This window comes from Bradyrhizobium sp. AUGA SZCCT0222, assembly GCF_018130205.1.
Classification (GTDB): Bacteria; Pseudomonadota; Alphaproteobacteria; order Rhizobiales; family Xanthobacteraceae; genus Bradyrhizobium.
Genome location: NZ_JAFCLX010000007.1, coordinates 55,144 through 112,035 on the forward strand (window position 1 = coordinate 55,144; position 56,892 = coordinate 112,035).

A 56,892-nucleotide genomic window follows, 5' to 3' on the forward strand; every position below is an offset into this window, starting at 1 on the left:
CGCCCGCTATGGCACGCTAATCGCATGGGCGGAAGAACTTGGCCACGACGATATCGTCCGGTTCCTGACGACGAACCTGAACGAGGAAAAGGCCGCCAACACCAAGCTGAACACGGTCGCGCTCCGCAAGGGCGTCAACCGCAAAGCCGCGAGCTGAAACTCGCCTATCGTGCCGCCCGGCGCGTTGCGCTGGGCGGTCAGGCATTGAAGGCAGATTTCGTCGATGGCCGGCCAAAACGCCAATCCGCAGGAAAACAGATCCGTAGAGCACCACGGCGGTTTCAGTCGCTTCTTCGGTGATCTCGCGAACAAGACGTCGCTGGCGGCTGGCCGCGCCTCCGCGTTCGTGGTCGCGGCGGGAGTCGTTCTGGTCTGGGCGATTACAGGCCCGTTGTTTCAATATTCAGACACCTGGCAGCTCGTCATCAATACAGGCACGACGATCGTCACCTTCCTGATGGTGTTCTTGATCCAGAACTCCCAGAACCGCGACAGCGCGGCCATCCAGGTCAAGCTGGACGAACTCATTCGCGTCAGCACCGCGCAGAATTCCTTTGTCGGAATCGAGCATCTCACCGACGACGAGCTTGAGGAAATCCGAGACAGGTGCGAGCGGCGCGCCGAAGCTGAAAAGGCCGGCGAAGAGTCCGTGAAGAAGACAGGCAAGAAAGCCAAGGAGGCCGCGGATCGCGCGGTAGGCTAGGCCGCGATCCATCGTCACACAGACAATAGCGATCACGCGCCCTCGGAAAAAACCGAGGGTGTGCTCGTTTTTGTGTTCAGTCGGTGCTTCCGATGCCTTTCGGCAAGAAGAAGGCAATGCTCCGGAACCAAAGTTCTCACAGCACATTGGTGCGGCATCTGAACAACAATGCGGCACTTGAAATATCTGCCGTCAGCTGGGAGCGCGCTATTATGGATGCAGTCGTTATTCAACCGGGAGTCGATACGGCCGAGCCGTCCGTCTCCGGCGTTTCGTGGGCCGCGGTTACCGCTGGCGCCGTCGTTAGTTGTGCGCTCACGCTGGTATTGCTGGCGTTCGGCGTCGGTCTGGGTCTCTCCGTCGTGTCGCCCTGGAGCGGGTCTGGTGTGTCAGCAACGACCTTCAAGATCGGAACGGGCCTTTATCTCATCGTCATTGCGATGCTCGCTTCCTCGATCGGCGGCTATATCGCCGGTCGCCTGCGGACGCGATGGACCGGCGTTCACACCGATGAGGTCTATTTTCGTGACACCGCCCATGGCTTTATCGCCTGGGCGTTCGCTTCCGTGCTCGGCGCGATCCTTCTGGCATCGCCGGCAAGCAGCCTGATTGGCGGCGCGGCGTCCGGCGTAAGTCAGGCGGCGACATCAGCGGCCAGTCAGTCCGGCCCGATGGACGGTTACGTCGACACGCTGCTGCGTGCGGACACGCCGGCGCCGGCCAGCACCGGCAACACGCAGGACCCGCGCGGTGAAATGACCCGCATGTTCACGTCAGGTTTTCGCAACGGTGGCGAGTAGAGCTGAAAATCCCCCGCGGTCGCGGGGGATTTTGCCTTCCTCGACATTTCGATGGACCGACGCTTGGTGCCATTGTTTCTAGCTAGGAAAATTCATGGTCAAATCTTCAAAGTCCGCCGTCAACGATAAAGCAATATCCGCCCGGTCGGTAACGATTCACGATCAGAAACTCAGTCGCGGCGAGGGCGGCGAGCTGCATCAGGTTGCGACGGCTGATGTGCCGGTGCTGACCACCGCCCAGGGCGGCCCGGTGTCGGACGATCAGAACTCGCTCAAGATTGGCCCCCGCGGACCAACGCTGCTCGAAGATTTTCATTTCCGCGAGAAGATTTTCCACTTCGACCATGAGCGCATTCCGGAGCGGGTGGTTCATGCCCGCGGCTACGGCGCACACGGCTTCTTCGAGAACTACAAGCCGCTTTCGAAATACACCCGTGCCGACCTGTTTCAGCGCGCCGGCGAGCGAACGCCGGCCTTTGTGCGGTTCTCGACGGTGGCGGGCGCAAAGGGCTCGTTCGATCTGGCGCGCGATGTGCGCGGGTTTGCCGTCAAGCTTTATACGCAGGAAGGCAACTGGGACATCGTCGGCAACAACATTCCGGTGTTCTTCATCCAGGACGCGATCAAGTTCCCGGACCTCGTTCATGCGGTGAAGGAAGAGCCGGACTGCGCGTTTCCGCAGGCCCAATCCGCCCACGACAATTTCTGGGACTTCATCAGCCTGACCCCCGAAAGCATGCACATGATCATGTGGGTGATGTCGGACCGCGCCATCCCGCGCTCGTTCCGCTTCATGGAAGGGTTTGGCGTTCATACATTCCGCCTCGTCAATGCGAAGAACGAGTCGACGTTCGTCAAATTCCACTGGAAGCCCAAGCTCGGCCTGCAGTCTGTGTTGTGGAACGAGGCCGTGAAGATCAATGGCGCCGATCCGGATTTCCATCGCCGCGACCTCTGGACGGCGATACAGACCGGCAATTTTCCGGAATGGGAACTGCAGTTTCAGATGTTCGATCAGGCTTTCGCGGATCGTTTCGAGTTCGATGTGCTCGATCCCACCAAGATCATTCCGGAAGAAATGCTGCCGCCGATCCCGGTCGGTCGTCTGGTGCTGGACCGGATGCCGGATAATTTCTTCGCCGAGACCGAACAGGTCGCGTTCATGACCCAGAACGTGCCGCCCGGCATCGACTTCTCCAACGATCCGCTGCTGCAGGGGCGCAATTTTTCCTATCTCGACACCCAGTTGAAGCGGCTGGGCGGCCCGAACTTTACCCATATTCCGATCAACGCGCCGAAATGTCCGTTCGCTCATTTCCAGCAGGATGGTCATATGGCGATGCGCAACCCGGTCGGGCGCGTCAACTATCAGCCGAACTCGTTCGGCGAAGGACCGCGCGAGTCCCCGCAGCGCGGCTTCGTGCCATTTGCGGACGTGGAGCAGGGCGCCAAACGCCGCCTGCGCGCGGAGAGCTTCGCCGATCACTACAGCCAGGCGCGGCAGTTCTTGATCAGCCAAACCCGCGGCGAGCAGCATCATATCGCGGCGGCGCTGACCTTCGAACTCAGCAAGGTGAAAATCCCTGTCATTCGCGAACGGATGGTGTCGCATTTGCTCAACATCGACGAGACGCTGGCGGGCAGGGTCGGCACAGGGCTCGGGCTGAAAGCGATGCCCAAGCCGGCCGCTGCGGCAATGCCGACGCGGCAGGACCTCGATGCGTCGCCGAAGCTCAGCATCGTCGAGAACGGGCCGCAACGGTTCGAAGGCCGCAAGCTCGGTATTCTCGTCACCGACGGCACTGATGCGGCTTTGCTGAGAGCGTTGCAGAAGGCGCTCACCAAGGAAGGCGCCACGTTCGAAATCATCGCCCCGAAGGTGGGAGGAGCCAAGGCCGGCGACGGCAGCTGGATCGAGGCCGATCAGATGATCGATGGCGGTCCCTCCGTACTGTACGACGCGGTTGCGCTGCTGCCGGCGGCTGCGGCAATGGACGATCTGCTGCAGGAATCCACCGTGCGGGATTTCGTCGCCGACGCGTTCGCCCATTGCAAGTTCATCGGTCACGTGGAAGCCGCAACACCGCTGTTTGGGAAAGCCGGGATCGCCGAGGACGATATCGACGAAGGCTTCATTTCGCTGGCTTCGGCAAAGGACGTGGCAGGCTTTGTCGGCAGGCTCGGTCAATTGCGGGTTTGGGGCCGGGAACCCGGCGTCAAGATGAAATAGCAGGGGCGATGGCGAAGGTACCCGAGCAGCATTGGACAACCCATATCGGGCAAGCGGCGGGACACCCCGCCGCCTTCCTTGGGGTCATCGCCTACGGTGCGCTGTGGTTCGCCTTTGCCAGGGATAGCTTCGGTTGGGAGGCCGTCGGCACACTGGCGGTTTTCATGATGACGCTGTTCATCCAGCGCACGAACCGGCGCGATAATCTGGCGCTCCATGCCAAGCTGGATGAGCTCTTGCGCGTGGATTGCGATGCAAGGTCGGAGCTTACTCACCTCGACGAGCAGGAGCCTGAAGAGATCGAGCGGCATCGGGATAAAGAAGTGAGGAAGGATGCCGATTGACCACGCCGGATGCGCGCCGATTCCATGCATATTTGGCTGCGCCGACGGGGTGACAACACCAGCTCCGTTGCGCTAGACACGCTCCGACTTATCCAGAAAGGCAACGAGATGCGATCTTCCAGACGCACGATCATTCAGAGCGCGTTTGCCGCCGTGGCGGCGGCTGCTACTTCAACCCTTATTCCGGCCCCGGCATCGGCCCAGACCGCAGGAAAACCCATGACCACAGCTTCAGGTTTGCAGATTATCAACAGCACGGTCGGCACCGGCGCGTCACCGAAACCCGGCCAGACCTGCGTCATGCACTACACCGGCTGGCTCTATGAAAATGGCCAGAAGGGCAAGAAGTTCGATTCTTCGGTCGACCGCAACGAGCCGTTCGATTTTCCGATCGGCCAGGGCCGTGTCATCAAGGGTTGGGACGAGGGCGTCGCCTCGATGAAGGTCGGCGGCAAGCGCACGCTGATCATTCCGCCCGCGCTGGGCTATGGCGCGCGCGGCGCCGGCGGCGTCATTCCGCCCAACGCCACGCTGATGTTCGATGTCGAATTGCTGGCGGTGAAGTAACCGCCGCTTCTCGCTTGCTGCGGCCGATGGTGCAAACAAAAAAAGACCGGTCCGAAAGGACCGGTCTTTCAGTTTCACGCAGTCAGCGCGATCAGAGGTTCTTGTTCGCCGCCGCGGCGGCCTTGTCGATGGCTTCCTTGGTGGCTTCCTTGGCGTCGCCCATCGCCTTCTGGCCCTTGCCTTTGACTTCCTGGATCACGCCTTCGCCCTGCAGTTGCTCAGAACCGGTGGCTTCGCCAATGCCCTGCTTGGCCTTGCCGATGGCTTCGTTGGTGGCGCCTTTAACCTTGTCTGCCGTGCTACCCATGGAACATTCCTTTTGATGTTTGTACTTCGATAGGGCAACGCACCAATGCGCCAGCGGTTCACTCTAAACGCTGGTTTCTGTTCACGTTTTTATGTACGCTTGGCCACCGAACGATTTTACGGAAAGCAGCGCGATGTCAGGTTCTCACGACCATCCACATGATCACTCGCACGATCATTCTCACGGCGATCACTCGCACAGCCACGACACCGAGCGCTGGAAGCATGATGGCGTCCGTGTCATTCCCGGCAATCAGCTCGATCCCAACGTGCCGTCGACCGCGGGCATGGACCGCAAGGCCGCGATCAATTTCGCCCGCGTCGGCGCCCAGAAATTATGGGCGGGCACCGTGACGATCCGCCCCGACGCCAAGACCGGCGCGCATCATCACGGCCATCTCGAAAGCATCATCTATGTCGTGAAGGGCAAGGCGCGGATGCGCTGGGGTGAGCAACTGCAGTTCACCGCCGAAGCCGGGCCCGGCGATTTTATCTTTGTGCCGCCCTATGTGCCGCACCAGGAGATCAACGCCAGCCGCGACGAGGTGCTGGAATGCGTGCTGGTGCGCAGCGACGGCGAAGCTGTCGCGATCAACCTCGACATCGAGCCGATCGAAAAGCCGGAGACCGTGCTGTGGGTCGATCCCGTGCACCGGGATCCCGCGGAGAAGAAATCGTAACTTCTCGTCGCCCCTCGCGATGACGGTTAAAGTTGTCATGCCCGGCCTCGTGCCGGGCATTTCGCTATTGGTTTGCCGAAGTTAGTTTGTCGAAGTCCTGGCAAAGCCCCGCCATGACACGGAAAATCGGACCGAAAAAATCTCCAAAACCGATGTCGGATCGGTGCCGGCTCATTCGTCCTCTATCCGAACCCCTCGAAAGTAGCCCATTCATGGCCAAAATGATCTTCGTCAACCTGCCGGTCACCGACCTTGCCCGCGCCACCGCGTTCTACCAGGCGATCGGCGCCGTGAAGAACGATCAGTTCTGCGACGACACCGCGTCCTGCATGGTGTTCTCCGACACCATCCACGCGATGCTGCTGACCCATGAAAAGTTCATGCAGTTCTCGCCGAAGAAGATCGCGGACGCCAAAACTTCCTGCGAGGTTCTGATCTGCGTCTCGGCCGACAGCCGGGCGGAAGTCGACGATGTCGTCGGCAAGGCCGAGAGGGCGGGCGGCGGCGTCGATCCCTGCCCGAAGCAGGATTACGGCTTCATGTACGGCCGCAGCTTTGAGGATCCCGATGGCCATATCTGGGAAGTGATGTGGATGGACGTCGCGGCCGCGAACGCGGCGCAACCGGCTGCGGCCAACGCCTGATCTCGCCTTGAATGCGTAGGGTGGGCAAAGGCGCGAAAGCGCCGTGCCCACCATCTACATTTCTCGCGCTGGGTGGGTGGGCACGCTTGCGCTTTGCCCACCCTACATTCCCAGCTAGTACGTGATCCGCAAGCCGACGCCGCCATGCAGGGTGTTGCCGACCGGCTGCGGGCCGGCGGTGCCGTTGACGAAGAGGTCGGCGACCCAGCCCTTGCTGATCCGGAAGCCGAGGCGGCCGCCATATTCGAACCAGCCCTGGTTTCCGATCGTCGGCACCACGGTGCCGTTGCCGGTCACGGTGGCGACGATGCCGGATTGCGTGCCGAACGATTGCACGAACCCGCCATTGATATTGGCCTCGACATTGTTGCCGAACAGATGCGTCCACTGTCCGCCGATCTTGACCAGATTGGTCTTGTCGGTGCCGCCGGCGATCGAGGCGTCGAACGGATTGAACGCGGCGGCGGGATCGGTATAGCCCTTCACGCGCTGCCACAATTGCCAGACCTCGACGGAGGCGGCGACCTCGTCGCGCGGCGACAGCCGGCTGATCCAGCCCGCGCGGCCATAGACGCCGTAATTGTCGCCGGTGGTGTGGCTGTCCAGGGATACCGCCCCCAGGCTCGTCGCATAGGTGCGGCGATAGCGTATCTTCTCATAGGGCGTCAGGATGGCGCCGATGTCGAAGAACGGCCGTGACGATCCCCAGTCGGCGAAATCGTAACGCAGCGCGAACGCGCCGATCGGGGCCGCCGTGACGCTGTAGCCGCCTTCGCTGTAATGGGTGTAGGCGATGCCCGCCAGCAGCGACAGATTGGCGGTCAGGTTCTTGCGGCCGTGAATGCCGGCCGAGAACGACCCCGCCGAGCCGAAGGCGCTGACGCAATCGCCGCAATTGACCTGTTCGTTGATGCCGAGCAGCACGGTGCCGAGCACGCGGTTGGTGATCATCTGGTTGAAGCGCTGCTTGGCCAGATCGTTGATCGATCCCGCGCTGGAATCCGCGCCGGTTGGGCCTGGACTCGGCGTTGGTGTCGGCGTTGGCGACGCAATGGGTGTCGGGGTCGGCGTTGGCGTTGGCGTTGGGGTCGACGAACCCGCGGGACACGGCACGACTTCATCGGACGCCGTGACTGTCAGGTTATTTGTGGGCGTGGATGAGGGGGAAGGTGACGGCGAGGGCGAGGGATTCGTTCCGCAAATCGTTGCCGTGGCTGCCACCGCGGATGCCGATTGCATCGGCGCCAGCCAAAACAAAACCCCCGCGGCCAGCACGACGGATGCGATGAAACTCGTGGTCCGGCTCTGCATGGTCAACGTCCACACAGCATGCCGGTGGGATCGCTGCCGTCATCGACCGGAGGCGTCACCGTCGGCGAGGCGTTGGCATATTGCGTCGCGCTGCAAAGCCCCGCCGCGGCGCTGCAGGTCTTGGCGAAGGTCCATGGCGGGTTGTTGGTCTTCTTGATGGTGGTCTTGCCGCCGCTCAGGGTGATGACGGCGGTATCGCCGGGACTGGTGAGCTGGACGCATTCGAAGCTGACGGTGCAGACCGACGCCTGGCCTTCCCTTAAGTTGACGACGGTCTGGCCGCGCTGCGACAGGATGTCGAGCGTGGTGCCGCGGACGCCGATGGTCGCAAGCGGCGTCGTGATCTTGTAGGCGGCTTTTTCCGAATTGCCGGTGACGAAGCGGAACGCGCCGGAGGTCAGGCGGATCGCGACGTCGCGATAATGGGTCTCGTCGTCGAACACGGTGCGGTCGAGCTTGAGCGACGCGCTCGGCCCGAGCGAAAGGTTGGTGCTGTCGGACATCACCAGCCGCGCGGCGCTATCGAGGCCGGTGCGCACGATTTCGTCGCGCAGCAATCCATCGCCGACATTGAGCTGGCTGGTTGCCGATCCGGCAACACGGAGAACCTGGTTCTTGACGACGGCGGCTTCGCCGACGCGCGTTTGTGCTGAAAGCGGACTTGCCGCCAGCACCGCGATTGCGCCAAGCACAAAAAGAAAAAAAGAGAAGTTACGCGATTTCATTTCAAAGCCGATCGATTATCCCGACATCGTACCGGATCGCGCGCGCAAGCGATGTGGCAGAATTATCACAAGCGGCGCCTTACTAGCCCGTCGGTTAGTGCCGTCGGATTCGAATCGCGTTCAATGCGATGGACATAAAAATCTGTACCGACCACACTCAATTTTGCCGTAATTTCATTCGGTTCGTGAAGACAGTGCCAGAATCACCAGCCTCTATTGCCAATCAGACGATTGCGCGCACCGCTATCATCGCGGGTACCCTGTTTTTTTTCGCGCATTTCGCGATGCTGATCGGCATCACCACGCCCGAAAAGTTCTACTTCGACGAAGTGCACTACGTGCCGGCGGCGCGGCAGATGCTGCTGCCCGTGATGCCGCAGCCGATGCTCAACCCGATGCATCCGCCGCTGGCCAAGCAATTCATCGCGCTGTCGATCCACACCTTCGGCGACGTGCCGCTGGGCTGGCGGTATCCGGCGGTACTGGCAGGCGCGCTCGCCATTGTCGCGGTGTATCTGTGCGGCCTCGCATTGTTCGCGGCGCAGGGGCCGGCCATCGCCGCGAGCCTGCTCGCCTTTTTCAATCAGATGCTGTTCGTGCAATCGCGGATCGCGATGCTGGATATTTTCGCGCTGACGTTCAGCCTGTTCGCCATCGCCGCGTTCATGCACGGCTTCCGGCAGCAGCGGCCGCATCTGTGGTTCGCGCTGACCGGGCTGTGTTGCGGTTTTGCGATCGGCTGCAAATGGAGCGGGCTGTTCGTGCTCGCGGTCTGCGTCGTCATCGTGGCGGTGATCCGCCTCCTGCAAGGCTGGCGTACGCAATTTGCCGACGGCAATGAAGATGACTGGTACCGGCCGGACCTGTGGCCCGGTTTCAAGGCCTGGCATTTCGCGGCCTGCTTCCTGCTGATCCCGGCGCTGGCCTATCTGTCGACCTTCGTCCCGCTCTACGGCCTGTCGGTCCCTGACATCATCGAAGCGCAACGGCGGATTTTCAGCGACAACACCACGACCGCGATCGCGGGCCACACCTATATGAGTTCGTGGCCGTCCTGGCCGTTCCTGGTGCGCCCGGTCTGGTATCTGTTCGACAAGGTCGGCGACGACAGGATTTCGGCCGTGGTGTTTCTCGGCAATCCCCTGATCCTGTGGCCGGCGCTGATCGCGCTATTGGTTTGCCTGCGCGACTGGATCGTGACGCGGCGGGCGGATGCGTTTCTGGTGCTGGCGTTCTATGTCGGCCCGTATCTCGCATGGGCGTTGCTGCCGCGAACGCTCGGCTTCATCTATTATTATCTGCCGGCCGCGACCACCGCGAGTTTCGTGCTGGTCTATGCGCTCCGTCGCGGCAACACGCCACGCTGGCTGCTATGGGCTTTTGTCGCGGTAGGGTTTGCGGGCTTCGTTGCAATGCTGCCGATCTCGGCCGGGTTCGTGGAAACATCGATGGCGACGTTCAACCGCCTGATGATTTTCCAGAACTGGATATAGGATGGCGTAGCTCTCTCAACGAGTCGTCCCGGCGAAGGCCGGGACCCATACTCCGCGGCGATAATTGTTACGGGGGATGGCTGACGTCTTGCCCTCTTCATGGGCCGCTGGTTATGGGTCCCGGCCTTCGCCGGGACGACGATGGATTTGGTCCGCATTCAAGCGCGCAAAATCCGCCTGCCGTTTCCGGCAGGCGGATCGAAGCGCGCGAACTTACTTCGACGCGGTCTTGGTATCCATGTTGACGACCTGAACGCGGCGGTTGACCGGGTCCATCGGCGCGTTCGGATCCTTCGGCTTGGTCTCGCCGTAGCCGACGGTCACGAGGTCGGAGGCGTTGAGGCCATATTGCTCGGTGAGAAACTTCTTGATCGTATCGGCGCGGCGCTCGGAGAGGTCCTGGTTATATCCGTCGCTGCCGACCGCATCGGTATGACCGGCAACCACGAAGGTCGACCCCTTCAGGCTGGCGTCCGAAAGCGCCTTGCCGAGTTCCTGCACCGCCGTCATCGAGCTCTTGCTGATGTCGGCGGAGTTGTAGTCGAAGCGGATTTCGAGATCGATCTTCGGCTTGGTCGCGGCGAGCTCGGCAATTTCCTGGCGCTCGCCGAGCGAGAGCGAGCGGGTTTTGCGATTGCGCAGCGTATCGACGAAGCTGGCTTCCTTGGCCTGCGCGGCGGTATTGGCCTGCGGGCCCATCGAAAGGCTGCGGGTTGCCGACGTCGGCTTCAGGGCGTTCAGGATCTTGTCTGCCGAGACGGTCTCACCGGCAAACGCCACGCCCGCCGTCATCGACAGCGCGGCGCCGATTGTCAGGATGGAAAATCCATTAAAGCGGGTCATTGTCGTCTTCCTCACTGTTACGCCTGCCATATTGGCTGGTTGGCGGTTTGATGCTGCGAAGATAAGACAGGTTCAAACCGGCCAACGTGATCTAGGTCACGTTCAAAGCGGCTGGCTTCCGTTGATTTGGGTCCACCCTGTTACTCTGTGTGATCTAGATCACTGTGTTCCCTGCGACTTCTGTAGAGGGCGCTTGCCAGCCGCCCGCGATCCAAAACGCAATTGTCTCGTGTTGCAGGTATCAGCGAACCCGCGCCGCTTCCCGGCTTCCTCTTTGCTGTTTGCTGGTCGCAATGCCGTCGCGTCAGCGCCGATCTGCGAACAACAAATCGGCATGATGGGCACCTAGCACCATTCTCCACGAGAAAATCCCAAAAGAAAATCCAAGAAAAGGTTTGGGCAAGCAAGAAGCAGGCGGGCGGGTGTTTCAGTCGGTAAAGCGTCAACGCGAGTATCAAAATTATCGTAACGTTCCACCGGAGCTCACGGGCTCGGCAAGTTCAATGCCGACCTTGATCGGCGCGGCGATGATCGCGGCGGCGATCCTGCTGTCGACGTTCATCAACGCGCTCGGCACCCGCTATACCGCCTTCGACGGTCCGACCGAAGAGAGCGCGTGGCTGGTCGATCGCCTGACCGGCAGCGTCTACAAATGCCGCGCCCCGGACCATGGCAAGGCGTCCTGCGAGGCGGATATCGCTACCGGCAGCGTTACTCAACGGCCGAAACGCTGATTTCGCTCCCAAATCCGGGACTCCTCCGATGAGCGAATCCGATTACATTGCCGGGCGATGCCCCGCGCGACAAAACCCCACCCCCTGACCAAGGCCGAGGCCCGGCGAATCTGGCTGCGTGCCCAGCAGCTCGATACGCCTGACCCGTTCGGCGAGGGGCCAGCAGCCACTGCCGCCGCGGTGGAGCATCTCGGCTATGTGCAGATCGACACCATCAACGTGATCGAACGCTGCCACCACCACATTCTCTTCAGCCGCATTCCCAACTATCGCCGCGCGGACCTGCGGCAGGCCCAGAGCGTCGACAAGAGCGTGTTCGAATACTGGACCCATGCGCTGGCCTATGTGCCGTCGAAGGATTTTCGCTTCTTCGTACCCGGCATGAAGCTACACAAGCGCGAGGGCCATAAATGGTTCGCGTCCGTCAGCCCGGCCGACACCCGCAAGGTGATGCGGCTGCTCAAGCGGGACGGCGCGCTGACCATCCGCGACATCGAGGACGACGTGCTGACCGAGAAGGAGCATCTGTGGGCGAGCCGCAAGCCGTCGAAGCGCGCGCTGCAGCTGGCGTTCTATACCGGCGCGGTCACCATTTCCGAACGCACCGGCATGCTGAAGACATATGAGCTGATGACGCGGCATTTCGGCTGGGACAAGCCGCCGAAGCCGGCATCGAACCTCGAGACGACCACCTATCTGCTCGACCGCGCCTTGCGCGCGCAGGGACTCGTCAGCCTCGATTCGATCTGCCATCTCGATGCGCCGAGCAAGGCCGCGGTCCGCCGCCTGATCGAGGCGCGCGTCCGCCGCAAGGAGATGGTGGCGGTCGCCATCGAAGGCGCGGGCAAGCAGGAGCATTGGGCGCGGGCCGAGACGTTGGAGCAAGGCGCAGGCGAGGATGATGGCGGCCTCGTGCACGTCCTCTCGCCGTTCGATCCCCTGATCATCCAGCGCAAGCGCACCGAATTGTTCTTCGAGTACGGCCATCGTTTCGAGGCCTATGTGCCGAAGGAAAAGCGCCTGTTCGGCTATTTCGCGCTGCCGGTGCTGGTCGGCGAAGACATCGTCGCCGCGATCGATCTGAAGACCGACCGCAAGGAAAAGAAATTGCTGATGCAGAAATGGAACTGGGTCGGCAAAGGCGCCGCGAAGGCTCCGCGCAAGGAGCTCAAGCGCCGCATCGAGGAAGAGCTGCATCGCTTCGAGCGGTTTCAACTGGCGGAGTGAGGGGACGAATGAGCAAAGCGCAACGCATCAGTCCCAACCAGACGTCACTCGCGATTTCGTCTCTTTCTTGGACAAGATTTGCTAATCGTTGGATCATCAGCGCAAAGGCCAACAAAGGCATCACTGGCTTCTTTTAGGTTTGAATTCGCTTCTTTTAATTTTCCATTTTCATCACTAACCTTCTTAAGATCCAATTGAGCGCTGCGCAGCAACGCTTCAAAATCCGTCACACTTTTCCGATCTGGACCCAGCAGGGCCTGCGTCCAGTATCCGGCCGCAAAACCTCCCCAAATCAACGTAAGCCAAAGCAGCAAAATCCTACCGAACGAATTGAGTCGTGAGGGTGAAAAACGCCGGTGGGCCACCTCATAGTCATCGTACGACGAGGATCGTTCAAGCGATGGTTCATCTTCTTCAGACTTTGGATAATTGAAGTCGGCGGGCCTTCTACCCCTAGGGTTTCGACTTGCCATCTTGAACCACCTTGATCTGATTTACGTCGATCTTTTCCGCATGGTCGATAACGAGCTTAAGTAAGCTTTTTCGTTCCTCATGCCCATCATCGTAACCAACAACGCCGAGGCCCGTTACTGCTGATCCAACTATTACACGGAGTCTGATGCCGTGAAGGTCGCCGAGTCGGTCAATGAGTGATTTGTATCCTAACCTTGCCTCCGCGATACGCTCGTCTGTAATGGGGTAAATAAGATCGATCTTGTTGATGAACAAGATGATTTGCCCTTGTGAACCGAGGAGATGGGCTAAATTCTGAATTGCAGGATCATTATAGATCTCCAATTGCTCGCGGATCCGGCGAGATTGAGCTTTATCATGCCGTTTAGCGGGATCCGTCTTTGATCCAGGGCCAACTAGATCGACGACGATCACTAGTGTTGATGACCTAACCAACTTTTGGCGTTCTTTCACCAATGCATTTTGCGCTCCCTGAACCCAATTTTGCCCGACGTAATCGTCGGAATAGATTCTAACCAATCGTCGAATCTTGTTTCCCTTTTGCTCGATGGAAACTTCGTGAACGAGCGTGTAGGTACACAGTTCGGCCGTTGCGACATCGGGCTTAGCCTCCGCCGCACCTGAAAGTGCATGTAGGAGGGTCGTTTTGCCGCTGCCGCCTTCTCCAATTAGTATCATGTTTGTAGCGTGCTGATCAAAATCGACTGGAAGATTAAAGAAGGGATCAAGGGCGCGGTTTTCTAATTTCACAACCTGTTCGGTTGATTGCCGTGCGATTGCTTGAGACTTTCTTGCGTTAATCCAAGCAACTAGGTTTGCTACCGCAAGGCCGAAGACTGCGAAAAGTATGAGCGCAGCATATTCTACGAACTTTTCCGCTGATCCTTTCGGTAAATAGTCGAAAATACTCCACTCCTTCAAAATCTCCTTGCATTTTACATCCGAGGCATCTTTTACGCTTCGGCAAGCGACCCCGGGCACTCCCTCTTGGCAGACGAGAGGCGTAGCTATCAGCTTCTCACACCAGCCCCGATCGATTTTGGTGATGTCCGGCAAAACGGGCTGCGCGACCGCTGGAGGCGCTGGTTGTTTGGGTTGAGCTCTGGAATAGTTTGCCGCCGATCCGCTGATCACGAGCGCAAGAATAATTGAAAGCAATGACTTCGACACGAGTAGCCTCCAAGGTAGCGCGAATGCCGATGGACTGAATGGTTCAGGTAATACGCCGCTGCGGATCGTTGACGTTCTCAAAATCGAAACCGAACTCTAGTTCAAGTTGTATTTAGGTTGACGGGTTCCCATTGGTTTGACAAGAGAAATTGCGGCCTAGGCGTCCAGCCTTCGATGTCCGCGACCACCCGGCGCTTGAAGTGCGGGGCAACGCCGTCTCTACGCGCGCCAGCCATAACGGGGGTTAGGTGGACTGCATGCTAGCGAGCGTTCGCTATTGTGCGCCGCGAACCGCAAGCCGATCATGACCTCCTTTTCCGACATCACTCGGGCAGTCGAAGGTGCTCATGCTGAGCCTAGCCTATTTCGGCTTCGTCGGTGCGCTCTACGGCATGCAGTTCTGGCTGCCGCAGATCGTGAAAGCATTCGGCCTCAGCAATGCGCAGACCGGTTTCGTCACCGCGATCCCGTTCCTGTTCGGGACCATCGCGATGATCCTGTGGGCTCGGCACTCCGACGCCACGCGCGAACGCGTCGCCCATGTCGGTGGGCCGCTGCTGCTCACCGCCGTCGCGCTCGGCGCCTCCAGCTACATCACCGATCCCGTCACGACGATGGTGCTGCTGACGATCGCCGCGATCGGCGTGTTCTGTACCTTCGCGGTGTTCTGGACGCTGCCGACGGCGTGGCTGTCGGGCACCGCCGCAGCCGGCGCGATCGCGCTGATCAATTCGATCGGCAATCTCGCGGGCTTTGGCGGGCCGTATCTGGTCGGCTGGGTCAAGGAGGCGACCGGCAGCACGTCGACGGGTTTGCTGGTGCTCTCTCTGTTGCCGTTGGCGGCGGGGCTGCTGGTGTTTCTGGCCGGGCACGACACCAAGACCGAGTTCGGGGCGAAGCAGGGGAAATAGCTTTACCCGTCGCCCCTGCGAACGCAGGGGCCCATACGCCGCGGCCTCGGTAAAGGGCAGGTGGCCAGTGACCCTTTTCGTCTCATCAGTATTCGTAGCTATGGACCCCTGCGTCCGCAGGGGCGACGGGAAAGTTGGACTCCTTTACACCCGTTAACTCACGAATTGGTGTTCACTGACGAATATTGACATTCGTCAGTGAACATTCAATAATCTTCATCAGCATGTAGCCGATGGAGAAACCGATGTTCGCCCGATCCATTTTTTCCAGCTATTACAAGCTCTTGACCGGAGCGGCGCTGGCGTTGGCGGTGTTTTCGCTGACCGGCTGCAATGAAAAGGCGGCCGAAAAGGCGGCTCCCGGGCGTCCGGTTCTGGTCGCCACCGTGCATTACGAGGCGGAAACGCCGGAACGCAGCTTTGTTGGCACCATCAGGCCCCGGATCGAGACCGACATGGGTTTCCGGGTCCCGGGCAAGGTCGCCAAGCGCCTCGTGGAAGTCGGCCAGACCGTTGATGTCGGCCAGCCGCTCGCCACCCTCGATGAAGTCGATCTGAAGCTGCAGGCCGAGCAGTCGGAAGCGGAATACCGCGCCGCGACCGGCGTGCTGGCGCAGGCTAGCGCATCCGAGCAGCGCGCCAAGGATCTCCGCGCCAAGGGCTGGACCACGGACGCGCAAATGGATCAGAGCCGCGCCGCCGCCGATGAGGCCCGCGCGCGCTTCTATCGTGCCGAACGTTCGGTCGAACTGACCAAGAACTCGCTCTCTTATGCGACACTGGTCGCCGATACCCGCGGCGTCGTCACCGCGACCCTGATCGACGCCGGCCAGGTGGTCGCCTCCGGCCAGACCGCGGTCCGTGTCGCGCGCTTTGCCGAAAAGGAAGCCGTGGTCGCGATCCCCGAGACTCTGGTGGGCCGCGCCAAGGATGGCGCCGCCTCCGTCACGCTGTGGTCGGACGCCAACAAGAAGTACGTCGCAAAACTGCGCGAGATCGCGCCGACGGCGGATCCCGCAACGCGCACCTATCTGGCAAAGTTCTCGCTGCCCGGCGCCGGCGACAGCGTTTCGCTCGGCATGACCGCAACGTTGACGCTGTCCGATCCCGCCACCGAGAACGTCGCGAAGCTGCCGCTGTCGGCGCTGTACAGCCAGGGCGGCAATCCCTCGCTCTACATCGTGGACGATGCCGGCGCCGTGACGCTGAAGCCGGTCGTCGTGAAATCCTACGAGAGCAATTCCGTCGTCATCACCGGCGGCGTGCCTGAAGGCGCCAAGGTTGTGGCGCTCGGCGTGCAGAAGCTCGATCCGGCCCAGAAGGTCCGGGTCGTCTCGTCGCTGTCGTTTTAGCCTCCGTCATTGCGAGCGGAGCGAAGCAATCCATAGCGCGGCATAACGGATGCATGGATTGCTTCGTCGCTACGCTCCTCGCAATGACGCCCGATAAAGACCGTTAGGAATTTGGAGAGTGACATGAAACGCTTCAATCTGTCGGGCTGGGCAGTAAGTCATCCGACGCTGATCCTGTTCCTGATGATCGCGCTGGGTGTGGCCGGCTACTTCTCCTACGAGCGGCTCGGCCGCGCCGAGGATCCGTTCTTCACCGTGAAGGTCGTCAACGTCTCCGCGATCTGGCCGGGCGCCACGGCGCAGGAGATGCAGACCCAGGTCGCCGATCCCATCGAGAAGAAGCTGCAGGAACTGCCTTACTTCGAGAAGGTGCAGACCTATTCCAAGCCCGCGTTCACCGCGATGCAGGTCACGTTCAAGGATTCGACGCCGCCGGCGCAAGTGCCGTATCTGTTCTATTTGCTCCGCAAGAAGCTGGTCGACGTGCAGGGCCAGTTGCCATCAGGCCTGCTCGGTCCCGTCGTCAACGACGAATTCAGCGACGTCGATTCCATCCTCTATATGATGACCGGCGAGGGCGCCGATTACGCGCAGCTGAAGAAGGCCGCCGAGGGCATGCGCCAGCGGCTGCTGAAGGTGAATGGCGTTACCAAGGTCAACCTCTACGGCACCCAGGACGAGCGCATCTTCGTCGAGTTCTCGCACGCCAAGCTGGCGACGCTTGGCATCACGCCGCAGGCGCTGTTCGATTCGCTGGCCAAGCAGAACAACGTCACGCCGGCCGGCACGGTGGAAACTTCCTCGCAGCGCGTGCCGCTGCGCGTCACCGGCGCGCTCGACGGCGCCAAGGCGGTTGCCGAGACGCCGGTCGAGAGCAACGGCCGGATCTTCCGCCTCGGCGATATCGCCACCGTCACCCACGGCTTCGTCGATCCGCCGACCTTCAAGGCGCGCCAGGAAGGCAAGCCCGCGCTCGGTATCGGCGTGGTCACCGCCAAGGGCGCCAACATCCTCGAGCTCGGCAAGGAAGTCGAGAACGCGACCAATGACTTCATGAAGGCGGTGCCGCAGGGCATCAATGTCGAGCAGATCGCCGACCAGCCCAAGGTGGTCGAGCGTGCCGTCGGCGAGTTCGTGCACTCCTTCGTCGAGGCGCTCGCGATCGTGCTGTTCGTCTCGTTCCTGGCGCTTGGCTGGCGAACCGGCATCGTGGTGGCGATGTCGGTGCCGCTGGTGCTGGCGATCGTCTTCATCGTCATGAACGCGATGTCGATCGATCTGCACCGTATTACATTGGGCGCGCTGATCATCGCGCTCGGCCTGCTCGTCGACGACGCCATCATCGCGGTTGAGATGATGGTGGTGAAGATGGAGCAGGGCTGGGACCGCGTCCGCGCGGCGTCCTTTGCCTGGGAATCTACTGCGTTTCCGATGCTCACGGGGACGCTGGTCACGGCCGCTGGCTTCCTCCCCATCGGCTTTGCCAATTCCGCGGTCGGCGAATATGCCGGCGGCATTTTCTGGATCGTGGCGATTTCGCTGGTGGCGTCCTGGTTCGTCGCGGTGATCTTCACGCCCTATATCGGCGTCAAGCTGCTGCCGAACATCAAGGTCCACCACAACCACGATCCGCACGCGGTCTATGAGACCCGCGTCTACCGCATCCTGCGCAGCATGGTGCAGTGGTGCGTCGACCACCGCATCAAGGTGGTGGTGGCAACGGTCGGCGTGTTCGCGCTCTCGATCGTCGGCTTCGGCAACGTCCAGCAGCAGTTCTTCCCGCTGTCGGAACGCCCCGAGCTGTTCCTGCAGCTGCGCCTGCCCGAAGGCACCGCCTTCAACGTCACCGAGAAGTCGGTCAAGAAGGCCGAGGCGCTGCTCAAGGACGACAAGGACATCGCGACCTACACCTCCTATGTCGGCCAGGGTTCGCCGCGGTTCTGGCTCGGCCTCAACCCGCAGCTGCCGAACGAGGCCTTCGCCGAGATCGTGATCGTCTCCAAGGACGTCGACGCCCGCGAGCGTATCAAGGCGCGGCTGGAGAAGGCGGTCGCCGGCGGCGACCTTTCCGAGGCGCGCGTGCGCATCGACCGCTTCAATTTCGGCCCGCCGGTCGGCTTCCCGGTCCAGTTCCGCGTGATCGGCCCCGATCCCAACAAGGTCCGCGACATCGCCTATCAGGTGCGTGACGTGATGCGGCAGAATCCCAATGCGCTGGAGCCGCAGCTCGACTGGAACGAGCAGTCGCCCTACCTCAAGCTCGTGGTCGATCAGGACCGTGCCCGTGCGCTGGGTCTGACCCCGCAGGACGTCTCGCAGGCGCTCAGCATGCTGATCTCGGGCGCGCCGGTGACGACCATCCGCGACGGCATCGAGAAGGTCGGCGTGGTCGCCCGCGCGGTGCCCTCCGAGCGGCTCGATCTCGGCCATGTCGGCGACCTCACGGTCACCTCACGCAATGGTGTCGCCGTGCCGCTGCAGCAAATTGCAAAAATCGAATACGCCCATGAGGAGCCGATCCTGTGGCGGCGTAACCGCGACATGGCGATCACCGTGCGTACCGACGTCGCCGACGGCGTGCAGGCGCCCGACGTCACCAACCAGATCTGGCCGAAACTGCAGCAGATCCGCGACAGCCTCGAGCCGGCCTACCGGATCGAGCCGGGCGGCGCGTTCGAGGAATCCGCCAAGGGCAACGCCTCGATCGCCGTGCTGTTTCCGCTGATGGCGCTTGTCATGCTGACGCTGCTGATGATCCAGCTGCAGAGCTTCTCGCGCCTGATCCTGGTGTTCTTGACGGCGCCGCTCGGCATCGTCGGCGCCTCGCTCGGCCTCAATATCGCGGGCCAGCCGTTCGGCTTCGTGGCGCTGCTCGGGCTGATCGCGCTGGCCGGCATGATCATGCGTAACGCGGTCATTCTGGTCGACCAGATCGAGACCGACGTTTCCCATGGCATGACGCGCAAGGAAGCCATCGTCGAAGCCACCGTGCGGCGGGCCCGGCCGGTGATCCTGACGGCGCTGGCCGCCATCCTGGCCATGATCCCGCTGTCGCGTTCGGCCTTCTGGGGCCCGATGGCGATCACCATCATGGGCGGTTTGTTCGTTGCAACCTTCCTGACCTTGCTGTACCTGCCGGGCCTCTACGCGCTTTGGTTCCGCAAGGGCCTGGAAGAAAGCGGCCAAACCAAGCAGCCCGATCTTGCGCCGCAGCATGCCGCCAAGGATATGAGCACGTCTCCGCTCGCATTTCCGCTTGCCGACGCGGCGGAATAATTGAACATTGGTTCTGACATGACGCTGATTGCTGAAAATGTGGAAACCGACACGCGGGAACGTATTCTCGTGGTGGCGGAGCGTCTGTTCCGGCAGCTCGGCTACCAGAAGACGACGGTCGCCGACATCGCCAAAGAACTGCGCATGAGCCCGGCCAACGTCTATCGCTTCTTCGATTCGAAGAAGTCGATCCACGAAGGCGTGGCGCGCACCCTGATGGGCGAGGTCGAGACCGAGGCGCGGCGGATCGTGGCGAGACCCGGTCCGGCCAAGCAGCGGCTGCGTGAGCTGCTCACGACCGTCAATCGCATGAACTCGGAGCGCTATGTCGGCGATAACAAGCTGCATGAGATGGTCGCGATTGCGATGGAGGAGGACTGGGACGTCTGCGTCGCCCATATCGAGTGCGTCACCGGCATGATCGGCGAGGTGATCGGGCAGGGCGTGGCGTCCGGCGAGTTCGAGGCCCCCGACCTGCCGCTGGCCGCGCTCTGTACCTGCACCGGCATGATCCGCTTCTTCCACCCGCAGATGATCGCGCAGGCCGTCAACAAGCCTACCGCCACGATCGACCAGATGATCGATTTCCTGTTCCGCGCGCTGGAGCCGCGGCAGGCGAAATAGCCGGATTTCCGACGTAGGGTGGGCAAAGGCGCATGCGCCGTGCCCACCATTCCTACTTCAATTAGGTTGGTGGGCGCGCTACGCTTTGCCGACCCTGCGATTGAAGGAACAACCCTAATGGATGCCAAGAGCCCCAAAGACCTGCATTTTTACGAACCCGCCAAGGGCCACGGCCTCAAGCACGACCCCTTCAACGCCATCATCGCGCCGCGCCCGATCGGGTGGATTTCGTCGCGCGATACCAAGGGTAACGTCAATCTGGCGCCCTACAGCTTCTTCAACGCGTTCTGCTACAAGCCTGCGATCATCGGCTTCTCCTCCACCAACTGGAAGGACAGCGCCGCCAACATCCAGGAGACGAAGGAGTTCGTCTGGAATCTCGCCACCATGGACCTGGCGCAGCAGATGAACGCCACCGCGGCCCACGTCGCCCGCGACGTCAGCGAGTTCAATATCGCCGGCCTCACGGCGGTACCCGGCAAGCTCGTCAATGTGCCGCGCGTTGCCGAAAGCCCGGTGTCGTTCGAGTGCAGGCTGACGCAGATCATCCAGCTGCAGGGCGCCAATGGCGACAAGGCGCAGGCCTGGCTGACGCTCGGCGAAGTCGTCGCCGTCCACATCGACAAGGCCATGATCAAGGACGGCGTCTACCAGACCGCGCTGGCCCGCCCGATCGTCCGCGCCGGCCGCAGCGGCGATTATTTCGAGATCAAGCCGGAAAACATGTTCGAGATGATCCGCCCGGATTGATCGTCTCGCCCCGCGCTCGCGGGGTCCGCTAATCGTTCCTGCAATTGAACCAACATCGGGTCCAGCCACACCCAAACCGTGTAGCGCGGATGCAACGACTGCCGTGACCCGGCCGATTGCGGCCTGGTCATCGAAGCAGCGCTTGATGACGGGTGTCGAATGCAGTTTTTCCTTTGTGAGATCGTCGCTCGCCTTGTCGCGATTTATTTTTGCTTCGATTGCAGCCGCAGATTATGGAATGGCCTCGTCGAAAGAAAAATCGAGCTCGAGGGCGAGGATATTCTCGACTACGAGACCTGGATTTTCCAGAAAGACGAAGCGCCGGTCCGTTACTGGCTATCGATGGGCATGAATTTGATCACGCTGGCTGCGTGCGTCGTTGTTGCGATATTCGGCTGGTGGCTCCCAAACAGCTGAGCATCCGCTGTCGGCACTTTTCGGAGTTTGCCGCCGGGCCGAAGATGTCCGCTCACGCCGATCGGCCTGAATGACAATGGCTGGTCGTGAACCAGCTTGGCACTGGACGCGACTAATTTTCCGGTCGGCCACGCGGGCCAGTTGCCAGCAATGATTTCTCCCTTGATCCAGCCAGATTGGCTTTAGAGATGAACATGAACAAGCGGGCTTTGTTCTCCATCACAGCCATGCTCGTGGTTGCGCTTCCGTTGGCGTATGGCGCTGCGACGCAGGCGCCGTCAAACGATCCGGTGCACCAAGAGCAGGATGGTGACGAACCGTCAAAGGACGACCGCGAGGCCGCTGCTATCCTTCAGTTCGCCGCTGACCAGGGAGACGCCGGCGCGCAGGTCGATCTCGGGATCGTCTATGCGCAAGGGCGCGGCCTGCCGAACGATGACCGCGAGGCCGCGCGCCTCTTCAAGCTCGCTGCGGACCAGGGAAATCCCGTGGCGCAATACAATCTCGGCGTCTTCTACGACGAGGGACGTGGCGGATTGCAACAAGACGACCGCGAGGCCGCCCGCCTCTTCAAGCTGGCTGCCGATCAGGGATTCGCCAGCGCTCAGGTCAGTCTCGGGCACTTCTACAGCGAGGGTGCCGGCGGACTGCCGAACGATCGCCGCGAGGCCGCTCGCCTCTACAGGCTCGCTGCGGACCAGGGCGACGCCACGGCGCAATACAATCTCGGGCTCTATTACGACCAGGGCCGTGGTGGATTGCAAAAGGACGACCGCGAGGCCGTCCGCTTCTACAAGCTCGCCGCCGACCAGGGATACGCCAGCGCTCAGGTCAATCTCGCCTCCTTCTACGACGAGGGCCTTGGCGGACTGCAAAAGAATGTGCGCGAGGCCGCTCGTCTCTTCGAACTTGCTGCGGACCAGGGAGACGCGACAGCGCAATACAACCTCGGGCTCTTCTACAGCTTGGGTCATGGCGGACTGCCAAAGGACGAGCGCGAGGCCGCGCGCCTCTACAAGCTCGCCGCTGACCAGGGCGACGCCAGCGCGCAGCTCAGTCTCGGGAATTTCTACGACGATGGCCTGGGCGGTTTGCAGAAGAATGAGCGCGAGGCCGCTCGCCTCTTCAAGTTGGCTGCGGAGCAGGGAAATCCTGCCGCGCAATTCAACCTCGGGCTCTTCTACAGGCAGGGTCGTGGCGGACTGCAACAGGACGACCGCGAGGCCGCCCGTCTCTACAGGCTCGCCGCCGAACAGGGAAGCGCCAGCGCTCAGGTCAGTCTCGGGCACTTCTACGCCGAGGGTATTGGCGGCCTGCAAAAAGACGACAGCGAGGCCGCTCGCCTCTTCAAGCTGGCCGCGGAGCAGGGGAACCCGACAGCGCAACAAAACCTCGGGCTGTTCTACGAACAGGGGCGCGGCGGCCTGGAAAAGAATGAGCAGGAAGCGGCTCGTCTCTACAAGGTCGCAGCCGAGCAGCGGAGCCTGCTTGAGAAAATGTCACGTCTGGTGATGCAGAGCGCGCGGTTGGCGATTGAGATAGCCTCGCGCTTTCCGTGATCGAGGCTCGGCGCCGGCCTATTTGGCTTTAAGCACTCTGAGAGCCGCAATAGCTTCAGCGGAAGGTTCTCGTGCGTGAGGCTCACGAGACATCCAGAACCGATATTTGCGCGGCTCGCGGCGTTTGAGGATCGGCCAGGTAAATGCCATCGCCCGCGTGATACTGCCATCAATATCAACGAGCCAGATCCGACCGAGGCTCAACGGTATCGGTGTTTCCTCTATTCGCTTCCATTTGCTGGGACTGGGTTCGACGGCCCGTCGAAATCTCTTGAACAGCATTGGCTATCCCTCGTTTCCCCGCACCCATACTAATAGCCAAAACCCGGCCGTCCAGCGGGCGCTTACACGCGCCGCCTGTGCGATGGTCCGGCTCCCGCGTACCCTTGCTGGGGCTTCCGGACCGGTCGGCTCCTGCGAGCTTTTCTAGCTTGACGCAAAGCGCTCTCGCCAGCGGCGCAGTGGCAGGCTTCTGCGAGCTCGTTCAGGAAATGGCGACCGCAGCCTGGAATTGTTCGGCAAAGACGGCGTATTGCGATTGCGAAGGAGTTCGCCGAGCCCGATGCTGAAGTGCGGGCCTGTCCTGTTCACGCTGCTCCTCGAATAGCTGCGGTCTGGCGCCGGTTGATCAACCTTGCTGATGGGTGGTGCGGCGACGATGGGCGTGCCCTTGTCGGCCAGTCTGGCCTTGTATTCAAAGAAGATCTCGCCCGCGACACCTCCGGCCACCAACGCGACGCATATCAACGAAGCGAAGGTCTCTACGCCATGAAACCAAATTATGCAGCTCACAACCTCAAGAAAAAGTCCGGCAAGCAGCACATAACCGGCTATGCGCGCGCGACGCAAATTATGGTCGGCATCTCCGAAGTCTCTACAATGGTTGTCGGAGCGTGTTGTCATAGCTGATAATCCCCGTTCGCCGTCGGCCGGTCCCATCCGTCCCTGTTCGTGATCTACACCTGGTCTGCACGGAGCCACTGTGATGAACGTCACTCGCACGCGCCGGCGCGGTAGTTGATGGCGAGCCCCAAGCTTCGGGTCGCCTCAATCCGCCTTACGAGCCTCGTGGCTCATTCGATCACACGGTCGGCGCGGGCGGTCACGGACGCTGGTATCGTGATGTTGAGTACGCGCGCGGTGCGCAAATTGAGCCATACTTCATAAACGGTAGGCTCTTCCACGGGGATATTGGCCGGTTTCTCGCCTTTCATGATCTTGTCTGCGAGCCGCGCCCCCTGCCGGGCTATTGCGACAAGCTCCGGTCCGAGGCTCACCAATCCTCCCAATGCAACGGTCTCCCTGAATCCGTGAACGGACGGCAATCCATGCTCCAAAGCGAGCTCCGAAATCCGCTTGCCGTTGACGAAAGTAAGAGCTCCCGAAATCACCAACACGCCTTTGACGTTGTTTCGCATCATTTCTGAGAATGCAGCGTCCAGCTCGTCGGCCGACGTAAAATCCACGGCTACCAATGTGACACCGAGCGCTGGCAGCCACGGCTCCAGCGAAGCCATGGCGTATGCTGAATTTGGATCATTTCCCGCTTTGAGAACGCCCACTCTGTCAAGATTGGGCACGATCTCCTTCAGGAGTTCAATTCGCTTTGCCCATGTCTCGGTCGCCGACTCATAGGTCACCCCGGTCATGTTTCCTCCAGGGTGCGAAAGGCTCTGAACGGCGCCTATGCGCACCGGATCGCCCACACCAAGAAAAATTGTCGGCAGAGCGGGAGGAACAACTTTCTTGGCGGCGATGAGACCGATCGTGCTCCAAACAACCAAAAGGTCGAGATTGGCAACCAAAGGAACAAGAAGCTCCGCGAATTTTTCGATGCGGGGTTCAGTGAAGTGTACGGTCAGATCAACATTGCGCCCTTGCTGGTAGCCGAACTCGGCCAATTTTTGTGAAAAGGCGTCGGACAAATATTGACCCCTGTCACGCGGCTCCGGCCCGACAGTCCCCACGCGCCATACCCGCCCAGCGGGTTGGGCGCGCGCGTTGTCCAGCATCGCAAGAGCCGCGCCCGAAAAACCGAAAACAAAATCGCGCCGTCGCATTTTATCCTCCCAAATGAGGATTGCGAAATCGCAACGCAGTGGCGGGCGCACGCCAACACGCGAACGGCAGCGGCATTCGCCGCCTGCCACCGACCTAATAGAATTCTTCGGCCGCCATCGGCACCAGTGAACCAACGGGGCTTCGGCGCGCCCTGGCTGGCATCTCGCGGCAAGCTACACCAAGTTCGTGCGAATCCGAAGCGGGAAGAGGGACCGGTTGTGGCGCTTCTCAGCCGGTCAGCGAATTGAGCCGACCTGCGGGCTACGGCGCTTGTCCGAAGATACTCCGCTAACCGGACATCGGCGGGGAGATCAGATTTGACGCGAATGACCCACAGCCGAATTTGTTGGACTTCAATCTGCCTACTTCCAGATGGCCGGTCGGAGTGGCTACAATGCCGGTCGTTGGCCGAGGAAAAATCGATGAGGCGGCGCGAGTTCATCGCTGCAATTGGGAGCGCGGCCGCGTGGTCGCTTCCTGCTCTGGGACAACAGGCGGCTTCGCGGACGCTGGGCGTCCTTGACGTTGGATCGCTCGAGGGGGCACGGAGAAATTTTGGTTCGGTCCAGGACCGCTTGGCCGAAATGGGCTATGTCGAGGGCCGAAATCTCGCGCTTGAATACCGTTGCGCCGATAGTCACGAGGACCGACTAGGTGAGTTGGCCCGTGATCTGGTTCGGCATCGCGTAAATGCCATCGCTGTTTTTGCAGGGCCTTCAATCATCGCCGCCAAGGCTGCCACCACGTCAATTCCGATCATTTTTCTGACCGGTTTTGACCCTGTGGCAAGCGGTTTCGTCGTAAGCCTGAACAGACCGGGCGGCAACGCGACGGGGGTTTCAGTTCTCAATGTAGAGGTAATGGCCAAACGGCTGCAGTTGCTTTGTGAACTGGTGCCGACGGCGAAGTCCATTGGGTTCTTCTATAATCCAACAAGCCTCGTATCAGGGTACGAGGACACTCTGAGGAGATTGGAACTGGCGGCTGATACCTTGGGAGTGAAGCTGCTCCGTGTCGAGACAGCAGGCCCTGATGATTTCAAGGAGGCTTTCGCAAGGATGGCTGGCGTGCGGCCGGATGCGTTGTTGATTTCGGCCGACGCATTGATGCTTCGAAACCGCGAAAGCCTTGCTGGTCTGACAGCTCAACACCGCATACCGGCACTCTATCCAATTCGTGAATTCGCTGCTGATGGCGGATTGGTAAGTTACGGACCGAACTACGCCGAGGCCCGCCGACAGGTGGGCGACTATCTTGGCCGGGTTCTGAACGGCGAAAAGCCGGAAAACCTGCCGGTCCAGCAAGTCACAAAATTCGAACTCGTCATCAACATGAAGACAGCAAAGGCGCTGGCCCTTGGTGTACCAACTTCGCTGCTTGGCCGCGCCGACGAAGTGATTGAGTGAGCTTGTTGGAGTGCATAAGTCCGTTGTTGGCACTTGTCGGCCATGGCGCGATCCGCCCGGCATGTCCGAGCGGCCCCGGTGGGCGGACATCGACGGGCACGCCAGCATCGACGCGAATGACGAAACTCAGACATTTGGAACATCTGAGCCTGCCGGTCTACGGAGGCATCCGAAGACGCGCTTCGCTTACGTCGAGAAGGTGGCATCCCGTCCAGAACAATCCCGCCGGACCGCCGCCTCTTCAAACGAAATCAGCCGCTGCCGTTTCTCGTCCCACAAAGCCATTCGCACGCACCGTAAACTTTGAAGCAACGTAATTCGCCCGATGGCGATGAGCTGCGGATGATCCCGCAACACGTCAGGCAACCGGTAGCAGGGAATTCGACTGCTTAAGTGATGGATGTGGTGAACGCCAATGTTTGCCGTGAACCAGCGCAAAACACCCGGCAAGTGATAGTGGGAACTGCCATGAAGCGCAGCCTCGTGGAAACTCCAATGCTCGTCGTGGGACCAGGAGGTGTCTTCGAACTGGTGTTGAACAAAGAACAGCCATACACCGATCGACGCCGCCAGAGCCGTGATCGGGAGGTGTATGAGGATGAATGGCCCAAAGCCGACCAGCCGGATCATAGCGGCGACCAGAATCGCGATGACGATGTTCGTGCCCATCGTACTTAGCCATGGCATCCAGCCGCTTCGCATCATCCCTATCGGCAGGCGTTGCTGCAAGATGAACAAAAACGTGGGACCGACGCCGAACATCACGATCGGATGGCGGTACGCCCGATAAGCGATCTGACGCCATCGCGGCCGCGACTGAAACTCACGCACCGTCAACGTGTCAATGTCGCCGACCCCCCTCTGATCGAGATTGCCCGAACTTGCGTGATGGCGTGCATGGCTTCGTCGCCAGTGATCGTACGGCGTTAGCGTCACGACACCGATGGCTCGGCCGACCCAATCGTTTGCAAGGCGGCCCGAGAAGAACGACCCGTGGCCGCAGTCGTGCTGGATCATGAAGAGGCGGACGAGGAAGCCCGCCGCCGGTACCACCAGCAGCAGGCCAATCCAGCAGCCGTGGTCGAGAGCCGTCCATATCAGCGTCCAAATGACAAGGAAGGGCACTGCCGTGATCACCAGCTCAAATAATCCGCGCCTGCTGTTTGGTTCGCGATAGCGGGCAAGCAGGTGCGCCAATGCGCGGGTTTCTGGTGAGCTTTGAACCATTTCGATGTTTCGCCCTCAGGAATAAGACGGCCGCGCGATCGTGCTGCCAGAGAGGCGAGAAGTAGCACTGGGCGAACAGATGGACTGAGCAGAATTGCTCATAGGCCATTGATTTGAGCGGGTGCCGTCTCCGCTGCTTCACCATCCAACAACCCGGCGGAACAAATGTTTGTTAGGGTCCTTGACGTTGCATGGATCGCCTTCCTGCCCAAGGCATCCTACATAGATGGCCTCAGTGTTCCCCGCACTGAGGCCGTTCTTGCGAACCAAATTTCCCAAAGTGGTCCCGCCAAGCAGTCATGCGATGCGTTTTGGGGCGCCCCAGGACAGTACCGGTCGGCTGGGCGCTGTCCGTATTGCATCCGAATTTTGAATCGGGGAGTGCCCTAATTCGCTAACGATGGGCCAAATTCTTTTCCGATATGAGCAATATTGACCAGCCCCATTCCCTTCCTAACCGTCAGTCGCGTTCGAGGATCTTGGCGCCCGGGTAGACCTGGCGGGCGTACGCAACGACCAGCGAGCGGTGCTGTGTCTCCAGGAACGGAGTCCTGATGTGACACGACCCGACGATGAGGTGCCACAAGCCGTTGATCTTCTGGATGATGACGTCCATGACAAATGCTTCCTTCTTGCAAGTTTCGCGGTGCGTTGCTCCGCTCAGCGCTCACATTCGTGAGCAGCTGACCGAGCCAATGCCCTGGCCGCATCAGCGTGTGCGGCTTTCTCAGCTCCGCCGCTCAATCCCGGTTCGAACGGCATAACGCCGTCGATCTACAACCTCTCGCAGGGGGGCGGATCGGGCCATTGCACAGACGTTCATCAATGCCTTACATTCGTTTGGGACGATGATACTTAGGTTTACGCTTGACCACCTGCGCGGCTCGTCGCTGCTTCATCGGTGGTCCGCCGCGCGCTCATCATTGCCGCATGGTCCTGCGCTTTCCCTCGACAAATTGACCCGACGGCTGCGCCCGGCGTAGCCTTGGCGAAGCCGGGGCAAATCACTTCCGATTTAAAGAAATCATGTCAAGCCCAAAATTTCTGTAAATCAAAAATATTTCTCTTCCCTTCCACCCCAAATCAGTGCGCATCTATCGCCATCCCGTCCCACTCAGAGGGGCGTTGGCCATCGTCACAACGAGGGGCGGGTCGCGGTGGACGCAACAGTTGCGATTGACGGTCGCGGCTGAAGCGTACGGCGAAAGCGTGTGGTCCTGGCGCCCGTAACGGCGTCAAGCCTTAAGGGAGCTAACGCTTCCGAGGGGCGACGGTGGCAATAGAGGCCGTCTCACCGGGGAGAGCGCGTTATAAGCCGTAAAGCCATTGCGCAGGGAATGTCGGATGTTCTCCGCTGCCCTGTATGCTCGTGTGCAGCATTCTTATGCACAATCGCACGCGAGACCGCGGGTGCAGCGCGCATCCGGCATTCCCTGCGCCCTCTGATTTCGAGAGGTGCGGAAATTACTTGCAAACCTCGGGCAGATCGTGCCGCGAGAACGCTCCTCGTCGTCCCGGCGAAGGCCGGGACCCATAGCCACCGAGGGTAGCGGTAGAAGGAAAGTCGTCGGACAGCACGTCTCAAAGCAAGCGCCGCGGCGTATGGGTCCCGGCCTTCGCCGGGACGACGATGGATTGTGACTGCGGACCGCAGACATGCGGCCCCACTCCGGAACGGACAAGCTCCACAGCCGTTATCAGCCGCCCGTCCGCGTCAATTTCGCCCGATTTTCAAGGCGAAGTGTTCACCCAAACCCCGCATCATCAGCTAAAATAGCCTTCCGCGCCGCCGATCCATGAGGACCGCCATGAGCTTCCGCCGCGATTTCATCACCAAGCCGATCTTCTCCTGGGCCCGCGGCGTGTTGCCGTCGATGTCCGACACCGAGCGCGAGGCGCTGGAGGCCGGTGACGTCTGGTGGGACGCCGACCTCTTCACCGGCAATCCCGACTGGTCGAAATTGCTTGGCTACGCGCCGGCGGCGCTGACGGCGGAGGAAGAAGCCTTCCTCCATGGTCCGGTCGACGAGCTCTGCGCCATGCTCGACGACTGGAAGATCAATTGGGAATGGCGCGACCTGCCGCCGGAGGCGTGGGCCTTCATCAAGCGCCACAAATTCTTCGGCATGATTATTCCCAAGGAGTATGGCGGCCTCGGCTTCTCGCCTTACGCGCATTCCGAGGTGGTGCGAAAACTTTCGTCGCGCTCGCTCACCGCCGCCGTCACCGTGATGGTGCCGAACTCGCTCGGGCCCGGCGAACTCTTGATGCGGTTCGGCACCAAGGAACAACAGCAGCAATGGCTGCCGCGCCTGGCCGATGGCCGCGACATTCCCTGCTTCGGACTGACCAGTCCGGAAGCAGGCTCCGATGCCGCCTCGATGATCGACACGGGTATTATCTGCAAGGGGCAGTTCGAAGGCCGCGAAGTGCTGGGGCTGCGCCTCAACTGGCACAAGCGCTATATCACGCTCGGCCCGGTCGCGACGCTGCTCGGCCTCGCCTTCAAGGCCTACGACCCCGATCATCTGGTGGGTTCTGAGGAAGAGCTCGGCATCACCGTCGCGCTGATCCCGACGCATCTTCCCGGCGTCGAGATCGGCAAGCGCCATCTGCCGGCGATGCAGGTGTTCCAGAACGGCCCGAATTGGGGCCGCGATGTCTTTATCCCGATGGATTACATCATCGGCGGCCAGGAACGCCTCGGCCAGGGCTGGAAAATGCTGATGACCGCGCTCGCCGCCGGCCGCGGCATCTCGCTGCCGTCACTGTCGGCCGCGGGCGCGGCCTATGCCGCGCGCACCTCTGGCGCCTATGCCCGCATCCGCGAGCAGTTCGGCATCTCCATCTCAAAATTCGAGGGCATCGAGGAGCCGCTGGCGCGCATTGCCGGCACGGCCTATTTGCTCGACGCCGCGCGGCGGCTGACCTGTGCGGCGCTCAACCAGGGCCGTCATCCCGCGGTCATTTCCGGCATCATGAAGCTGCACGCCACCGAGCGGATGCGGATCGCGATCGACGACGCCATGGACATCCATGGCGGCAAGGCGGTCATTGACGGCCCGCAGAACTATCTCGGAAACCTCTATCGCTCGGTGCCGGTCGGCATCACCGTCGAAGGCGCCAACATCCTGACCCGCAATCTGATCGTGTTCGGGCAGGGTGCGATCCGCGCCCATCCCTATCTGCTCGACGAGATGAACGCGCTCGGTGAAGCCGATCGCGCCAGGGGGCTGGATGCTTTCGACAAGGCGTTCTGGAGCCATGTCGGGCATAGTTTCAAGACCATGTTCCGCGCCTTTGGCCGCAGCTGGAGCTTTGGCATGTTCGCGCCGGCGCCTGATGCAGGTGATGCAACCAAATTCTATCGCCAGCTCTCGCGCTACTCCTCGGCCTTCGCGCTCTGCGCCGACATGGCACTGCTCACCTTGGGCGGTGCGCTCAAGCGCAAGGAAATGCTCTCGGCCCGGTTCGGCGATATCCTCTCCGAACTCTATCTGCTTTCGGCCGCGCTGAAACGCTGGCAGGACGAAGGCCGCCAGCAAGCCGATTTCGCCGCACTGGAATGGTGCATGGCGAGCGGCTTCAAAACCATCGAGAACCGCTTTGCCGAGATCCTCAATAATCTGCCCAATCGCTTCGTCGCAGTGATCCTGAAATTCCTGATCCAGCCGTTCGGCGCGCGGGTGGTCGGTCCATCCGACCGGGTCGTCCATCTCTGCGCGCAGCTCGTGCTGTCGCCATCGGCGGCGCGTGACCGGCTGACGGCGGATTTGTCACATGTCGATGACGATCGCGGCGTTGCCCGGCTGGAAAAGGCGTTCCTGCTGGTGACCGCCGCGGAGAGCGCCGCGAAGCAACTGCACGCCGCGCGGCTGCACGACTGGAAAGAGGCGGTGCAGAAGGGCGTCATCACCCAGTCCGAGGGCGAAAAGCTCGCCGCTGCCCATGAAGCTGTCGCAAAAGTGATCGAGGTTGACGATTTTGCGCCGGAGGCGCTGTCGCCGATTTACAGGAAAGCCGCCGACGTGCATCAATTCTTCCAGGAATTGGGTGATCAGAGGGCGGCGAGCTGATGGCGCGACCGGTTTTTATTGTCGACGGCAGCCGGACGCCGTTCCTGAAAGCGCGTTCCGGCCCCGGGCCCTTCACCCCGGTCGATCTCGCCGTGCAATGCGGCCGGCCGCTCTTGGCCCGGCAGCCCTTTGCGCCCACCACCTTCGATCAGGTGATTTTGGGCTGCGTCAACGTCATTGCCGACGAGATGAACCCGGCGCGGGTCGCAGCGCTGCGGCTCGGCATGGGCGAGAAAATGGTCGCCTTCACCGTGCAGATCAATTGCGGCTCCGGCATGCAGTCGATCGACACGGGCTACCGCTACATCCGCGAGGGCGTCTCCGACCTGATCCTGGCCGGCGGCGCCGAGGCGCTGAGCCACGCGCCGCTGGTGTGGCCGCAGCAGGGCGTGCGCTGGTTCGCCGGCCTTGCCGGTGCCCGGGGTCTCGGCGCCAAGATCATGGCCGCGCTAAAGGTGCGGCCGTCTTATTTCAAACCGATCATCGGCCTCGAACGCGGGCTGACGGATCCCATCACCGACCTCAACATGGGCCAGACCGCCGAGGTGGTCGGGCATCTCTTCGGCATCACCCGCGCGCAGTCCGATGCCTATGCCGCCGAGAGCCACAAGCGGCTCGCCAACGCCCAGAGCCAGGGCTGGCTGAAGGGCGAGGTCGAAACTGCTTTTGCCCGCGACGGCAAATTCTATGACCATGACGATGGCGTGCGGCCGGATTCCACGGCCGAGACATTGGCAAAACTGAAGCCGGTGTTCGAACGGCCCTGGGGCAAGGTCACCGCCGGAAATTCCTCGCAGATCACCGACGGTGCGTCATGGGTGATCCTCGCTTCCGAGAAAGCCGTTGCCAAGCATGGCCTGACGCCGAAGGCGGTCATCCTCGACAGCCAATGGTCGGCGCTCGATCCCTCGATCATGGGCCTCGGCCCCGTGCTGTCGGCGACCGAACTCTTGAAGCGCAACGAGTTGACTCTCGGCGATATCGAGACCTGGGAATTGAACGAGGCCTTTGCGACGCAGGTGCTGGGCTGTCTCGCAGCCTGGAACGACGAAAAGTTCTGCAAGGAGATTCTGGGCCTCGACGGTGCGGCCGGTGCCATCGACCAGACCAGAATGAATGTCGATGGCGGCGCGATCAGCCTTGGCCATCCCGTCGGCTGCAGCGGCAACCGCATCGTGCTGCATCTCGTCAACGCCATGAAGCGGCTCGGCACACGGCGCGGCATCGCCACCGAATGTATCGGCGGCGGGCAGGGCGGCGCGATGCTGATAGAGACGGTGTGATCATGGAATCAAGGATCATGGACGTTCTCGGCGATCGCGTGCTCGAACTCGGGCCGAAGCCCGACGCGGGCGGACCGTACAGGAATTTCAAGCTGACCCGCGACTCCGATGGGATCGCATGGCTGCTGTTCGACCGCGAAGGCGCCAGCGCCAACACGCTGTCGGCGGATTTGATCGAAGAACTCGGTAAGGTGCTCGGCGAACTCGAAACCGCACGGCCCGCGGGCCTCGTGATCCGTTCCGCGAAGGAATCCGGCTTCATTGCCGGCGCCGATGTCAACGCGTTTCGCGGTGCGAGCGATGTGCTTGAGGTCGAGACTGAAATCGGCCGGGCACATGCGGTCATCGACCGGCTCGAAGCGCTGCGGATCCCCACGGTCGCCGTGATCCACGGCTTCTGTCTCGGCGGTGGCCTGGAGGTTGCGCTGGCCTGCCAGATGCGGATCGCGATCGATGATGCGCGCTTCGGCTTTCCCGAGGTGATGCTCGGCCTGCATCCCGGTCTCGGCGGCACCGTGCGTTTCACGCAGCTGGTCAATCCGATGCAGTCGATGCCGTTGATGCTGACCGGAAAGACCATCGACGCGCGCAAGGCCAAATCGCTCGGGCTGGTCGACGCGGTGACGCAGGAGCGGCACGTCCGCAGCGCGGTGAAGGATGCCGTGTTCGGGCGGCTGAAGCGCGCCGCGCCTGGCCTGCTCACCTCGATCCTGAACTGGGAGCCGGCGCGCAAACTGCTTGCCTCGCGGATGCGCAGCGAGGCGGCCAAGGCTGCGCCGCAGGAACATTACCCCGCGCCCTATGCGCTGATCGATCTCTGGGAAAGTTACGGCGGTGACAAATACGGCATGCTGCGGGCCGAACAGGCGTCGTTCGCCAAATTGATGGTGACGCCGACGGCGCAGAACCTGATCCGGGTGTTCTTCCTTCGCGAGCAGATGAAGAAGCTCGCCGGCAGCGGCAACAAGATCAACCACGTTCATGTCATCGGCGCCGGTGCCATGGGCGGCGATATCGCGGCCTGGTGTGCAGGTCAGGATATGCGGGTGACGCTGGCAGACATGAAGCCCGAGCCGATCGCTGGCGCGATCAAGCGCGCGTCTGACTTGTTCGGCAAGATCCTGCGCAAGCGCACCAGCGTGCGCGATGCGCTGGATCGATTGATACCCGACATGGGCGGCGAGGGTGTCCGCAGCGCCGATCTCATCATCGAGGCGGTGCCGGAAAAGCTGGCGCTGAAGCAGAAGGTCTATGCCGGGCTTGAGCCCATCATGAAACCCGGCGCGATCCTCGCCACCAACACGTCAAGCATTCCGCTGCAGGATCTGCGGACCAGTCTGCAAAAGCCGGAGCGGCTGCTCGGCCTGCATTTCTTCAACCCGGTGTCGCGGCTGCAGCTCGTCGAAGTGGTCAGCCATGACGGCACGGATGCGCAACTGTTGAAGGAGGCGCTGGCGTTCGTCGGCGCCATCGACCGCCTGCCGCTGCCGGTCAAGTCTTCGCCGGGCTTCCTCGTCAACCGCGCGCTGACGCCCTACATGCTGGAAGCGATGGTGATGCTCGACGAGAAGATCGACAAATCGGTCATCGACGCCGCGGCGAAAAAATTCGGCATGCCGATGGGCCCGATCGAACTCGCCGACCAGGTCGGCCTCGATATCTGCCTCGATGTCGGCGACATGCTGCGCTCGAAATTCGGCGACGCCCTGCCGCCAACGCCGGCATGGCTGCGCGAAAAAGTCGCCAAGGGCGAACTCGGGCGCAAGACCGGCAAGGGATTTTACGTCTGGAAGGACGGCAAGGCGGACACCTCGTCGGCCGCGCCTTCCACCTCGGAACCATCCGCCGAAATGATCGATCGCCTGATGCTGCCGATGTCGAATGTCTGCGTCGCGTGCCTGCACGAAGGCATCGTCGACAATGCCGATGTGGTCGACGGCGCTGTCATCTTCGGCACCGGATATGCGCCGTTCCGCGGCGGCCCGCTGAATTATGCCCGCACCCGCGGCGTGGATAATGTGGTCGCGACCCTGCGCGCGCTCACCGAAAAATTCGGCGACAGGTTCACGCCCGATGCCGGCTGGGAGAATTTCAAGTGAACGAGACGCATGCCCCGCTGAGCACCGAAACCGAGCCGCGCGGCGATCTCTGCATCCGCACGCTGGCGATGCCGGCCGACACCAACGCCAATGGCGACATCTTTGGCGGCTGGCTGCTCAGCCAGATGGATATCGGCGGCGGCGTGTTTGCTTCCAAGATCGCGAATTCCCGCACCGTCACGGTCGCGATCGACGCGATGAATTTTCGCAAGGCCGTCTATGTCGGCGACCTCGTCTCGGTGCACGCCAATCTGGTCCGGATCGGCCGGACTTCGATCACGGTCCATCTCGAGGCCTGGTCGCTGCGCCGGGAAGACAGGCTGTCGATCCTGGTGACCGACGGCAATTTTACCTACGTCTCGATCGACGAGCAGGGCCACCCTCAAGCCATCAAGCGTGAGGGGGCTCCAATCTCGACTTGAGTCTTATGGGCAGGGACGCTCATAACCGTCACGGCCGATGAACGTGCCGCGGCGCGGATCGTAGCTGCGCGAGCGCATGCAGCGCGGCGTGTCGTCGTAAACCCGGGCCGGCGGCGGCGCGACGTATTGCGCTTCCATGCCGCAATAACGCGGCGAAACGGCCACCCAGCCGCCGGGTTGCTCCACATAGCAGCCGTTGTTGTAATAGCGGTAGCCGCCCGGGCGGAGCTCGCCCTGGGATGCAATCGCAGCTCCGGTGCCGGCGCCGATGATGGCGCCTGCCGCCGCGCCGCCGCGTCCACCGAGGGCGCCGCCGACGACACCGCCAAGGACGCCACCGACGATCGCGCCGCCGATCGCATCCTGCGCGGCGGCCTGCTGGACCGGTGCGCAAATCGCGAGGGCCAGAAGCGTCGTAACCGCCAATTTCGATACCATGTCCGTTCTCCGGCCTGTTTGTCGCAAATCACTGGATTCGCGGGGAACACTGGCGGCGACTTTGCCGCAGGTCAAGCCCGCGGAGGGGCCGTTTGTCCCACGAATCCGTATTGAACCGGCCTTGCCGGGCGCTGATTCGCCAGACAATCGTCGATGACGTTTCCGTGCAGGCGCGGCTTGTCGGGCTGAGGAACATTTCGGCAGGCGCTCGGTTATTTGCGCGGAATGCCATCGAGGCTGGATAACATGTCGGATACCTACATTATCGAAGTCGGTTCGCAGACCGCCGGGATTGTCGTGCGTGGCCCCGGCGGCTATCGTTTCTTTGCGGCCTCTCATCGTTTCGACCAGCTGGAAGGCCAGCTGTTCCGCAACGCGCGCGAAGCCGAGCGCGCGGCGAGACGTCTTGCCACCGGCGTTTTGACGCTGGCCGCGTGAAGCGGCCGTCCCTGCGATATTCAGAACCGCAAGGCCAGATTCGGCATTTCCCTGACGGACAGCGCAGCGCGTTGGAACTGCGCTGATTTCCGACGATTTTAAGCTCACCCTTTACCAAGGTTTTTTACGCGCAATTTCCTTCCCCCCGCTAGCCTTGCCGCCCAACCGGTATGGCGCCCTGATGAACATTCGCAGGTATTTTCGACGGTGGTTTTACATCGGCAGCGCCGCCACACCGGCGGGCGGTGCGTTGCTCATCGAGCAGTTCCGCATTCTGACGAGCCAAATTCCCGTCCTCTACGGCGTGCTGATTGTCGAGAGTGTTAGCGTCTCCTACGTCTTGCCGGCCTCGCTGCCGCTCTGGTTCCGCTTCGGTGTGCCCGGCGCGCTGCTGCTGATCAGCGTGATCAGGATGATCTACTGGATCAAGCTCCGGAAGGTGGTGCCGACAGCCGAACAGGCGCTGAAGCACCTGTTCAAGACCCGCATCCTGGCGTCCGCGCTCAACGCCGTCTTCGCGGTCTGGACCCTGGTGCTGTTCGACAGCGTCGAGGCGGACTCGCGCGCACCATTGGCGCTGCTGGTTTTCCTGGGTTCGGTCGGAAGCGCCTACTGCCTCGGAAGTTTCCCGAGTGCCGCCCGGCTCACGCTGCTGATTTCGGCCGTTCCGATCTCGCTGCGGTTGCTGATCTCGGGTGAAGCACTGCACGTCTGCATCGGCATCAATCTTTGCATGCTGGTGGTGCTGTTGATCCGGATGATCAACACCAACTACTCCGATCTGGTGAATCTCGTCGCTTCGCGCGCGGACCTCGCCGTCGAAGGCGAGCGGGCGCGAAGCGCCGAACTGGCGGCCCTTACGGAACAAGCCAATGCGCGCGAGATCGCCGACCGTTTCGATTCGGCGCTCAACAACATGTCGCAGGGGCTTTGCTTCTTCGACGGCGCGCAGCGGCTCATTGTGTGCAACCGCCGTTACGTCGACATGTACGATTTGCCGCCGGACAGCGTCAAACCTGGTATCTCGCTCAGAGAGATCGTCCAGCTGCGTTTCGAGGCGGGAAGCCATCCCGCGATGACCGTGGACGAATACCTCGCCTGGCGCGATCAGCTTGCCGTCAGCGTGGAGCAGCACGACTCGGTTGTTGAACTGGCCAATGGCCGCGTTGTCCGGATTTACCACCGGCCGATGCCGGATCGCGGCTGGGTGGCCACGCACGAAGACATCACCGATCTGAGGCGTCGCGAAGCCTCGTTCCGACTGTTGTTCGAGGAGAATCCGCTCCCGATGTGGGTGGCCGACGTCGATACGCTCGAGCTTCTGGCCGTCAATGCCGCGACCTGCCGGCACTACGGCTACTCTCGCGAGCAGATGCTGTCGATGAACGTGGAGAATCTGCGTGTTCCGGAGGACATCAGGAAGGTTCGCGACGAATTCCGCCAGCATCAGGGCATGCAGACGGCGCACGATACCCGCCGACACGTCACGGCCGATGGAAGAATAATCGAGGTGGCGATCGAGGCGCGTCCGCTGCGCTACAACGGCCGCGATGCCTGCGTGGCGGTGGCGTTCGACATGACCGATCGCAAGCGCGCGGAACAGCGGATCCTGCATCTGGCCTGGCATGACGCGCTGACGGATCTGCCGAACCGCGCCGCGCTGGATGGTCATTTTTCGAAGGTGCTCGACGCGGCCCGGGAACGCAGCGGAAGCTTCGCGGTCCTTTGCATCGATTTCGACCGCTTCAAGCAGATCAACGATCTGTTCGGGCATTCGATGGGCGACGCGGCGTTGCGCGAAGCTTCGCGGCGTCTGCAGATGGCGTCACAGGGCGCCTTCCTGGCGCGGATCGGCGGCGACGAATTCATCGCGATCACCGAACAGGACCCGCTGCCATCGAGTGCGGAACTGCTCGCCGACCGGCTGCGCGGCGCGCTGGACCAGGATATCGAGATCGACGGGCATTCCTTCGAGCTTGATCTCAGCATCGGGATCGCGGTCTATCCTCGCGACGGCCATGACGCGCGGTCGCTGTTCGCCAACGCAGATGCGGCGCTGTATCGCGCCAAGCACGAAGGCCGCGGGGCGATACGGTTCTTCACCGCCACGATGGATCAGCAGTTGCGCGACCGCCGGGCGCTGGAACACGATCTGAAATCGGCCGTCGCAAACGGCGAGCTCTATCTGGAATATCAGCCGCAGCGGCATGCCGGGGGCGAGATCATCGGATTTGAGGCGCTGGTGCGCTGGATGCATCCGCAACGCGGCATCGTTCCGCCCGCGGAGTTCATCCCGATCGCCGAGGAAACCGATCTGATCGTCGAGATCGGGGAGTGGGTCTTGCGGGAGGCATGCCGCGAAGCCGCGTGCTGGAAGGCGCCGCTGCAGGTCGCCGTCAACGTCTCGGCGATTCAATTCCGCCGCGGCAATCTGCAGCAATTGGTAGGCGATGTTCTGCGCGAAACCGGTATCTCGCCGGCGCGTCTCGAACTCGAAATTACCGAGGGCGTGCTGATCGAGAACGTTGCACGTGCGACGCTGATGCTGAAAGGCCTCAAGAGGCTCGGCGTCAGCATTGCATTGGACGATTTCGGAACCGGATATTCCTCGCTGTCCTATCTGCAAAGCTTCCCGCTCGACCGGATCAAGATCGACCGGTCCTTTATCGCCAGTCTTGGCCGCACCGATCGATCGCTGGCGATCGTTCGCGCCGTCATTGGCCTCGCGCACGGGCTCGGACTTCCGGTGCTGGCGGAAGGTGTCGAGACCAATGATCAGCTCAGGACGCTGATATCAGAGGGATGCGATGAAATGCAGGGCTATCTGATCGGGCGTCCGCGCCGGATCGAAGTTTATGCCAATCTGCTGGGCCGCAGCGATGCAGCCGGCCACATGCGCACCGCGACATAACTCAAAGGCGTCTCGCGGACCGCGCGAGCGCCAGAGCCGCGTTCAGCTCTGACCGATCAGCCGCTTGCAAAATGCGGCGCTATCGCTGATCGCATCGCGGCCCTTCCACGCCAGGCCGGACAACAATCCATTGCCGCGCGCGCCGCGCAGTTGCAGGATGTGGCCGACTTCATCGGGAAACCGGCTCACTTCAGCCTCCACATCGGCCACGATCGCGCTTCTGATGTCGCGCAGCCGCGCGCCCCACTCGGAGGCCGCGAGTTCGCGGATGGCGGCCTGCACCGCTGCTTCTGTCTTGTCGATGTCGGCGAGGATGTCGCGCGCGTCGACGACACGGTTTTTCTTCAGGGCAACGCGCAAGGCGATGCGTTTGTCGTCGATCTGGTCCAGCACCATCGAGACGGATATCGCATAGGGCGTCGCTGCGACGTCGGCTGCGCGCCGGCTGCGCGCGGGTTTGGTGGCAAGACGGAGCAACTCGCGGGGCGTCTTGAGACGTCCAGCAACCAGCGCCAGCGCAAACGGCACCGCGCCGGGATCCTTTTTCCGGAATGCATCCAGCAGCGCCGTAACCTTGTCGACCTGCGCGTCGTTGAATTTCAGGATCTTTTCCGGCAAGGCTTTGCCGAACCCTGCCAGCGCCTCGCGTGCGCGCAGCGCACCCATGATCTTGACGAGGTCGCTATAAACCGACGGCGAAGCCGTGTAGGCCGCAAGCTTGGTGCGTGCCCGCTCCGAGCCATCGGCCGAAGCCAGGTTTCCCTCCAGCGATTTTGCGACCTTGGTCTGGAAGATCGATGCCGCCTGTTGCGCGTCGCGCGGCCGGTTGGAAGCGATAAACCCCTTCATCTGGCCTTCGTAGTCGCGGGCCATGATCGGCAGCAGATCGCGGTTGATCCATTCCCAGATCGGAACAAGTGAAGTCCGCGCAATCCGGCCCGTATTGGCATGCTCCGGCGCACCCGCGACGACCAGCGGCTCCAGCGGCGCGAAGAAATATTTCGACGGCGTTGGGGTCTCGTTCGGTCCGTCCGGGCGCAGCTCGGCCCGCAGCCTGGCCTGCAAGTCCGCGGTGCCCGGCATGTCGACGCCGCACGCCTCCAGCCGCTCCAGCTCGGTGAGCAGGCAGCTGCGCGTCAGCGGGCTCAACCGCTGGAGGAATTCCCAGATTCGATCGACCCGCATTTGCAGCGATTTTCCGATATCTGGCCCGTTTCCCGGGCCTAGCGACGGCAATGCAATCACAAAACCGTTAAGAACGGCAAAATCGCACCGGTAAAATGCGGCTGGCGCAATGCCAATGGGCTTATCATGCCTCTGGTACGCCGCCTTTTTAACAGATGGTTAACCATGATGTCAGGCGCATCCGGTTTCGGCCGCGTTGACCGGAACCACAAACCACCGCACCATAAGAAACTTTTTCCTTGAGGCGCCACCCGTGGCCGGACTGTCCAACCGCCAGACTGAAATTCTCAACATCGCCCGCGCCTTCGGCCGGGTGATGGTGGAGGATCTCGCCAAGCGTTTCGAGGTTTCGGCGCAGACCATCCGCAAGGACCTCAACGATCTCTGCGACCAGCGCTCGCTGACGCGGATCCATGGCGGCGCCATCATCGCCTCCGGCGTCGAGAACCTCGCCTATGAAGCGCGGCGCTTCGTCGCCGCCGAGGAGAAGCGGGCGATCGGCATTGCCGCCGCCTCGCGAATTCCGAACGGCTGCTCGCTGTTCATCAATATCGGCACCACGACGGAAGAGGTCGCCAGCGCGCTGACCTCGCATGAGGACCTGCTCGTCATCACCAACAACCTCAACGTCGCGATGCTGCTGTATCGTCATCCGCGCATCGAGGTGATCGTGGCGGGCGGGGCGGTGCGCCGCGCCGATGGCGCGGTGATCGGTTCGACCGCGATCAGCCTGATCGGCCAGTTCAAGGTCGACTACGCCATCATCGGCGCCTCCGCGATCGACGAAGAGGGCGCGCTCTTGGATTTCGACTATCGCGAAGTGCAGGCCGCGCAGGCGATCATCGCGAACGCGCGCAGCGTGATGCTGGTCGCCGACTCGACCAAGCTCAGGCGCAGCGCGCCGGTGCGCATCGCCCATCTCAGCCAGATCCAGACCTTCGTGACCGACGCCGCGCTTCCCGCCGGTCTCGCCAACATCTGCCACACCCGCGGCATCGAGGTGGTTGAGGCGATGGACAAGCCGGCGCCTGATATCGATGAGCCGGTGGCGGAGACGGCTTCGACTGTCACGCGGCTGCGCTAGACGCGGAAAGTACTGACCTTCACTTCGTTCCAGCATGAAATGGCCCCGGCATCGTCCGGGGCCTTTTCATGAGAATTCTGACGTGGAATAGAAAATCTAATCCAGCAGTGCAGAAAAAATGGTTTGTGCTGGACGAACCGGCCAGTGCACGGAGGTTCTCTCAGGAAAAGGGAGAACCGAATGCAAATCCGACGCATCAATTCCGAAGCGGCCCTCGTGCCGACGACTGGTTATAGCCAGGCGCTTGAGGTCGCCGGTCACACAAGGATGCTTTTTGTCAGCGGCCAAATCCCGGTCGGGGCCGACGGTGCTGTGCCCGAGGGCTTTGAAGCGCAGTGCAGGCTCGCCTGGAGCAACGTCGAGGCGCAGCTCAAGGCCGCCGGCATGACCCTCGACAATCTGGTCATGCACCGGACCTACCTTGCTGATCGGCGCTACACCATGCTCAATCGCGCGGTGCGAAGCGAGGTCCTCGGCAGCCGGGAAACCGCGCTGACCGTCGTCATCGCCGGAATCTTCGACGAGGCGTGGCTGCTTGAGATCGAGGCGGTGGCTGCGGGCTGAAGCCTTTCTAGTGCGTCGCGCAGCGCCATCGCCGCTGCTTTTCGCGATTGCCGCAGCCGATCATGCTGCACCATTGCCGGCGCTGGCCCTTGCTGGTGTCGAGATAATAGACGTCGCAGTCGAAGGCTCCGCACTTGCGGATTCTCTTGCGCTCCTCGTCAACGAGCAGACGCTCGATCGCGAGCGCACAGGCATGCAGTGGGATTTCACGCGCCAGCGCAGGCGACCAGCGGCGGTCGGCCAACCCGGGTGAGGGCGATGCGACCAGCGTCCGGGCCGCATGTGCCGCCTGGATCGCAGCAGATAGCGCGTCGAGATCGGATTGCCGCGCCGGCCGTCGGGCATGTGCGGCAGCGAGGACATCGTGAAGGTGTTCACGAAGCTTGCGCGCGCGTTTCGCAATATGCGAGCCGCTGCTTCCGAGCTGCCGCAGGCGTGCGGCGGTCCGATTGTCGATAAGGCCAGCCAGCGCAGCGAACCGTGTCAGGTCGCGATGCGTTGCCAGATTCTCGATTGGTGCGGTCGAGGGCCGCTCATCGAGGGTGTTCACGAGATCCAGCGCCGGATGGCCGCCGCTCCATTCGAACGGATTGGCGCGGCCGCTCATCCTGCTTGCCTCATGTTGCGCTCCATCATAACCTGTAAAATACATTAAAGGGGTTATGACGTCGATTGCGGTCGGAGGCGATGATGACTGATCTCACCGTCGGTGGCCGCACTGCCGCGCAATATCTCCGGGGCGCCCTCTACGGCCTTGCCGCCGTCAGCATCTGGTCCGGATGGATCGTGGTGGCGCGGCTCGGACTGCGGACCAGCCTGACGCCATGGGACATCGCTGCGCTTCGCTTTGGTGTGGCCGGCTTGCTCCTGCTGCCCTACGTGATGCGCAAGGGGCTAGCGTTCGAGCGGCTCGGCTGGATCGGGCTGGCGGCGATCTTGATCGGAGGCGGCGCTCCGGTCCTGCTGGCGAACGCAGGCCTGTTGTTCGCACCTGCTGCGCATGCGGGCGCGCTGTTTCCCGGCGTCATGCCGCTGGCGGTGGCAGTGCTTGCCGCGGCTATCCTGCACGAGCCGTTCACGGATGCGAAAAAGCTTGGCTTCGTGCTGATCCTGCTCGGCGTTTTCGGCATCGCCTGCAACGCTGGCGGCGTCGGCTCCGGGCAAACGATCGGGCACGCGCTGTTTCTCGGTTCTGCCGTGGCATGGGCCTGCTACACGGTCGCCATGCGTCGCGCGCGGCTCGATGGCCTCCATGCGGCTGCTATCGCCGCGGTCGGCGCTCTGTTTATCTACATACCCGTCTACTTCGTCGTGGAGGGCGCCAGCTTTGCCAAGGCCCCTTGGGAAGACCTGGCGCTTCAGGCGATCGTGCAGGGGCTTCTGACGGCGATCGTTTCACTGGTTTTCTATGGACGGGCGGTCAGCCTCCTCGGCGCCTCCAGCGGCGCCGCGTTCGCAGCGCTGTCCCCCGCGATGACGGCTGTCATGGCCATTCCTGTTCTGGGTGAGTGGCCGACGGCAATCGACTGGATCGCCATCGCAGGCATCTCCGCCGGCGTTTACGTCGTGAGCGGAGGGCCGCTGCCGCAACGGCGGAGCTGACCGCTCCGGTCAATTCGCTCCATAGAGAAAACCGGCTGGTTGCCCATTTTCAATTTGCTTTCGTTTTTCTTTGTGATTAACTCCGATTCGAAAGTTAAATCGCCGAAGTGAAGAGGCGATCGCCGGGGAAGCGTCTGTTGGATCGGATTTTCGACCTCGCCATCATCGGAGGCGGCATCAACGGCTGCGGCATCGCGCGCGATGCGGTGGGCCGGGGCAATTCCGTTTTCCTTTGTGAAATGAATGACTTGGCGAGCGGGACGTCGTCCTGGTCGACCAAGCTGGTGCATGGCGGGCTGCGCTACCTCGAATATTACGAGTTTCGTCTGGTGCGCGAGGCGCTGATCGAACGCGAAATCCTCTGGCAGATCGCGCCCCACATCATCCGCCCGCTGCGTTTCGTTTTGCCGCACCATTCGGGGTTGCGGCCGGCATGGCTGCTGAGGCTAGGGTTGTTCCTGTACGACCACATCGGCGGCCGTCATCTGCTGCCGCCGACACGTTCGGTCGATCTCGCGCATGACGAGGTCGGAAAACCCTTGATCGCCAACCGCTACACCAAAGGTTTTGAGTACTCCGACTGCTTTGTCGATGACGCGCGGCTGGTCGTGCTCACTGCGCGGGACGCGGCCGATCGCGGCGCCGAGATCCACACGCGCGCGCGGGCGGTCGAGATCAGGCAGGTCGACGGCGTCTGGAACGTCACCGTCGAGGATACGCAAAGCGGCACCCGCACCACGATCCAGGCGCGCGCGCTGGTCAATGCCGGCGGCCCCTGGGTCGAACAGGTGCTGTCGTCCGGATCGGGCGTCAATTCACGCGCAAAGGTTCGCCTGGTGCAGGGCTCGCACATCGTGGTGCGCAAGCTCTACGACCACGACCGCGCCTACATTTTCCAGAACGCCGACGGCCGCATCATCTTCGTCATTCCCTATCAGGATGATTTCACGCTGATCGGCACCACCGATCGCGATTACGACGGCGACCCGGCCAAGGTGAAAGCCTCCACGGAAGAGATCGCCTATCTCTGCGCGTCCGCCAGCGAATACCTCGCCAAACCGGTAAAGCCGGAGGACCTGGTCTGGACTTATTCGGGCGTTCGTCCGCTCTATGACGACGGCGCCAGCGAAGCCAAGGCTGCGACGCGAGATTATGTGTTTGAACTCGATACGCCCGGCGGCGCGCCGCTGCTGTCGATCTATGGCGGCAAGATCACGACCTATCGTCGTCTCGCCGAAGAGGCGCTGGAACGGCTCGAGCCTTATTTGCGCAGTTCAAAGGCCAAAGAAGGCTGGACCGGCAAGTCGCCGCTGCCTGGTGGTGACATGGATGTTTCCGCAATCGCGGCGCTGACGGCGGAACTGACGCGGGACTATCCGTTCCTCATTCCCGCACATGCCAAGCGGTTGGCGCATGCCTATGGCACCCGCGCCAGCAAGGTGCTTGGCAACGCGAAATCGATGGCCGATCTCGGCCAGTCCTTTGGCGCGACCTTGACGGAGAGCGAAGTCAGGTACCTGATGTCGGCCGAATGGGCCTGCACCGCCGAAGACGTTGCGTGGCGCCGCTCCAAGCTCGGATTGCGGCTGTCCGCGGGCGAAATCGCCGTCCTCGACGAATGGATGGCCGCCCATCGCACGTCCGGTGAACGACCGCTGCGTGAAGCGGGAGGACGGACATGAGCGTCACGCTCGAACACGTCACGCGAACCGTCGACGGCATCGCGACCATCCGCGATGTGTCGCTGACGCTTGAGCGCGGCACGCTGAGCGTACTGCTCGGACCGACGCTTTCCGGCAAGACCTCGATCATGCGGCTGCTCGCCGGACTCGACAAGCCGGGATCAGGCCGCGTGCTGGTCGACGGCAACGATGTCACCGGATTCGACGTGCGCAAGCGTTCGGTCGCGATGGTCTATCAGCAGTTCATCAATTACCCCTCGCTGACGGTCTACGAGAACATCGCCTCGCCGCTCCGGGTGCAGGGCAAGCCGCGCGCGGAAATCGAGAAGCGCGTGCAGGAGGCGTCGCGTCTACTCAAACTCGAGCCGTATCTGCAGCGCACGCCGTTGCAACTGTCCGGCGGCCAGCAGCAGCGCACCGCGATTGCGCGCGCGCTGGTCAAGGGCGCCGATCTGGTGCTGCTCGACGAGCCGCTCGCCAATCTCGATTACAAGCTGCGCGAGGAGTTGCGCACCGAATTACCGCGCATCTTCGAGGCATCGGGCGCGATCTTTGTCTACGCGACCACCGAGCCTTCCGAAGCCCTGCTGCTCGGCGGCCGAACCGTCTGCATGTGGGAAGGCCAGGTGCTGCAGGCCGGCGATACCCCGAAGGTCTACCGGCATCCCGATACGCTGCGGGTGGCGCAGGTGTTTTCCGATCCGCCGCTCAATATTGTCGGCATCGAAAAGAAGAACGGCACGGTGCAATATGCCGGCGGCATCCAGGCGCCGGCCAGCGGGCTCTATGCCTCGCTTGCCGATGGGTCCTATCGTGTCGGCTTCCGCGCCCATCAGCTTGAAGTCGCCAATGGCATCGCCGGGCGCCACGCGTTTCAGGCCACCGTCACCGTGACCGAAATCACCGGCTCGGAAAGCTTCGTGCATCTGAGCCGCGACGCGTCGAACTGGGTCGCGGTGCTGCAGGGCGTCCACGAGTTCGAGCCGGGCCACGTGCTCGACGCCGTGCTCGACCCTGACAATCTTTTCGTATTCGACGCCGCCGACCGCCTGGTCGCGGCGCCGAAACAAGACAACGCGTGAGGGAGATGCCGCATGGCCCGCATTGACCTCGTCGATCTCGCACATTCCTACGGCGGCAATGACGCCGCGCCCGAATCCTTTGCGCTGAAGCCGGTGACGATGACCTGGCGGCAGGGCGGCGCCTATGCGCTGCTCGGGCCGTCCGGCTGCGGCAAGACCACGCTGCTCAACCTGATTTCCGGGATCGTGACGCCGTCGCGCGGCCAGATACTGTTCGACGGTGCCGATATCACACCGCTGTCAACCCAGAAGCGCAATATCGCGCAGGTGTTCCAGTTTCCGGTGATCTACGACACCATGACGGTCGGGCAGAACCTCGCATTCCCCTTGAAGAACCGCGGCGTCCCGAAAGCCGAAATCGACGCGCGCGTGAAGCAGATCGCCGACCTGCTCGACCTCACGCCGCATCTCGACCGCAAGGCAACGCGGCTGACCGCGGACGCCAAGCAGAAGATCTCGCTCGGCCGCGGCCTGGTGCGATCCGACGTCGCCGCGATCCTGTTCGACGAGCCGCTGACGGTGATCGATCCCGAATTGAAGTGGCAGTTGCGCTCCAAACTCAAGGCGCTGCATCGCGACCTCGATCTGACGATGATCTACGTCACCCATGACCAGACCGAGGCGCTGACCTTTGCCGATACGGTGGTGGTGATGCATGACGGCAGGGTGGTGCAGAGCGGCACGCCGGCCGAACTGTTCGATAAGCCCGCGCATACGTTCGTCGGCTACTTCATCGGCTCGCCCGGCATGAACATCGTGCCGGCCGAGGTGAAGGGCCGCGAGGCCCGGATCAGCGGCCATCCGATCGCGCTGAACCGCAGCTATGATTCGCTGCCGCCGGGCGCGAAGATCGAAGTTGGCGTGCGTCCGGAATTCGTCGACGTCGCGGCGCCCGCGCCGGGATTGCTGTCGGCCAATATCGAGCGCATCGACGATCTCGGCCGCGTCCGCTTCGCGCGCGTGCGGATCGGCGACGCCAAATTCGCCGCGCGCGTGCCGCCGGGGTTTTCAGTCTCCGGCGAAACCGCCGGACTGGTTTTCAATCCGTCGCATGTTCACGTCTATGCCGACAGCCGTCTGGTCGAGGGGACAGCTTGATGGACAAGACGATCAACCAAAAAGCCTGGTTCCTGGTGCTGCCGGTGTTTCTGGTGGTCGCGTTCTCCGCGATCCTGCCGCTGATGACGGTGGTGAACTATTCGATGCAGGACACCTTCGGCAACAACCAGTTCTTCTGGAACGGCGTCGGCTGGTTCAAGGAATTGCTCGACCCGTCGACCGATCTCGGTGGACGCTTCCTGGCGTCGCTCGGCCGCAACCTGCTGTTCTCGGCCATCATTCTCGCGATCGAGGTGCCGCTCGGGATCGTGGTCGCGCTGTCGATGCCGCGCGACGGCTGGAGCGTCGCCGCCTGCCTCGTGATCCTGGCGCTGCCGCTTTTGATTCCGTGGAACGTGGTCGGCACCATCTGGCAGATATTCGGACGGCCCGACATCGGCCTGCTCGGCTACACGCTGAACAGCCTGGGCATCAACTACAACTACGTCTCGAACGAGTTCGACGCCTGGGCCACCGTCATCGTGATGGATGTCTGGCACTGGACCAGCCTGGTCGCGCTGTTGTGCTACGCCGGACTGAAGTCGATCCCCGACGCCTATTACCAGGCGGCGCAGATCGACGGCGCCTCGCGCTGGGCGGTGTTCACGGCGATCCAGTTGCCGAAGATGAATCGCGTGCTGCTGATCGCGGTGCTGCTTCGCTTCATGGACAGTTTCATGATCTACACCGAGCCGTTCGTGGTGACCGGCGGCGGTCCCGGCAACTCGACCACCTTCGTCTCGATCGAACTGGTCAAGATCGCGCTCGGCCAATTCGACCTCGGCAAGGCCGCCGCACTCTCGCTGGTCTACAACCTCATCATCCTGATCGTGTGCTGGGTGTTCTATACCGTGATGACAAACGCCGGGGCCGAGCGCCCGGTCAAACAGGGAGCTGAATGATGCATTCGATTCCCGGACGCCGCATCATCCTCGTCAGCTTCCTGATCTTTCTGCTGTTGCCGATCTACTGGCTCGTCAACATGAGCTTCAAGACCAATGCCGAAATCGTCTCCACCATGACGCTGTGGCCGCACCAGCCGACGCTGGAAAACTACAAGCGCATCTTCACCGACGAGAGCTGGTATTCCGGCTACATCAACTCGCTGACCTATGTCCTGATCAACACTGTGATCTCGATTGCGGTGGCGCTGCCCGCGGCCTACGGCTTTTCGCGCTACCGTTTTCTCGGCGACAAGCATCTGTTCTTCTGGCTGCTGTCGAACCGCATGGCGCCGGCGGCGGTCTATGCGCTGCCGTTCTTCAATCTCTATTCGGCGATCAATTTGTTCGATACACCGTGGGCGGTGGCGCTGGCGCACTGCATCTTCAACGTCCCGCTCGCGGTCTGGATCCTCGAAGGTTTTGTCTCGGGCGTGCCACGCGAGATCGACGAGACGGCGTTCCTCGACGGTTATTCGTTCCCGCGCTTCTTCATCAAGATCCTGGTGCCCTTGATCGCGAGCGGCATCGGAGTCGCGGCATTCTTCTGCTTCATGTTCTCCTGGGTCGAACTGCTGCTGGCGCGCACGCTGACGTCGGTGAACGCAAAACCGATCTCGGCGATCATGACCCGAACGGTCTCGGCCGCCGGCATGGATTGGGGCCTGTTGGCTGCGGCCGGCGTGCTCACCATCATCCCCGGCGCGCTGGTGATCTGGTTCGTCCGCAACTACATCGCGCGCGGTTTCGCGCTCGGCCGAGTGTAGGGGGCATTCATGGAACACATCGCATGGATGGCCTGGACGCTTCCGACCGCGATCTTCTTCGTGATGCTGTCGCTGACGCTGGGTGTCATGACGTGGCTTGCGGCGGCGTATCCCGAGGCCGAGCGCGTCGGCGTGCTGCGCATTCCGACCACGCGCGGCGACCGGCTGTTCATCTCGCTGGTGCTCGCCGCGGTCATCCACCTGTTGTGGATCGCCTTTGTCGGCATCGATGCGATCGCGACGCTGCCGATCGGAGAGGGCGTTGAAATATCGAGCCTGTGGCTCGCTACCGTGATTTCGCTTGTTTCGGCCGTGGTGGTTTTCCGCACCGTCTGATGAAGCGAAAAAAGACAGATCCGGGATCAACCCGGGCCTGAAAATTGTTTGTCGCTGCAACCGGAGGACTCAACATGCGACGTTTTAGAGGAAGGAACGGCCCATTGACCAAGGAGAGCTTTCTGACGATGACCAGCGCGGCTGCGCTGATCGCAGCTTCCGTGACGATCGCCGCACCTGCTCGTGCGGACGATGCGGTCAATCAGCGCTGGATCGACAGCGAATTCCAGCCCTCGACGCTGTCGAAGGCCGACCAGTTGAAGGAACTGCAGTGGTTCGAAAAGGCCGCCCAGCCCTTCAAGGGGATGGAAATCAACGTGGTGTCGGAAACCATCACGACGCATGAATATGAATCCAAGACCCTGGCGAAAGCCTTCACCGAGATCACCGGCATCAAGCTCAAGCACGATTTGATCCAGGAAGGTGACGTGGTCGAAAAGCTGCAGACCCAGATGCAGTCCGGCAAGAACGTCTATGACGGCTGGATCAACGACTCGGACCTGATCGGCACCCACTTCCGCTACAACCAGACGGTCGTGCTGTCGGATTACATGACCGGCGAAGGCAAGGACGTCACCAACCCCGGGCTCGACGTCAACGACTTCATCGGCAAATCCTTCACGACGGGCCCCGACGGCAAGCTCTATCAGCTGCCCGTCCAGCAGTTCGCGAACCTCTATTGGTTCCGCTACGACTGGTTCTCCAATCCGGACTACAAGGCCAAGTTCAAGGCCAAATATGGCTACGATCTCGGCGTGCCCGTGAACTGGTCTGCCTATGAAGACATCGCCGAGTTCTTCACCAACGATATCAAGGAGATCAACGGCGCCAAGGTCTATGGTCACATGGACTACGGCAAGAAGGATCCCTCGCTCGGCTGGCGGTTCACCGATGCCTGGCTGTCGATGGCCGGCAACGGTGACAAGGGCATCCCGAACGGCAAGCCGGTCGACGAATGGGGCATCCGTATGGAAGGCTGCCGTCCGGTGGGTTCATCCGTCGAGCGCGGCGGTGACACCAATGGTCCGGCGGCGGTCTATTCGATCGCCAAATATCTCGACTGGATGAAGAAGTATGCCCCGCCGCAGGCGCAAGGCATGACCTTCGGCGAGGCTGGACCGGTACCGGCGCAAGGCAACATCGCCCAGCAGATCTTCTGGTACACCGCCTTCACCGCCGACATGGTGAAGCCCGGTATTGCCGTCGTGAACGCCGACGGTTCGCCGAAGTGGCGTATGGCGCCGTCGCCGCACGGCTCGTACTGGAAGGAAGGCATGAAGCTCGGCTACCAGGACGCCGGCTCGGCGACGCTCCTGAAGTCGACCCCGGCGGACCGCCGCAAGGCGGCCTGGCTCTATCTGCAGTTCATCACCTCCAAGACGGTGAGCTTGAAGAAGAGCCATGTCGGTCTCACGTTCATTCGTGAATCCGACATCTGGGACAAGTCGTTCACCGAGCGTGCGCCGAAGCTCGGCGGCCTGATCGAGTTCTACCGCTCGCCCGCGCGCGTGCAGTGGACCCCGACCGGCAACAACGTGCCTGACTATCCGAAGCTCGCGCAATTGTGGTGGCAGAACATCGGCGATGCGTCGTCCGGTGCGAAGACGCCGCAAGCCGCGATGGACGCCCTGGCGGCAGCCCAGGACTCCGTGCTCGAGCGTCTGGAGAAATCCAACGTGCAGGGCGCCTGCGGGCCGAAGCTGAACAAGAAGGAGACCGCCGAATTCTGGTTCGCCAAGTCGGAGAAGGACGGCAACGTCGCTCCGCAGCGCAAGCTGGCGAACGAGAAGCCGAAGGGCGAAACCGTCGACTACGACACACTGGTGAAGTCGTGGCCGGCAACACCGCCGAAGCGGGCAGAAGCGAAGTAAGCCTCGCGATTACGAGTGATGCAAAAACTAAAGGCCGGGAGCGATCCCGGCCTTTTTTCTTTCCGTCATTGCGAGGAGCGAAGCGACGAAGCAATCCAGTGTTAGGGAAGCGCTATGGATTGCTTCGCTTCGCTCGCAATGACGGTGGAGAGAGTTGCGCGCTACTCCGCCGCCTGCCTCGCCCCGAGTGTCGGATAGTCCGTATATCCCTTCGCGCCGCCGCCATAGAACGTTGCCTTGTCGAACGCGTTCAGCGGTGCGCCCTTCTTCAGGCGTTCGACCAGGTCGGGGTTGGAGATGAACGGCTTGCCGAACGCGATCAAATCGGCCGCGTCCTCCGCCAGCACCTTGGTCGCCAGATCGAAGTCGTAGCCGTTGTTGGCGACATAGGCCTGCTTGAATCGCTTGCGCAACGAACCATAGTCGAACGGCGCATTGTCGCGCGGGCCGCCGGTCGCGCCCTCGACGACGTGGATGTAAGTCAGCTTCAGCGCGTTGAGCCCATCCACGATGTGATCGAACAGCGGCTGCGGATTTGAATCTGACACATCGTTGGCCGGCGTCACCGGCGAAATGCGGATGCCGGTGCGCTCGGCGCCGGCGACCGCGGCTACCGCCTTCGATACTTCCAGCATCAATTTGGCGCGGTTCTCGATTGCACCACCATAAGCATCGGTACGCTTGTTGGTACCGTCCTTGGCGAACTGGTCGAGCAGATAGCCGTTGGCGCCGTGGATTTCGATGCCGTCAAAACCGGCGGCGAGCGCATTCTCGGTGCCGCGCTTGAAGTCTTCGATGATCCCCGGAATTTCCGACAGGTCGAGCTCGCGCGGCTCGGAGATGTCGGTGAAGGTGCCGTTGACAAAAGTCTTGCCCTTGGCGCGGATCGCGGACGGAGCCACCGGCTTGCCACCGCCGGGCTGCAAGGAATCGTGCGAGATGCGGCCGACATGCCAGATCTGGATGAAGATGCGCCCGCCCTGCTCGTGGACGCGGTCGGTGACCTTGCGCCAGCCCGCGACCTGCTCCCTGGAGTAGATGCCGGGCGTGTCCTGATAGCCCTGGCCCTGCTGTGAGATCTGGCTGGCCTCGGTGATCAACAATCCCGCGGAAGCGCGCTGGCCGTAATAGTCGATGGCGAGTGGGCTCGGCACGAAGCTGCCAGGCACCGCGCGGTTGCGGGTCAGCGGCGCCATGACAAGGCGGTTCGGCAGCGTGATTCCGCCGAGCTTGTAGGGCTCGAATAGTTTGGTCTGGCTCATGAAGGGATTTCCGATGATGAATGATAGGGAACAGTTGGGGCATTACGGCGGATTGCGCAATGCCCCAGCCATTCGGCCGGTGCAGGCTAGGTGCGCACAATCCCGGCCATATGACCGGCGTCGAGGAACAGGGTGTGGGCGTTGACGTAGGATGATTCATTCGAAATCAGGAACAGCGCAGCATAGGCCACCTCCCAGCCGGTGCCCTGGCGGCCGAACGGCACCGTCAGCGCGCGGTCGGCCCGCCTGCGGCTGGCATCGCGGCCCATCGGGGAATCGATGAAGCCGGGCGCGATCACATTGCAGCGAATGCCCTTTTCTTCACCGGCCCGCGCGATGGCGCGGCCGAGCGCGATCTGGGCGGCCTTGGAGGATTCATAGGCCGGGTTGCGGCCATTGGCGCGCTGGCTCGCCATCGACGAGGTCAGCGTGATCGCGCCGCCCGGCGACATCACTTCGAGCGCGGCTTGTGCGAACAGCATGTGGCTGCGCACGTTGACGGCATAATCCTTGTCCCAGGCTTCCGCCGTCATCTTCGGCAGCGACAGCCCGCAGGAAATTCCGACATTCAGCGCGAGACCATCGAGGCCGCCGAGTTGTTTGGTGCAGCGCGCGAGCGCCGGCGCAATTGCAGCTATGTCGGAGACGTCAACCACATCCGTAAACGCCCTGCCGCCTTCGCTTGTGATCTGCTTGACCGTGTCGTCGGCGGCTTCCTTGTTGATGTCGATGCAGGCGACATGCGCGCCCTCGCGCGCGAACAATACCGACATCGCGCGGCCATTGCCGATCGGCGGCTCCTCGTCGACGATGTTGCGCTGGCCGGCCCCGACCACGATGATGCGGCGCCCTTCCAGCCGGCCGCGACCTTTCGCGAGCCCGAGCGTTTCGGCGTGAAGCGAAGCGGCGGGATCGAGTTGCTTTGGCGCTTGCGTGGTGGTGGACATCGGCAGTCTCCCTTTTTTATTGCTTATTGTATTCCGTCATTGCGAGCGAAGCGAAGCAATCCATCTCACCGCGAAAAGAGAGAATGGATTGTTTCGTCGCAAGTGCTCCTCGCAATGACGGGGATCGTCATTCCGGGATGGTCCGAAGGACCAGACCTCAGGTGCGCAATTGCGCACCAGGGAATCTCGAGATCCCGGGTTCAGTCCTGCGGACTGCCCCGGGATGACCTATCGGTCAATTCGCGCCCATGTAATCGCGCTTGCCGACCTCGACGCCATTGTGGCGCAGGATGCCGTGGGCGATGGCGGCATGGAAGTAGAATTGCGGAAGCGAGAAGTTCGAAATGAACTGCTGGCCCTTCAGCGTCATGGTCTTGTCCGGACCCATCGGAAAGGTGACGTCCCTGGTGTCCGCGCCCTCGAACTGCTGGGGCTTGAACGACTTGACGTAGTCAACGGTCCTGGCGAGCCGCTGGCGCAATTCCTCAAAAGTCTTTTCGGTGTCGGGTGTCGACGGCACTTCGCTATGGGTGACGCGGGCACAACCCTGACCGCAAAATCGGTGGCAAGCTGGATCTGCTTGGAGAGCGGCAGCATGTCCGGATAGAGGCGCGAACCTAACAGCACCTCGGGCTGGATCTTCTTCGCCTCGCAATGCGCTTCTGCCTTGGTGAGCAAGCCGGAGAGGCTGTTGAGAATCTGCAGATAGGCCGGAACCGTGGCGTCGTAAAAGGACATGTGATGCTCTTTTCGTTGTGTGGAATTTTATCGCATGCAGAGACTGCGTGCTGCAGGTGGGGCGGGGGAGAGGAGATTGCAACGCGTAGGCCGTGGGAAATGTAGTCAAATATTGTCCGCGGGGCCTTCTTACCTCGCCCCGCTTGCGGGGAGAGGTCGCCGCGCTTTTGCGCGGCGGGTGAGGGGGCACAGGTACAACAACTGGCATCAGTGATCGTGTGAGAGCCCCTCACCCCGACCCTCTCCCCGCGAAGAGCGGGGCGAGGGAGCATTAAGAGCGGAGACTACCTCGCCTGCGGCATCACCGCCGCCGCGGGCTCCGCACGCGGCCCGCGCATCCGCGCCAGTAACTCCGCGGTCGGCCAGGAATCCGCCGGCAGGCCGTATTTGATCTGCATCGTCTTCACCGCGGTGCGGCTGAGCTGTCCCATGATGCCGTCGACCTTGCCGACGTTGAAACCGGCGCGCACCAGGAGCTGCTGCAATTCCTTGAGCTCGTTGAGCGGCAGTTGCGCCACCGGCGCGCTGGGCTGGCGCATCGGTGCGGCACCCGCGATACGGGCCGCGAGATAACCGGCGGTGGTCGAATAGATCAGCGAGTTGTTCCATTCGGTGTAGGCTGCGAAATTGGCGTAGGCCAGGAACGCCGGACCGGTGCGGCCCATCGGCAACAACATCGACGCCGGCAGATCGTCGTTCGGCAACGGTTTGCCGTCGGCAAAGGTGACGCCGAGCTGCGCCCATTTCGAGCGCGGCAGTTTGATCGTGAGGTCGGCCTGGTCCCAAGGGAGATTCTGCGGCGCGCGCACTTCCTGCAGCCACGGCTCGCCGCGCCGCCATTTCAATCCATTGGCGATGTAGTTTGCGGTCGAGCCGATCACGTCGGGCGCGCTGCTCAGGAGATTGCGATGCCCGTCGCCGTCGTAATCGACCGCGTAGTTGAAATAATGCGTCGGCAAAAATTGCGTCTGGCCGAGTTCGCCGGCCCACGATCCGATCATCTCGCTTGCCGTGAGATCGCCGCGATCGACGATCTTGAGCGCGGCGATCGTCTCCTTCTGGAACATTTCCGAGCGGCGGCAGTCATACGCCAGCGACACCAGCGACGGCAGCGTATGCAGCTTGCCGAGCTCAGCGCCAAAACTGCTCTCCAGCCCCCAGAACGCGGCGATCACGGCCGGCGGCACGCCGTATTCCTTCTCGGCGCGATTGAACGCTGCCTGATGCATCCGGATTCGCGCCTGCGCATTTTTCGCAGCACCTTCGGATGCTCTATTCCGCGAAAACTCGGTGAACACCTGGCCGAACACGCGCTGGCCGCGGTCGCGGTTGACGATGCTCTGGTCGTAGACGAGGTAGGGGGCGGCTTCCGCCATCGCGCGCTGCGAGACGCCTTCCGCCACCGCCTGCTGCTTGAGCTCAGTGAGGAAGCGATCGAAACTCATGCCGTTGTGGCACGCCGCACCGCCGCGCGGGGCCGCGGCGACGGGTCGCGCGGCCGGCTGTTGGCCCGGCACCGCAGCGGGCCTGGGCTGAGGCGCAACCGCCGGCCTGGGCTGAGGCGCAGCCGCGGGCCTGGCGGGCGCTGGGCGCGCGGGAGCCGGGGCTGGTTGGGACAAGGCCTGCTGCGGTCCGGAGAGGATCGCCAGCAGCACTGCGCCAGGAAGGAGATGGGTCGTCGAAAAATTTCGCATGCAGTTTCCGATGGGGCAAACGGCGAGAGGCGGTGTTCACCCTCCAGGGGAGGGTAAGGACAGATGGACGGGTAGACGAGGCCACGTGGCGGGCGCTGGCGTCAAGGATATCCGTGCTTCCGACGATGTGAGAACAAGCCCGCTTCCTGCATAGGAGCCTGCCGCCAGAACCGCAGCCCGGAGGCTGTTCCAACCCGCATCGCCCGTGTAGGCTACCGCAACTGCCGGCCACATAGGCCGACGTCCAAATGGGGCGGGCAGAAAATGGGAGATGACGGACAACCATGACGGAACTCCGATATTTGGCGCCCAATTCGCTTGATGAAGCGATCAAGGCGTTCGCCGCGGCCGGAAGTGCAGGGCGCATCCTGGCGGGCGGTACCGATCTTCTGGTGCAGATGCGCGCCGGCGTCGTGAAACCGGGCCTGATCGTCGACATCAAGAAAATCGCCGAGATGACGAAAATCGAGCAAACCGCCGATGGCGGGTTTCGCGTCGGCGCCGCCGTTTCCGGCATGGCGCTGCATGATCATGTCAG

At 62.0% G+C, this 56,892-nt stretch carries 51 protein-coding genes and 2 pseudogenes (2 of these 53 cut by a window edge); 36 read left to right on the forward strand and 17 right to left on the reverse strand.

Features of this window, described 5'->3' with window-relative positions; all coding sequences use genetic code 11:
- From JQ629_RS08195 to JQ629_RS08220, 6 genes are all read left to right on the forward strand, one after another.
- A protein-coding gene (locus JQ629_RS08195; protein WP_212412227.1) for a YciE/YciF ferroxidase family protein crosses the window boundary here: on the forward strand, positions 1-157 show its final stretch. 353 nt of this gene lie to the left of the window's left edge; the window shows 157 of its 510 coding nt (coding positions 354-510); its start codon lies off the left edge, out of view; the stop codon is at positions 155-157.
- Between the two features lie 66 nt (positions 158-223).
- Positions 224-703: a low affinity iron permease family protein gene (locus JQ629_RS08200; RefSeq protein ID WP_212412228.1), complete on the forward strand. Its 480-nt coding sequence runs from the start codon at positions 224-226 to the stop codon at positions 701-703.
- A gap of 212 nt (positions 704-915) precedes the next feature.
- Positions 916-1,503, forward strand: a complete 588-nt coding sequence (locus JQ629_RS08205; protein WP_212412229.1) for a hypothetical protein — start codon at positions 916-918, stop codon at positions 1,501-1,503.
- 94 nt (positions 1,504-1,597) lie between these two features.
- Positions 1,598-3,733, forward strand: a complete 2,136-nt coding sequence (katE, locus tag JQ629_RS08210) for a catalase (protein ID WP_212412230.1) — start codon at positions 1,598-1,600, stop codon at positions 3,731-3,733.
- Between the two features lie 8 nt (positions 3,734-3,741).
- The gene (locus tag JQ629_RS08215; RefSeq protein ID WP_212412231.1) at positions 3,742-4,077 is read left to right on the forward strand and encodes a low affinity iron permease family protein; all 336 of its coding nucleotides are present in this window, start codon (positions 3,742-3,744) and stop codon (positions 4,075-4,077) included.
- 108 nt (positions 4,078-4,185) lie between these two features.
- On the forward strand, positions 4,186-4,644 hold the full coding sequence (locus JQ629_RS08220; protein ID WP_212412232.1) for an FKBP-type peptidyl-prolyl cis-trans isomerase: 459 nt from the start codon (positions 4,186-4,188) through the stop codon (positions 4,642-4,644).
- A 91-nt stretch (positions 4,645-4,735) separates the two neighbouring features.
- Here JQ629_RS08220 and JQ629_RS08225 read toward each other — a convergent pair whose 3' ends face one another.
- Positions 4,736-4,951: a CsbD family protein gene (locus tag JQ629_RS08225; protein ID WP_212262665.1), complete on the reverse strand. Its 216-nt coding sequence runs from the start codon at positions 4,949-4,951 to the stop codon at positions 4,736-4,738.
- Between the two features lie 133 nt (positions 4,952-5,084).
- Between JQ629_RS08225 and JQ629_RS08230 the strand changes: the two genes are divergently transcribed.
- On the forward strand, positions 5,085-5,630 hold the full coding sequence (locus JQ629_RS08230; RefSeq protein WP_212412233.1) for a cupin domain-containing protein: 546 nt from the start codon (positions 5,085-5,087) through the stop codon (positions 5,628-5,630).
- A gap of 212 nt (positions 5,631-5,842) precedes the next feature.
- Entirely contained in the window at positions 5,843-6,274 is a 432-nt protein-coding gene (locus tag JQ629_RS08235) for a VOC family protein (RefSeq protein WP_212412234.1), read from the forward strand.
- A gap of 114 nt (positions 6,275-6,388) precedes the next feature.
- On the opposite strand, the gene JQ629_RS08240 is transcribed toward JQ629_RS08235, so the two are convergent.
- Together JQ629_RS08240 and JQ629_RS08245 are read right to left on the reverse strand one after the other, a co-directional pair.
- Complete coding sequence (locus JQ629_RS08240; RefSeq protein ID WP_502752606.1) at positions 6,389-7,585, reverse strand: hypothetical protein; 1,197 nt, start codon at positions 7,583-7,585, stop codon at positions 6,389-6,391.
- 2 nt (positions 7,586-7,587) lie between these two features.
- Entirely contained in the window at positions 7,588-8,310 is a 723-nt protein-coding gene (locus tag JQ629_RS08245) for a FecR family protein (protein WP_212412236.1), read from the reverse strand.
- Between the two features lie 284 nt (positions 8,311-8,594).
- Between JQ629_RS08245 and JQ629_RS08250 the strand changes: the two genes are divergently transcribed.
- Entirely contained in the window at positions 8,595-9,803 is a 1,209-nt protein-coding gene (locus JQ629_RS08250) for a phospholipid carrier-dependent glycosyltransferase (protein ID WP_502752651.1), read from the forward strand.
- A gap of 213 nt (positions 9,804-10,016) precedes the next feature.
- Here JQ629_RS08250 and JQ629_RS08255 read toward each other — a convergent pair whose 3' ends face one another.
- Positions 10,017-10,646 (reverse strand): OmpA family protein, encoded by a 630-nt coding sequence (locus JQ629_RS08255; protein WP_212412238.1) that lies wholly within the window; start codon positions 10,644-10,646, stop codon positions 10,017-10,019.
- A 503-nt stretch (positions 10,647-11,149) separates the two neighbouring features.
- On the opposite strand from JQ629_RS08255, the gene JQ629_RS08260 reads away from it, so the two are divergent.
- A complete protein-coding gene (locus tag JQ629_RS08260) occupies positions 11,150-11,380 on the forward strand; it encodes a hypothetical protein (RefSeq protein WP_212262649.1) in 231 nt (76 codons plus the stop codon).
- A gap of 57 nt (positions 11,381-11,437) precedes the next feature.
- Positions 11,438-12,607, forward strand: coding sequence for a winged helix-turn-helix domain-containing protein (locus JQ629_RS08265; RefSeq protein WP_212412239.1), 1,170 nt, complete (start codon positions 11,438-11,440; stop codon positions 12,605-12,607).
- Positions 12,608-12,651: 44 nt separating this feature from the next.
- Here the strand turns inward: JQ629_RS08265 and JQ629_RS08270 are convergent, their stop codons facing one another.
- Positions 12,652-13,080, reverse strand: coding sequence for a hypothetical protein (locus tag JQ629_RS08270; protein ID WP_212412240.1), 429 nt, complete (start codon positions 13,078-13,080; stop codon positions 12,652-12,654).
- Positions 13,061-14,251 carry a GTPase domain-containing protein gene (locus JQ629_RS08275; protein WP_212412241.1) on the reverse strand — a complete coding sequence of 397 codons (1,191 nt, stop codon included), beginning with the start codon at positions 14,249-14,251 and terminating at the stop codon, positions 13,061-13,063. Before JQ629_RS08275 ends, JQ629_RS08270 begins: the two co-directional genes overlap by 20 nt.
- Before the next feature lie 338 nt (positions 14,252-14,589).
- Here JQ629_RS08275 and JQ629_RS08280 point away from each other — a divergent pair.
- The 7 genes and pseudogenes from JQ629_RS08280 to JQ629_RS08310 all read left to right on the forward strand — a co-directional run.
- Positions 14,590-15,162 (forward strand): annotated as a pseudogene (locus tag JQ629_RS08280) (MFS transporter); the annotation flags it as partial.
- Between the two features lie 245 nt (positions 15,163-15,407).
- Complete coding sequence (locus JQ629_RS08285; protein WP_211997729.1) at positions 15,408-16,514, forward strand: efflux RND transporter periplasmic adaptor subunit; 1,107 nt, start codon at positions 15,408-15,410, stop codon at positions 16,512-16,514.
- Positions 16,515-16,637: 123 nt separating this feature from the next.
- Entirely contained in the window at positions 16,638-19,790 is a 3,153-nt protein-coding gene (locus JQ629_RS08290) for an efflux RND transporter permease subunit (protein WP_212412242.1), read from the forward strand.
- Between the two features lie 18 nt (positions 19,791-19,808).
- Positions 19,809-20,414, forward strand: a complete 606-nt coding sequence (locus JQ629_RS08295; protein ID WP_212262966.1) for a TetR/AcrR family transcriptional regulator — start codon at positions 19,809-19,811, stop codon at positions 20,412-20,414.
- A gap of 117 nt (positions 20,415-20,531) precedes the next feature.
- Positions 20,532-21,164, forward strand: coding sequence for a flavin reductase family protein (locus JQ629_RS08300; protein WP_212412243.1), 633 nt, complete (start codon positions 20,532-20,534; stop codon positions 21,162-21,164).
- 159 nt (positions 21,165-21,323) lie between these two features.
- Positions 21,324-21,581, forward strand: a complete 258-nt coding sequence (locus tag JQ629_RS08305; RefSeq protein ID WP_212412244.1) for a hypothetical protein — start codon at positions 21,324-21,326, stop codon at positions 21,579-21,581.
- Positions 21,582-21,775: 194 nt separating this feature from the next.
- The gene (locus tag JQ629_RS08310) at positions 21,776-23,140 is read left to right on the forward strand and encodes a tetratricopeptide repeat protein (protein WP_212412245.1); all 1,365 of its coding nucleotides are present in this window, start codon (positions 21,776-21,778) and stop codon (positions 23,138-23,140) included.
- Between the two features lie 426 nt (positions 23,141-23,566).
- On the opposite strand, the gene JQ629_RS08315 is transcribed toward JQ629_RS08310, so the two are convergent.
- Positions 23,567-24,043 carry a hypothetical protein gene (locus JQ629_RS08315; RefSeq protein ID WP_212412246.1) on the reverse strand — a complete coding sequence of 159 codons (477 nt, stop codon included), beginning with the start codon at positions 24,041-24,043 and terminating at the stop codon, positions 23,567-23,569.
- A gap of 170 nt (positions 24,044-24,213) precedes the next feature.
- Positions 24,214-25,200: an ABC transporter substrate-binding protein gene (locus JQ629_RS08320; RefSeq protein ID WP_212412247.1), complete on the reverse strand. Its 987-nt coding sequence runs from the start codon at positions 25,198-25,200 to the stop codon at positions 24,214-24,216.
- A 423-nt stretch (positions 25,201-25,623) separates the two neighbouring features.
- On the opposite strand from JQ629_RS08320, the gene JQ629_RS08325 reads away from it, so the two are divergent.
- The gene (locus JQ629_RS08325; RefSeq protein ID WP_212412248.1) at positions 25,624-26,607 is read left to right on the forward strand and encodes an ABC transporter substrate-binding protein; all 984 of its coding nucleotides are present in this window, start codon (positions 25,624-25,626) and stop codon (positions 26,605-26,607) included.
- A 186-nt stretch (positions 26,608-26,793) separates the two neighbouring features.
- Here the strand turns inward: JQ629_RS08325 and JQ629_RS08330 are convergent, their stop codons facing one another.
- Together JQ629_RS08330 and JQ629_RS08335 are read right to left on the reverse strand one after the other, a co-directional pair.
- Positions 26,794-27,834 (reverse strand): fatty acid desaturase, encoded by a 1,041-nt coding sequence (locus tag JQ629_RS08330; RefSeq protein ID WP_212412249.1) that lies wholly within the window; start codon positions 27,832-27,834, stop codon positions 26,794-26,796.
- 460 nt (positions 27,835-28,294) lie between these two features.
- Positions 28,295-28,450 carry a hypothetical protein gene (locus tag JQ629_RS08335; protein ID WP_212412250.1) on the reverse strand — a complete coding sequence of 52 codons (156 nt, stop codon included), beginning with the start codon at positions 28,448-28,450 and terminating at the stop codon, positions 28,295-28,297.
- Between the two features lie 1,192 nt (positions 28,451-29,642).
- Here JQ629_RS08335 and JQ629_RS08340 point away from each other — a divergent pair.
- The 4 genes from JQ629_RS08340 to JQ629_RS08355 all read left to right on the forward strand — a co-directional run bounded on the left by JQ629_RS08340 (position 29,643) and on the right by JQ629_RS08355 (position 35,714).
- The gene (locus tag JQ629_RS08340) at positions 29,643-31,910 is read left to right on the forward strand and encodes an acyl-CoA dehydrogenase (protein ID WP_212412251.1); all 2,268 of its coding nucleotides are present in this window, start codon (positions 29,643-29,645) and stop codon (positions 31,908-31,910) included.
- Positions 31,910-33,193 (forward strand): acetyl-CoA C-acetyltransferase, encoded by a 1,284-nt coding sequence (locus JQ629_RS08345; protein ID WP_212412252.1) that lies wholly within the window; start codon positions 31,910-31,912, stop codon positions 33,191-33,193. The genes JQ629_RS08340 and JQ629_RS08345 overlap by 1 nt, the downstream gene beginning before the upstream one ends.
- 2 nt (positions 33,194-33,195) lie before the next feature.
- On the forward strand, positions 33,196-35,292 hold the full coding sequence (locus tag JQ629_RS08350; RefSeq protein WP_212412253.1) for a 3-hydroxyacyl-CoA dehydrogenase NAD-binding domain-containing protein: 2,097 nt from the start codon (positions 33,196-33,198) through the stop codon (positions 35,290-35,292).
- 68 nt (positions 35,293-35,360) lie between these two features.
- Positions 35,361-35,714, forward strand: a complete 354-nt coding sequence (locus JQ629_RS08355; RefSeq protein WP_249133500.1) for an acyl-CoA thioesterase — start codon at positions 35,361-35,363, stop codon at positions 35,712-35,714.
- A 3-nt stretch (positions 35,715-35,717) separates the two neighbouring features.
- On the opposite strand, the gene JQ629_RS08360 is transcribed toward JQ629_RS08355, so the two are convergent.
- Positions 35,718-36,152: a YMGG-like glycine zipper-containing protein gene (locus tag JQ629_RS08360; RefSeq protein WP_212412255.1), complete on the reverse strand. Its 435-nt coding sequence runs from the start codon at positions 36,150-36,152 to the stop codon at positions 35,718-35,720.
- Positions 36,153-36,398: 246 nt separating this feature from the next.
- On the opposite strand from JQ629_RS08360, the gene JQ629_RS08365 reads away from it, so the two are divergent.
- Complete coding sequence (locus JQ629_RS08365; RefSeq protein ID WP_212262616.1) at positions 36,399-36,590, forward strand: hypothetical protein; 192 nt, start codon at positions 36,399-36,401, stop codon at positions 36,588-36,590.
- A 181-nt stretch (positions 36,591-36,771) separates the two neighbouring features.
- Positions 36,772-39,501 (forward strand): putative bifunctional diguanylate cyclase/phosphodiesterase, encoded by a 2,730-nt coding sequence (locus JQ629_RS08370; protein ID WP_212412256.1) that lies wholly within the window; start codon positions 36,772-36,774, stop codon positions 39,499-39,501.
- 42 nt (positions 39,502-39,543) lie between these two features.
- Here the strand turns inward: JQ629_RS08370 and JQ629_RS08375 are convergent, their stop codons facing one another.
- Positions 39,544-40,686, reverse strand: a complete 1,143-nt coding sequence (locus JQ629_RS08375) for a hypothetical protein (RefSeq protein WP_212412257.1) — start codon at positions 40,684-40,686, stop codon at positions 39,544-39,546.
- Positions 40,687-40,939: 253 nt separating this feature from the next.
- Here JQ629_RS08375 and JQ629_RS08380 point away from each other — a divergent pair, with 253 nt between their 5' ends.
- Together JQ629_RS08380 and JQ629_RS08385 are read left to right on the forward strand one after the other, a co-directional pair.
- The gene (locus JQ629_RS08380; protein WP_212033172.1) at positions 40,940-41,770 is read left to right on the forward strand and encodes a DeoR/GlpR family DNA-binding transcription regulator; all 831 of its coding nucleotides are present in this window, start codon (positions 40,940-40,942) and stop codon (positions 41,768-41,770) included.
- A gap of 180 nt (positions 41,771-41,950) precedes the next feature.
- Positions 41,951-42,334 (forward strand): RidA family protein, encoded by a 384-nt coding sequence (locus JQ629_RS08385; RefSeq protein WP_212387886.1) that lies wholly within the window; start codon positions 41,951-41,953, stop codon positions 42,332-42,334.
- Between the two features lie 7 nt (positions 42,335-42,341).
- Here JQ629_RS08385 and JQ629_RS08390 read toward each other — a convergent pair whose 3' ends face one another.
- Complete coding sequence (locus tag JQ629_RS08390) at positions 42,342-42,941, reverse strand: CGNR zinc finger domain-containing protein (RefSeq protein WP_212412258.1); 600 nt, start codon at positions 42,939-42,941, stop codon at positions 42,342-42,344.
- Between the two features lie 83 nt (positions 42,942-43,024).
- Between JQ629_RS08390 and JQ629_RS08395 the strand changes: the two genes are divergently transcribed.
- From JQ629_RS08395 to JQ629_RS08430, 8 genes are all read left to right on the forward strand, one after another.
- Positions 43,025-43,936 carry a DMT family transporter gene (locus tag JQ629_RS08395; protein WP_212412259.1) on the forward strand — a complete coding sequence of 304 codons (912 nt, stop codon included), beginning with the start codon at positions 43,025-43,027 and terminating at the stop codon, positions 43,934-43,936.
- A 137-nt stretch (positions 43,937-44,073) separates the two neighbouring features.
- The gene (gene glpD / locus JQ629_RS08400) at positions 44,074-45,618 is read left to right on the forward strand and encodes a glycerol-3-phosphate dehydrogenase (protein WP_212412260.1); all 1,545 of its coding nucleotides are present in this window, start codon (positions 44,074-44,076) and stop codon (positions 45,616-45,618) included.
- A complete protein-coding gene (locus tag JQ629_RS08405) occupies positions 45,615-46,700 on the forward strand; it encodes an ABC transporter ATP-binding protein (RefSeq protein ID WP_212412261.1) in 1,086 nt (361 codons plus the stop codon). Before glpD ends, JQ629_RS08405 begins: the two co-directional genes overlap by 4 nt.
- A gap of 12 nt (positions 46,701-46,712) precedes the next feature.
- The gene (locus JQ629_RS08410; protein WP_212412262.1) at positions 46,713-47,798 is read left to right on the forward strand and encodes an ABC transporter ATP-binding protein; all 1,086 of its coding nucleotides are present in this window, start codon (positions 46,713-46,715) and stop codon (positions 47,796-47,798) included.
- A complete protein-coding gene (locus JQ629_RS08415; RefSeq protein WP_192738501.1) occupies positions 47,798-48,700 on the forward strand; it encodes a carbohydrate ABC transporter permease in 903 nt (300 codons plus the stop codon). The genes JQ629_RS08410 and JQ629_RS08415 overlap by 1 nt, the downstream gene beginning before the upstream one ends.
- Positions 48,700-49,506, forward strand: a complete 807-nt coding sequence (locus JQ629_RS08420; protein ID WP_212262606.1) for a carbohydrate ABC transporter permease — start codon at positions 48,700-48,702, stop codon at positions 49,504-49,506. The genes JQ629_RS08415 and JQ629_RS08420 overlap by 1 nt, the downstream gene beginning before the upstream one ends.
- Before the next feature lie 9 nt (positions 49,507-49,515).
- Entirely contained in the window at positions 49,516-49,842 is a 327-nt protein-coding gene (locus JQ629_RS08425) for a DUF2160 domain-containing protein (RefSeq protein WP_192738503.1), read from the forward strand.
- 74 nt (positions 49,843-49,916) lie between these two features.
- On the forward strand, positions 49,917-51,713 hold the full coding sequence (locus JQ629_RS08430) for an ABC transporter substrate-binding protein (protein ID WP_212412263.1): 1,797 nt from the start codon (positions 49,917-49,919) through the stop codon (positions 51,711-51,713).
- A gap of 161 nt (positions 51,714-51,874) precedes the next feature.
- Here JQ629_RS08430 and JQ629_RS08435 read toward each other — a convergent pair whose 3' ends face one another.
- The 4 genes and pseudogenes from JQ629_RS08435 to JQ629_RS08450 form a co-directional block, all read right to left on the reverse strand.
- Positions 51,875-52,975, reverse strand: a complete 1,101-nt coding sequence (locus JQ629_RS08435) for an alkene reductase (protein WP_212412264.1) — start codon at positions 52,973-52,975, stop codon at positions 51,875-51,877.
- Positions 52,976-53,061: 86 nt separating this feature from the next.
- On the reverse strand, positions 53,062-53,922 hold the full coding sequence (locus tag JQ629_RS08440; RefSeq protein WP_212412265.1) for an SDR family NAD(P)-dependent oxidoreductase: 861 nt from the start codon (positions 53,920-53,922) through the stop codon (positions 53,062-53,064).
- 235 nt (positions 53,923-54,157) lie between these two features.
- Positions 54,158-54,660: pseudogene (locus JQ629_RS08445) on the reverse strand (DUF1993 domain-containing protein).
- Between the two features lie 284 nt (positions 54,661-54,944).
- Positions 54,945-56,354, reverse strand: a complete 1,410-nt coding sequence (locus tag JQ629_RS08450) for a lytic murein transglycosylase (RefSeq protein ID WP_212412266.1) — start codon at positions 56,352-56,354, stop codon at positions 54,945-54,947.
- Between the two features lie 284 nt (positions 56,355-56,638).
- Here JQ629_RS08450 and JQ629_RS08455 point away from each other — a divergent pair, with 284 nt between their 5' ends.
- Positions 56,639-56,892 carry the 5' end (the start) of an FAD binding domain-containing protein gene (locus tag JQ629_RS08455; RefSeq protein WP_212412267.1) on the forward strand. The gene runs 616 nt beyond the window's last position, so the window shows 254 of its 870 coding nt (coding positions 1-254); the start codon lies at positions 56,639-56,641; its stop codon lies beyond the right edge, outside the window.

Coding starts and splice junctions, on each gene's coding strand:
- JQ629_RS08200 (WP_212412228.1), top strand. CDS start 224: ATGGCCGGCCAAAACGCCAATCCGCAGGAAAACAGATCCGTAGAGCAC.
- JQ629_RS08205 (WP_212412229.1), top strand. CDS start 916: ATGGATGCAGTCGTTATTCAACCGGGAGTCGATACGGCCGAGCCGTCC.
- katE (WP_212412230.1), top strand. CDS start 1,598: ATGGTCAAATCTTCAAAGTCCGCCGTCAACGATAAAGCAATATCCGCC.
- JQ629_RS08215 (WP_212412231.1), top strand. CDS start 3,742: ATGGCGAAGGTACCCGAGCAGCATTGGACAACCCATATCGGGCAAGCG.
- JQ629_RS08220 (WP_212412232.1), top strand. CDS start 4,186: ATGCGATCTTCCAGACGCACGATCATTCAGAGCGCGTTTGCCGCCGTG.
- JQ629_RS08225 (WP_212262665.1), bottom strand. CDS start 4,951: ATGGGTAGCACGGCAGACAAGGTTAAAGGCGCCACCAACGAAGCCATC.
- JQ629_RS08230 (WP_212412233.1), top strand. CDS start 5,085: ATGTCAGGTTCTCACGACCATCCACATGATCACTCGCACGATCATTCT.
- JQ629_RS08235 (WP_212412234.1), top strand. CDS start 5,843: ATGGCCAAAATGATCTTCGTCAACCTGCCGGTCACCGACCTTGCCCGC.
- JQ629_RS08240 (WP_502752606.1), bottom strand. CDS start 7,585: ATGCAGAGCCGGACCACGAGTTTCATCGCATCCGTCGTGCTGGCCGCG.
- JQ629_RS08245 (WP_212412236.1), bottom strand. CDS start 8,310: ATGAAATCGCGTAACTTCTCTTTTTTTCTTTTTGTGCTTGGCGCAATC.
- JQ629_RS08250 (WP_502752651.1), top strand. CDS start 8,595: ATGCTGATCGGCATCACCACGCCCGAAAAGTTCTACTTCGACGAAGTG.
- JQ629_RS08255 (WP_212412238.1), bottom strand. CDS start 10,646: ATGACCCGCTTTAATGGATTTTCCATCCTGACAATCGGCGCCGCGCTG.
- JQ629_RS08260 (WP_212262649.1), top strand. CDS start 11,150: ATGCCGACCTTGATCGGCGCGGCGATGATCGCGGCGGCGATCCTGCTG.
- JQ629_RS08265 (WP_212412239.1), top strand. CDS start 11,438: ATGCCCCGCGCGACAAAACCCCACCCCCTGACCAAGGCCGAGGCCCGG.
- JQ629_RS08270 (WP_212412240.1), bottom strand. CDS start 13,080: ATGGCAAGTCGAAACCCTAGGGGTAGAAGGCCCGCCGACTTCAATTAT.
- JQ629_RS08285 (WP_211997729.1), top strand. CDS start 15,408: ATGTTCGCCCGATCCATTTTTTCCAGCTATTACAAGCTCTTGACCGGA.
- JQ629_RS08290 (WP_212412242.1), top strand. CDS start 16,638: ATGAAACGCTTCAATCTGTCGGGCTGGGCAGTAAGTCATCCGACGCTG.
- JQ629_RS08295 (WP_212262966.1), top strand. CDS start 19,809: ATGACGCTGATTGCTGAAAATGTGGAAACCGACACGCGGGAACGTATT.
- JQ629_RS08300 (WP_212412243.1), top strand. CDS start 20,532: ATGGATGCCAAGAGCCCCAAAGACCTGCATTTTTACGAACCCGCCAAG.
- JQ629_RS08305 (WP_212412244.1), top strand. CDS start 21,324: ATGCAGTTTTTCCTTTGTGAGATCGTCGCTCGCCTTGTCGCGATTTAT.
- JQ629_RS08310 (WP_212412245.1), top strand. CDS start 21,776: ATGAACAAGCGGGCTTTGTTCTCCATCACAGCCATGCTCGTGGTTGCG.
- JQ629_RS08315 (WP_212412246.1), bottom strand. CDS start 24,043: ATGACAACACGCTCCGACAACCATTGTAGAGACTTCGGAGATGCCGAC.
- JQ629_RS08320 (WP_212412247.1), bottom strand. CDS start 25,200: ATGCGACGGCGCGATTTTGTTTTCGGTTTTTCGGGCGCGGCTCTTGCG.
- JQ629_RS08325 (WP_212412248.1), top strand. CDS start 25,624: ATGAGGCGGCGCGAGTTCATCGCTGCAATTGGGAGCGCGGCCGCGTGG.
- JQ629_RS08330 (WP_212412249.1), bottom strand. CDS start 27,834: ATGGTTCAAAGCTCACCAGAAACCCGCGCATTGGCGCACCTGCTTGCC.
- JQ629_RS08335 (WP_212412250.1), bottom strand. CDS start 28,450: ATGGACGTCATCATCCAGAAGATCAACGGCTTGTGGCACCTCATCGTC.
- JQ629_RS08340 (WP_212412251.1), top strand. CDS start 29,643: ATGAGCTTCCGCCGCGATTTCATCACCAAGCCGATCTTCTCCTGGGCC.
- JQ629_RS08345 (WP_212412252.1), top strand. CDS start 31,910: ATGGCGCGACCGGTTTTTATTGTCGACGGCAGCCGGACGCCGTTCCTG.
- JQ629_RS08350 (WP_212412253.1), top strand. CDS start 33,196: ATGGAATCAAGGATCATGGACGTTCTCGGCGATCGCGTGCTCGAACTC.
- JQ629_RS08355 (WP_249133500.1), top strand. CDS start 35,361: ATGCCGGCCGACACCAACGCCAATGGCGACATCTTTGGCGGCTGGCTG.
- JQ629_RS08360 (WP_212412255.1), bottom strand. CDS start 36,152: ATGGTATCGAAATTGGCGGTTACGACGCTTCTGGCCCTCGCGATTTGC.
- JQ629_RS08365 (WP_212262616.1), top strand. CDS start 36,399: ATGTCGGATACCTACATTATCGAAGTCGGTTCGCAGACCGCCGGGATT.
- JQ629_RS08370 (WP_212412256.1), top strand. CDS start 36,772: ATGAACATTCGCAGGTATTTTCGACGGTGGTTTTACATCGGCAGCGCC.
- JQ629_RS08375 (WP_212412257.1), bottom strand. CDS start 40,686: ATGCGGGTCGATCGAATCTGGGAATTCCTCCAGCGGTTGAGCCCGCTG.
- JQ629_RS08385 (WP_212387886.1), top strand. CDS start 41,951: ATGCAAATCCGACGCATCAATTCCGAAGCGGCCCTCGTGCCGACGACT.
- JQ629_RS08390 (WP_212412258.1), bottom strand. CDS start 42,941: ATGAGCGGCCGCGCCAATCCGTTCGAATGGAGCGGCGGCCATCCGGCG.
- JQ629_RS08395 (WP_212412259.1), top strand. CDS start 43,025: ATGACTGATCTCACCGTCGGTGGCCGCACTGCCGCGCAATATCTCCGG.
- JQ629_RS08405 (WP_212412261.1), top strand. CDS start 45,615: ATGAGCGTCACGCTCGAACACGTCACGCGAACCGTCGACGGCATCGCG.
- JQ629_RS08410 (WP_212412262.1), top strand. CDS start 46,713: ATGGCCCGCATTGACCTCGTCGATCTCGCACATTCCTACGGCGGCAAT.
- JQ629_RS08415 (WP_192738501.1), top strand. CDS start 47,798: ATGGACAAGACGATCAACCAAAAAGCCTGGTTCCTGGTGCTGCCGGTG.
- JQ629_RS08420 (WP_212262606.1), top strand. CDS start 48,700: ATGCATTCGATTCCCGGACGCCGCATCATCCTCGTCAGCTTCCTGATC.
- JQ629_RS08425 (WP_192738503.1), top strand. CDS start 49,516: ATGGAACACATCGCATGGATGGCCTGGACGCTTCCGACCGCGATCTTC.
- JQ629_RS08430 (WP_212412263.1), top strand. CDS start 49,917: ATGCGACGTTTTAGAGGAAGGAACGGCCCATTGACCAAGGAGAGCTTT.
- JQ629_RS08435 (WP_212412264.1), bottom strand. CDS start 52,975: ATGAGCCAGACCAAACTATTCGAGCCCTACAAGCTCGGCGGAATCACG.
- JQ629_RS08440 (WP_212412265.1), bottom strand. CDS start 53,922: ATGTCCACCACCACGCAAGCGCCAAAGCAACTCGATCCCGCCGCTTCG.
- JQ629_RS08450 (WP_212412266.1), bottom strand. CDS start 56,354: ATGCGAAATTTTTCGACGACCCATCTCCTTCCTGGCGCAGTGCTGCTG.